Raw genomic sequence first — 56,497 nt, forward strand, 5'->3', positions numbered from 1 at the left:
GGCTCTTCCGATCTCGCCGGTCAGCCCCGGGTCGGCGGCCCGCGCCGGGGCGCGCGTCGCGTCGTCGGCGAGCGTCACGCCGTGCCCCCGCTGCCGGACGCGCCCGCCCGGCCCCGGGCGCCCGCCTCCGCCGCGTCGGCGTCGCGTCGCACCGACGAGACCTCCGCCGCCGAGGCGTCGGGCCGCGCGTCCTCCGTGGTGTCGACGGCGCCGGTCGCCTGGACGGCGCCCTCCGCGTCGTCGTCCTCACGACCCGGTGTCCGCAGGTTCCAGCGGGTGATGACGAAGCGGAAGAGGACGTAGTAGAGCACCGCGTACCCGAGCCCGATGGGGATGAGGAGCAGCGGCATCTCGGCGATGCGGAAGTTCAGCAGGTAGTCGATCGCGCCGGCGGAGAAGCCGAACCCGTCGCGGATGCCGAGCGCGTTGACGAGCGCCATCGACGTGCCGGTAAGCACTGCGTGGATGACGTACAGCGGGTAGGCGACGAACACGAACGCGAACTCGAGCGGCTCGGTGACGCCCGTGACGAACGAGACGAGCGCGGCCGAGCCCATGATGCCCGCGACGACCTTGCGCTGCGCCGGCTTGGCGGTGTGGACGATCGCGAGCGCGGCGGCCGGGAGCGCGAACATCATGATGGGGAAGAACCCGGTGAGGAAGGTGCCCGCGGTGGGGTCGCCCGCGAGGAACCGGAAGATGTCGCCCTGCGCGACCGTGCCGTCGGCGGCGGTGTACTCGCCGAACTGGAACCACGGCAGCGAGTTGAGCAGGTGGTGCAGGCCGATCGGCACGAGGAGGCGGTTGAGCGTGCCGAAGACGAACGCGCCGAGGATGGTCGAGCCCGTGACGAACCCGCCGATCCGCTCGTTGATGAGCCAGTCGAACGCGGGGTAGATCAGCGCGCCCACCACGGCGATGAGCACCGAGACACCCGCCGTGACGATCGGCACGAACCGCCGGCCGCCGAAGAACGCGAGGTACTGCGGCAGCTTGATCCGGTAGTACTTCTGGTACAGCAGCGCGGCCGTCAGGCCGATGACGATGCCGCCGAGCACGCCGTAGTTGATGAGCGCCTGCGTCTCGCCCTCCGCCGCCTCACCGAGCACGTAGGGCGAGAGCGAGTCGCTGACGCCCTTGAAGACGAGGTAGCCGATGAGGGCGGCGAGCCCCGTCGTCCCGTCCGACTTCTTCGCGTACCCGACCGCGACGCCGAGGGCGAAGATGATCGGGAGGTTGCTGAACAGCGCGTTCCCGGCGGCGCCGAGGACGTCGGCGACGGGCTGCATCCACGCGAAGGTGCCGGCGACGCCGTCGGCTCCGAGCATGTCCGGCTGGCCGAGGCGCAGCAGCAGCGCGGCGGCGGGCAGCGACGCGATGGGCAGCATGAGCGAGCGCCCGACGCGCTGGAGCTGCGCGAAGCCGGGCACCCCCCTCTTGGTCCTCGTCGGTTCGGCGACGGTCGTCATGTCCTTCTCCTCCTGGGCAGGCCTGGGGCGCAGGCGAGGTGCGTCGAGCGGCGGCTGTGGCGCGACGTCGTGCGGCGTCGTTGCCGGTCCCGAGGCGCGACGAGAAGACCTGGGGTCGTCGTGCCCGGGCTGTCGGTCCAGGTTGTCTGGACCACTTGCAGGAAGAGTGGTCTAGACCTCATGATGTGTCAACCCCCGAGGGTGACCCGGGACACACGGCGGGCCCCGCGGGGCGCGTCGTCGCAGGTCGCACGACGGCCGGGCGACGACAATGCAGCCGTGGAGAACGCGGCACCGGAGCAGGGCGGTCGGCGACGACCGGAACCAGGGACGGCACGAGGACGAGGACGCGGCACGACGATGAGCAGGTCACGATCGCAGGCGAGCGAGCACAAGTACCTCACGGTGCGCGCCTACCTCGCCGACCTCGTGGCGAGCGAGCTCTCCGTCGGCGACGCGGTGCCGTCCGAGCGCAGCCTCACCGAGAAGTTCGGCGTCTCGCGCATGACCGTGCGCCAGGCCGTCGACGCGCTCGTCACGGAGGGCGTGCTGGAGCGCGCGCAGGGGCGGGGCACCTTCGTCGCGCCGCCGCGCGCCGACTTCGAGATGCGCCTCACGACGTTCGGCGAGGAGGCACGACGGCGCGGCATGGAGCCGGGCACCGAGGTGCTGGAGGTCGGGACCGTCCCCGCGCCCGCGTCCGTCGCCGAGTCGCTCGGCCGCGCGACCGGCGACCCGATGCACCACGTCGTGCGCCTGCGCACCGCGGACGGGTCGCCCATGAGCGTCGAGGAGGCCTGGATCCCCGTGGACCTCGCCCCCGAGCTGCTCGACGACGGCGTGCCCGAGAGCCTCTACGGCGCCCTGCGCGAGCGCGGCCTCGCGCCGACGTGGGGCGAGGACACGATCACCGCGTCCGACGCCACCGTCCAGGAGCAGAAGCTGCTCGGGCTCCGCGCCTCGCGAGCCGTCATGCGCACCGTGCGGCGCACGTTCGCGGGCGACTCGCCCCTCATGTACTCCCGCTCCAGCTACCGCGGCGACCGGTACAGCGTCTTCGTCCCGCTGCGCGAGGCGCGCCCGACGCTCGTGCCGCGCAGCACCACCGCCGACGACGACGCCGCGGACGGGGGCGCCGTCACCGACGACGCGCCGACCGACCAGCTCGCCCCCGTGCCGGTGCCGGCACGGGCGACCGAAGGGAACGACCGATGACACAGTCCGACGCGGAACGCGCCGCGACGATCCTCGCCGGCCTCGGCGGGGTGGGGAACATCGAGGAGATCGACCCGTGCACCACGCGGCTCCGGTCGCTCGTCAAGGACCCCGCGCTCGTCGACGCCGCGCTCCTGCGCCGCGCCGGCGCGTTCGGCGTCATGGTGAACGGGCGGGTCGTGCAGGTGGTGGTCGGCCCGCAGGTCGACACCATCGCCTCCGACCTCGCCGACCTCATGTGAGGAACCCGGCCCGGGCGCGACCCGGGCCACCGCCCTTCTCCGCGCACCCCGCGCACCCCGACCGGCACGGCTGCCGGCCGGCCCCCCGACCCGGCCCCGGCCGGACCCCGACCACGAGGAGCACCCGTGAGCAAGGCAGAGCAGATCCTCCGAGGCCTCGGCGGCGACGCGAACGTCCTCGACCTGGAGGCGTGCATCACGCGCCTGCGCGTCGAGGTCGAGGACCCGGCGCTCGTCGACGACGCCACGCTGACCGCGGCCGGGGCGATCGCCGTCGTGCGGTCGGGCGCCGCGATCCAGGTCATCGTCGGCCCCGAGGCCGACAACATCGCCTCCGACATCGAGGACCTCCGCTGATGGCGGCGCCGCTCACGGTGCTCGTCCCCGTCACGGGCACGGTCGTGGACGTCGGCGACGTCGACGACCCCGTCTTCTCCGCCGGGCTCGTCGGCCCCGGGCTCGCGGTCGAGCCCGACGACGCGCAGGGCGGCGAGGCCGTCGCGCCCATCACGGGCACGGTCGTCAAGCTGCACCCGCACGCGTTCGTCGTCCAGCACGACGACGGCCGCGCGGTCCTCGTGCACCTCGGCATCAACACCGTCCAGCTCGGCGGCGAGGGCTTCACGACGCACGTCGCGCAGGGCGACCACGTCCAGCGCGGCACGGTGCTCGTCACGTGGGACCCGAAGGCCGTGCGCGCCGGCGGCCGGTCGGCCGTGTGCCCCGTGGTCGCGCTCGAGGCGGCGCCCGACGACGTGACCTCGCTCACCGAGGTCGGTGCGTGGGCCGCCCACGGCGAGGAGCTGCTCACCTGGGGCTGACGCCGCCGCGCCGCGCGGGCCTCGGTCCGCGCGGTCAGCCGCGCAGCGGGAGCGTGAGGGACGGGACGTCGCCCGGCTCGCCGCGGTCGACCACGCGGACCGGCACGCCCCAGTCCTGCTGCGCGAGGTGGCACGCGGGGAACACGTCCGGGTCGGGCTCGCCGTCGGGGCCGAGCGGGACGACGTCGCACGACGCCGCCCGGGCCGTCACGTGCAGCACGCCCTCCCCGACCGCGGGGTTGATGACCAGGTCGCGCCCGAGCTCGACGCCGACGCCCTCCCCGGACAGCAGGAGCTCGGGCGGCGTCGCGCTCACGCGCAGCTCCGTCGACGGACCGAACCGGTCGTCGAGCTTCTGCCCCGGCGCCGGGACGAACGGCACGTCGAGCCACAGCGGCCCGGCCCCGATGTCGGTGACGGGGCGCTGCGTGCGGTGCGCGCCGCCGTCGAGCACCTCGCCCGCGAGCGACGCCGGGAGCGCGACGCGCGTCAGGCGGTGCGCCGCGGACTCCACGACGAGCAGGTGGACCTGCGGCTCGCCGTCCGGCCCCTCGCCCACCTGCACGACGACGCCGCTCGGCTCCGCGAGGCCCGTCGCCAGGGTCGTGACCTCGCCGGCGAGGCGGGTTCCGAAGGTGTCGTCCCCGACGCTCCCGGCGTCACCGGCCGCGGGCGCGAACCGGCGCAGCGCGCCGTCGTAGGTGTCGGCGACGACGACGCTCCCGTCGGGCAGCGTCGCGACCCCGAGCGGGTGCTGCATCAGCGCCTGCTCGGCCGGGCCGTCGCGGTGGCCGAAGTCGAACAGCCCTTGCCCGACGGCGGTCCGCACCTCGACGCCCTCGGGCACCACGGCGACGCCACCGCCCAGCCCGGACACGCGGCGCAGCGCCGAGGTCTCGGCGTCGGCGACCCAGACGGCGCCGTCGGGTGCGACCGCCAGCCCGGACGGCTGGGCGAACCAGGCCGACGCTCCCGGCCCGTCCTCCAGACCCTCGTTCATCGTCCCGGCCAGCAACCCGAGCTTCCACCAGTCGAAGGCCCACAACGTGTGATGGCCCGCCATCGCCACGACGAAGCCGGCCAGCTCGTCCGACCAGGCGACGTCCCACGGCGAGGAGAGCCGCACGTCGCGCGGGTCGTAGGTGGAGCCCGGATCGAACGGTCCGAACCGGGGCGTGCCCTCGTCGTCAGGGACGACCACGTTCTCGACCCCGCCCACCATGAACTGGTCGCCCGTGCCCGCGACCGTCGTCACGTGCCCGTCGGCGAGCCGTACCCCGCGGAGCGCATGGTTCGCGGTGTCCGCCACGAGGACGTCGAACCCGTACGTCGCACGCTCGCGCTCCGGGACGAGGCACAGCCCGTTCGGCTCGGCGAACCGCGCGTCCTCGGGGCCGCCGTCGGCGAGCCCGCGCTCGCCGGACCCGATGCGCCGGACGAGGGTCTCGCCGTCGGGCAGGAGCTCGGCGAGCGCGTGGTGCCCGGCGTCCGCGACGAGGATGTTGCCACCGGGCAGCTCGATCGCCTTCGCGGGGAAGCGCAGCGTGCCCGACGACGGCTCGGGCGCCACGTACGGGCCGTCGCCCCGGTGCAGCGTGCCCTTCGCGTCGTGCTCCGCGACGAGCTCCTCGACGAGCGCGGCGATCGCGGACGCGTGCCCCTCCCCCGCCATCTGCGCGACGACGTAGCCATCGGGGTCGACGACCACGAGCGTCGGCCAGGCGCGCGCCGCGTACGCGGACCAGGTGACGAGCTCCGGGTCGTCGAGCACGGGATGGTGGACCTCGTACCGCTCGACCGCGGCCGCGAGCGCCGCCGGGTCCGCCTCGTGCTCGAACTTCGGCGAGTGCACGCCGACGACGACCAGCACGTCTCGGTGCCGCTCCTCGAGCTCGCGCAGCTCGTCGAGGACGTGCAGGCAGTTGACGCAGCAGAAGGTCCAGAAGTCGACCAGGACGATCTTGCCGCGCAGGTCGGCGAGGGTCAGGTCGCGGCCGCCGGTGTTGAGCCAGCCGTGCCCGACGAGCTCGGACGCGCGGACACGGGGAAGTCGCTCGGTGGTCACGCGGCCATTCTCGCGCGCCGGCGCGCTGTGGACCGACGACGCCTCAGGGCCGGCGCAGGTCTCGGCGCAGCGCGTGGAGCTCCCGCGTCGCGCCGAGGCCGACCACGGCGACCAGGTCGCCCGCGACACGCAGCTCGGTGAGCAGCCCGCCGCCGTCGAGCGTGCGGTGCTCCGGGGTCGCGCCGGGCACCGCGACGCCGAACCCGGCGACCTGGGCGCCGTGCAGCACGAGGGAGAAGCCGGCGTCCGGCACGTACGGGCCGAGATCCGGGCCGCCGACGAGACGACGCAGGACGGCGCGCGCCGCGTGGGCTCCCTGCGCGACCGCGGCGTCCCAGTGGTCGGTCCGGAACCGTCGTCCGCGCCGGTCCCGGTGGACGGCGACCGCCCCGGCGGCAAACAGGCCGGGCGCGGCGGGGACGGCGAGGCGGTCGTCGACGTCGACGCCACCGCCGGTGCCGGGCGCGGCGGGCGCGGTGCCGTGCGCGACGACCGCGAGGTCGGACTCCAGGGTCGCCCCGCCCGCGAGGCGCACGGTGACGCCGCCCGGACGCTCGGTCACCGCCTCGACCCGGCGGCCGAGGTGGGCGTCGAGGTGCTCCTCGTGGCGCTGGGCGACGGCGCGCGCGACCGCGGTCCCGAGCGCCCCCGCGAGCGGGAGCCGGGAGCGGGCGACGAGGTGGACGGTCGCGCCGACCTCGGCGAGCCAGGCGGCGGTCTCGGAACCGACGAACCCGGCGCCGAGCACGGTGACCGTGCGCCGCGCGGGATCGGGGCCGAGCAGGGCACGCAGCCGCTCGGCGTCCCGTGCGGTGTGCAGGTGCACCACGCGGGGCTCCCCGCCGTCGGCGCCCGCGAGCGCCGGGACGCGGTCCACGGCCGGGCCGGGCCGAGGCACCGCGCCCGTCGCGAGGACGACGGCGGCGGCGGTGAGCTCGCGCCCGTCCGCGAGGACGACGGCCCGCCGCTGGGGGTCCAGGCCGATCGCGCGTGCCCGCACGAGCTCGACGTCGGGCGGCACCGGCAGGGCGGCCTGCTCCGCAGTGAGCAGACCCTGGAGGATCGCCTTGTCGACGAGGGTGCGCAGGTACGGCTCCCCCTCCTCGCCGTGCACGAGGACGACGCGACCGTCGAAACCTTCGCCGCGCAGCGTCGTCACGGCGGCGTGCCCGGCTGCTCCGCCGCCGACCACCACCACGTCCGGCCCGTCCACGTCGCCCATCTCTCCTCCTTGACCTCAATACCCCCTGTGGGTATATTCGCCATCCTAGCCATACCCCATGGGGGTATCAGCACGGAGGAGGAACGTCGTGAGCATCGTCGAGATCGAGTACCAGGTGACCGGGATGACGTGCGGCCACTGCGAGATGTCGGTGCGCGAGGAGGTCGGGCAGGTGCCCGGCGTTACCGCGATCGACGTGAGCGCGACCACCGGTCGGCTGATCGTCACGGCCGACCAGCCCCTCGACGACGCCGCGGTCCTCGCCGCCGTCGACGAGGCCGGCTACACCGCGGAGCGGGTGCGATGAGGGCGCCCGCCCGGATCGGGCTCTACGTCGCCGGGCTCGGGGTCGTGTTCGTGGCCTCGGCCGCGGTGGCGGGCGCCGTCGTCCCCGAGGGCGCCCTCTCGGGGAAGCCCGCCGCGCACGCGCCGGAGCAGCACGCCGCCGCGAGCGACGACCCCCCGCAGGAGACCACGAGAGGAGCGGACATGGTCGGCGGACTGTCCCTGGAGCAGGGCGGCTACACGCTCGGCGAGATCGAGGCGCCGCAGACGCCGGGCACGCCCGGCGAGCTCGCCTTCACCTTGACCGACCCCGCGGGCGAGCCGGTGACCGACTTCGCCGTCGCGCACGAGCAGCGCCTGCACCTCGTCGTCGTGCGCTCCGACGGGGCGCACTACCGCCACGCCCACCCCGAGATGGACGAGGCCGGCCGCTGGTCCGTGCCCTGGACGTGGGACGCCGCGGGCACCTACCGCGTGTACGCCGACGCCGTCCCCACCGGCGGCGACCCGCTCACCCTGAGCCGCACCGTCGAGGTCGCGGGCGAGGTCGTCCCCGTCCGGGCCGACGCCCCCACGACCACCGCCTCGGTGGACGGGTACGACGTCGCGCTCGAGGGGAGCCTCGAGGCCGGTACGGCCTCGAGGCTGACGCTCGAGGTCACGCGGGACGGCGAGCCGGTCACGACGCTCGAGCCGTACCTCGGCGCGTTCGGCCACCTCGTCGCGCTCCGCGACGGCGACCTCGCCTACCTGCACGCCCACCCCGAGGGCGCGGAGGCCGCGCCGGGCGAGGTCTCCGGCCCGACCGTGGCGTTCGCCGTCGAGGCACCGACCGCGGGCCGGTACCTCCTGTACCTCGACTTCCAGGTCGAGGGCCAGGTGCGCACCGCGGCCTTCACCGTCGAGGCCACCGGCGCCACGGCGACCCCGGACGACGCCCCGGCCGACGCCCCGGCCGACGACGACCCCGCCGCGCACGACGACCACTGACCACCCTGCACCGGGCAGCCCGCTGCCCGGCCGGAAGGAGAACCTCATGACGGCATCGGCCGCCCCGTCGCCGGGGACGTTCGTCGAGCTCGAGATCGGGGGGATGACCTGCGCCTCGTGCGCCATGCGGATCGAGAAGAAGCTCAACCGGCTCGACGGCGTCACCGCGACGGTGAACTACGCGACCGAGAAGGCGAGGGTCACCGTCCCGGACGGCGTCGACGCGGCCACGCTCATCGCGGAGGTCGAGAAGACGGGCTACACGGCGCAGGTCCCGCGCGCCGAGGCCCCCGCCTCCGAGGAGGACGCGGGCACGGACGCGGACGACCCCGAGCTCACCGCGCTGCGGCACCGGCTGGTCGGCGCCGTCGTGCTGTCGGTCCCGGTCATCGCGATGGCGATGGTCCCCGCGCTCCAGTTCACGTACTGGCAGTGGGCGAGCCTCGTGCTCACCGCGCCCGTCGTGGTGTGGGCGGCGTGGCCGTTCCACCGCGCCGCGTGGACCAACCTGCGCCACGGCGCGGCCACCATGGACACCCTGATCTCCGTCGGGACCAGCGCCGCGTTCCTCTGGTCGCTGTACGCGCTCTTCCTCGGCACGGCCGGGGAGCCGGGCATGACGCACCCGTTCACGCTCTCGGTCGCCCGGACCGACGGCGCGGCGAACATCTACCTCGAGGTCGCCGCGGGCGTCACGACGTTCATCCTCGCGGGCCGCTACTTCGAGAAGCGGTCCAAGCGGCAGGCGGGCGCCGCGCTGCGCGCCCTGCTCGAGCTCGGCGCGAAGGACGTCGCGGTGCTGCGCGACGGCGTGGAGACCCGCGTCCCGATCACCGACCTCGCCGTGGGCGACGAGTTCGTCGTGCGCCCGGGCGAGAAGATCGCGACGGACGGCACGGTCGTGGCCGGCACGTCCGCCGTCGACGCGTCGATGCTCACGGGCGAGTCCGTGCCCGTCGAGGTCGGGGAGGGCGACGCCGTCACCGGGGCGACCGTCAACGCCGGCGGGCGGCTCGTCGTGCGCGCGACGCGCGTCGGCGGCGACACCCAGCTCGCGCAGATGGCGCGCCTCGTCGAGGACGCGCAGTCCGGCAAGGCGCAGGTCCAGCGCCTCGCCGACCGGGTCTCCGCGATCTTCGTCCCCATCGCCATCGCGATCGCCGTCGGCGCGCTGGGCGCGTGGCTCGGGGCGGGTGCCCCGGCCTCGGCGGCGTTCACGGCCGCCGTCGCGGTCCTCATCATCGCGTGCCCGTGCGCCCTGGGCCTCGCCACCCCGACGGCGCTGCTCGTCGGGACGGGACGCGGCGCGCAGATGGGCGTCCTCATCAAGGGGCCGGAGGTCCTGGAGTCCACGCGTTCCGTGGACACCGTCGTGCTCGACAAGACGGGCACCGTGACGACGGGCGTCATGACGCTCACCGACGTCGTCACCGGGACGGGCACGGACCGCGCGGAGCTCCTGCGCCTCGCGGGCGCGCTCGAGGACGCCTCCGAGCACCCCGTCGCCCGGGCGGTCGCCCGCGGCGCGGTCCAGGAGGTGGGCCCGCTGCCCGTGCCCACGGAGTTCACCAACGTCGAGGGCAAGGGCGTGCAGGGCGTCGTGGACGGGCACGCCGTGCTCGTCGGCCGCGAGTCGCTCCTCGCCGAGTGGGCGCAGCACCTCCCGCGCGAGCTCGCCGACGCCAAGGCCCGCGCCGAGGAGCAGGGCGGCACGGCCGTCATCGTCGGCTGGGACGGGCAGGCTCGCGGCGTCCTCGTGGTGGCCGACGCGGTCAAGCCCACGAGCGCCGAGGCGATCCGCCAGCTCCGCGCCCTCGGCCTCACCCCGGTGCTCCTCACCGGGGACAACGCGACCGTCGCCCGACGGATCGCGGCCGAGGTCGGCATCGACGAGGTCATCGCGGAGGTCATGCCGAGCGACAAGGTCGACGTCGTCAGCCGGCTCCAAGGCGAGGGCAAGGTCGTCGCGATGGTCGGCGACGGCGTGAACGACGCCGCCGCCCTGGCGCAGGCAGACCTGGGCCTCGCCATGGGGACGGGCACGGACGTCGCGATCGAGGCCGCCGACATCACGCTCGTGCGCGGCGACCTCCGCTCCGCAGCCGACGCGATCCGGCTCGCACGCCGGACGCTCGGGACGATCAAGGTGAACCTCTTCTGGGCCTTCGCCTACAACGTCGCCGCGATCCCCCTGGCGGCCCTCGGCCTGCTCAACCCGATGCTCGCCGGTGCCGCCATGGCGTTCTCGAGCGTCTTCGTGGTGGGCAACAGCCTGCGCCTGCGGTCGTTCTCCAGCCGCGCGACCGGCACGCACCCCGGCACGGCCGCCCCGACCGCGCCGACGGCCCGGCTCGCCGGCGTCTGACCCCGACTCCGATCCCGACCGACGACCCTCCAGGAGGACCCCGCATGTGCCAGCACCACGACGACACGCACCCCGGCCACGACGACCACCCGCACGACGGCGGGCACCACGGTGCGCACCACACGGCGCACCACCACGCGCCCGCGACCGCCGCGGGGGTCGCGCCTGCCACGGGTGAGGCGGCGGACGACGACCTCGCCGAGTGCCCCGTGATGCGCGGGAGCATGGTCGCGAAGGCCCACGCCGAGGCGGCCGGGCTCGTGCGCGACCACGAGGGCGTGCGCTACTGGCTGTGCTGCTCGTCGTGCGGCCCGCTGTTCGACGCCGACCCGGCCCGGTACGCGCGCGCCGCCTGACCGCACGGATCACCGGCCGCGCGTCGTCCCGACGCCCTCGTGCCCGGTGCCGCACCCTCCCGGTGCGGTGCCGGGCACGCGTCGTGCGACGGACGGGTCGTGGCGCGGAGGCTCAGGCGCGCGACGCCGTCACGTCGCCGACGACGCGCACCTCCACGTCGACGCCGTCCACGGTCTCGGGGACCGCGACGTCGTCGGACGTCACGTTCACGCGCAGCAGCCAGTCGTCGCCGACGCCGGACGTCCGCGCACCGCGCACCGGGGCGCCGGTCAGGTCGGCGCGCGCGATGCCGACGCCGGTCACGCCGTCGAGGCCCGCGAGCTCGTTGCGCAGCGCGGCCTTGGCCTCCCGGGCTCGTTCGAGGGTCGCCACGGCAACCACCTCCCGCACCCATTGTGCGCCCGACGGCGGCCGGAAGGCAGGGCCGAGCGTCCCGCCCCCGAGGGGCCGGGCGAGCAGACCCGTCCGGACGGCCCGGGCAGCGTCGCGCCGGCTCAGCCGAGCAGCGTCGCACCCAGCCGATCGAGCACGGTCCCGATCGGGTTGCAGTACGTGAGCCCGGTGCCGTTCGCGCCGCCGGTCTCCGACCCCGCGAACAGCAGCCCCAGCGCCACGCCGTCCTCGCGGTACACGAGCGACCCGGAGTCGCCGCCGCGCGAGAAGGGCCCGTCTCCCGTGGACTCGACCTCGATCTGGTCGTCGAAGCGCAGCGCGCCGAGCCCGTCGCCGTACCCGACGACGACGTCGTCGAGCTCGATCGCCGTGACCCGCCCCGCGGTCACCCCCGTGGTCCGGCCCGACTTGCCCACGACCTCGCCGCCCAGCGCGACCGCCGTCGTCGTGATCCTGCCGACCGGGTACTCCGGGTCGACGTCCGGGTCGTCGAGCAGCGCGACCGCGGCGTCCACGGTCTGCGTGATCCCGGCCTCGAGCGGGACCAGCCCGGCGAGGGTGCCCACGCGGTCGTCGGGCGCGCGACCGCCGTCGGCCGGGCCGGGCTGCACGACGACGTCCCCCACCCGCGCGGCCGGCGAGCCGACGAGCACGTGCCAGTTGGACAGCGCGTAGACCGAGACCTCGTCGGCGCCGTCGACCGCTGGCGGCGCGACGCGCACGAACGCCCCGAGCGTCCCCGCGGTGACGTCGACGTGCGCGACGGAGACCCCGGGCCGCAGCGGCCGGACGCGGCCGGTCTCGCCGGTCGCGTACGCGGTGACGACGGGCGGGCGGACGCCCGGGCCGTCGCCGCGGGCACGCCCGGCGCCCGGCGCGGCGGCGAGCGGACGGATGCGTCCCGTGCGCCGCACGTCCACCGTGTCGCCCGCCTCGGAGGCGACCTTGCGCGCGATGCTGCGCGCGGTGGGCACCCCGAGGCGGTACCGGACCGCGATCGCGTACCCGCCGTCGTCGTGCGGGGCGAGCCCGATCGCGAGCGTGGGGGCGCGCACGACCTCCGCGGCGTCGGGCACGTCGCGCGCCTCGATCGCCGTGCCCGACCGGCCCGGCAGGCCCGACCGCTCGGCGAGCTCGCGCGCGTAGTCCGCGAGCTGCGACTTGATCTCCCGTGCCTTCTGCTGGTCCATCGGTGCACCGTCCCCTCGCCCGGCGGACGGCTCCCGCCGCCCGCGTCCTGCCGAGCGAGTCTGGCGGCAGCCGCCCACACGCGCACCGCGGCGCGCCGCACCCGCGTCAGGCGCGCAGGAGCTGCTCCACCCGGACGGACCGGCGGCGCGCGACGACGAGCGTCGTCACCGCGACGGACACGAGGCCCCACAGGACCAGGGCCACGGCATCGCCCGCTCCCCCGGCCGCGCCGGGGTCGACGATCGACGTGAGCAGGCGGAGCGCCGAGCCCACCGGCAGGACGTCGCGCAGGCTCGTGAGCGCAGCCGGGACGGTCGCGACGATGCCGGTCGCGACGAGCAGCACCGCGACGAGCAGGCCGATCGCGCGCCCCACGTTCCCGAGGAGCGCGGCGAGCGCCTGGTTGAGCGCGACGAACACGACCGACGCGAGCGCCCCGGCCGCGAGCAGACCGATCCAGCCGCCCACGCTCGCCCCCTCGACCGCGGCGAGGACGCCGCCGACCACGAGACCGGTCGCCGCGGCGATCCCGGCCGGGAGCGCGAGCGCCGCGAGCGCGAGCCGGCCGGGGCCGCGCGTCGACCCCAGGAGCCGTGCCGGGACCGGCGGGAACGCGACGAAGATCGCGAGCGCGCCCAGCCACAGCGCGAGCACCGCGAACAGCGGGCCGGTCGAGCCGGTCCCGAGGTCGTCGACACCGGGCGCGGCCACGGGGTCGGCCACGACGCTCGCGAGGTTCTCGCGCTCCGCGTCGGTGTACGAGGGGATCTGCCCGGTCGCCTCGCTCAGACCGTCGGCGAGGTCGGACGTGCCGCCCGCGAGCTGCCCGACGCCGCCCGCGAGGTCGCCCGCGCCCGTCGCCAGCTCCTGGGTGCCGGTCGCGAGCTGGTCCGCGCCGGTCCCGAGGGCGCCGACGCCGTCGGCGAGCCGGTCCGCGCCGCTGCCGAGCGCCCCGACCCCGGCGGCCAGGCCGTCGGCCCCGGTGGACAGCCGGCCCGCGCCGCCGGAGAGCTGCGCCGCGCCGTCGGCGACCTGGTCCGCCCCGGGCGCGAGCTGCCCGAGCCCGGTGGAGAGCGCGGCCGCGCCCTGGGCCACGCCGGCGGCCCCGGTCGACGCCTGCGCCGCGCCCGCGGCGAGATCGTCGGCGCCCGTGGCGAGCCGGTCGACGCCCGCCGCGAGCGCGTACAGGCCGGTCGGGGCGCCACCCTGGCCCGACGGCGAGCCCGCCAGAGCCTCGTTCCCCGCGGCGACGCCCGCCGCGCCCGCGGCGAGCGGGCGCAGCGCGGCGAGCTGCTGGTCGAGCGCCTGGCACGTCGGGCTCGCCGGGTCCTGCGCGCACCCGGCAGCGACCTTCTGCTGCTCCAGACCGGCGACGACCTGGGCGAGGCCGCCCGCCACGTCGCGCGAGCCCGTCGCGAGCGCGGTCGCGGTCTCCGGGAGCGACCGGCCCGTCGACGTGCCGTCGGGCAGCCGCACGTCCGCGATCGAGGCGTCGAGCGCGCCGAGCCCGCTCGCGAGGTCCGACGCCCCGGTGGACAGCGCACCCACGCCGCCCGCGACGCTCTGTGCCCCGGAGGCGAGCTGCCCCGCGCCCGCGGCGCTCTGGTCGACGCCGTCCGCCACCTGCCGCGACCCCGCGGCGAGGCCCTGGGCGCCGCTCGCGACGCCCTGCGCGCCCGACGCGAGCTGGTCCGCGCCGCTGCCGAGCTCCCCGACCCCGGCGGCCAGGCCGTCCGCGCCCGTGCCGAGCTCGCCGACGCCGGACGCGAGCGCGCTCGCCCCGGTGGCGACCTCGCCCGCGCCCGACGCGAGCTGCGTCGCCCCGTCGCTCGCCTGGGCGGCGCCGTCGGCGAGCTGGTCCGCGCCGTCGGCCGCCTCGCCGAGCTGGTCGTGGAGCGTCGTGAAGCCGGTGAGGACGCCGTCCACGTAGTTCTCGGTGAGCGTCGTGCCGAGCACCGACGTCGCGGTCGTGGTGACGATGCGCGCGAGCGCCTCGTCGACGACCCGCCCGCCCGGCGTCGTCTCGACGGACAGCGTGGCCTGCGTCGCGGCCGACGGGTCGCCGCCGAACGACGTGGCCGCCGCGGAGAAGTTCTCCGGGATCGTCACGACGGCCGCGTACGTGCCGTCGGCGAGCCCGGCCGCGGCGTCGTCCGCGTCGGTGATGACCCAGTCGTAGTTCGTCGTCCCCGGGTCGGGCTGCACGGCGACCGCGCCGGTGTCGGTCGAGGCGGCGCCGCCGCTGACGAGCCCGGCGGTGAGCTGACGGCCGAGCGGGACGGTCTGGCCGTCCACCTCGACCGGCTCGTCGAGGTTCACGACCGCGGCCTTGACCGTGTCCAGCCGTTCCTGCGGGTTCCACAGCGCCCACAGGAGCAGGCCGAGGACGGCGAGGGGCAGCGCGACCGCGGCGGCCACGGTCCACGCGCGCCGGGCGTCGACGCGGCGGGGACGCGCGCCGCCGGTCCGTGCGTCCGGCGCGGTCGGGTCGGCGGTCGGGTCGGTCGGGACCGGCTCGGGCGGGAAGACGCTCATGCGGGCACCTCCTCGGTGCGCGGGCCGACGACGGGCGCGGCGGGGACGGTGCGGTCGGGGTCGTGCGGGTCGTGCAGGTCGAGCACGGGCGTGCCGGGCGGGGCCAGGTCCGTCGGTGCCGGGCCGACGGCGCCGAGCACCACCGCCGTGCCGCGCCCCGCCGCGTCGGCGAGCACCTCGGCCAGCGCGGCCCGCTCGGCGGGCGACGTGACGGCGTCGGTCCCGACGACGGCGAGGAGCCGGGGCCGCTCGCGCAGGACCTCGGCGACGCTCGCCGCCGCCGGCACGCGGTGCGCCGCGGGCGCCGGTGCGTCGCCGGGGAGCGCGGCGACGTCCGCCGCGAGGTCCACGAGCGCGACGCGGCGCCGCACGGTCAGCGCACGCTCCGGCAGCACGAGGCCCGTGACCTTGAGCGCCCCGCTCGTCGGGCGCAGGCGCCCCGCGAGTGCCAGCACGACCCCGGACACCGCCGCGGGCGACTCCCCGTGCACGACGAGCGACCCGCCGTCGGGCACCCGGACCGTGACCGGCTCGGCCAGCGGGCCGCGCGCGCCGGCGACCACGAGGTCGTGCGCGACGACCGCGTCCGTGCTGCCCGGCTCCGGCCAGTCCGCGAGCGCGAGCTCCTTCGACAGCCCCTCGCCCTCGACGTCGAACGACGGCAGCACCCGGTCGAGCCAGCGCGGCATCCACCACGCCTTGTCGCCGAGCAGCGCGAGCACGGCCGGGACGAGCGTCATGCGCACGACGAACGCGTCGACGAGGACGCCCACCGCGAGGCCGAGCGCGATGGGCTTGAGGCTCATGTCGCCCTCGGGCACGAACGCCACGAACACGGCGAACATGATGACCGCGGCCGCGGTGACGACCTTCGCCGACGCCTGGAACCCCGTGAAGATCGACCGCCGGGCCTGGCCCGAGTGCACGTAGTCCTCGCGGATGCGCGCCACGAGGAACACCTCGTAGTCCATCGCGAGGCCGAACAGCACGCCCATGAGGACGATCGGCATGAACGAGATGACCGGCCCGAGCCGTGTCACGTGCAGCGCGTCCGCGAGGAACCCGTGCTCGAACACGAGCGTCACGACGCCGAACGCGGCACCGACCGAGAACAGGTAGCCGAGCGTCGCCTTGATCGGCACCGCGACCGACCGGAACACCATCGTCAGCAGCACGAGGGACAGGCCGACGACGACGAACGCGAACGGCAGCAGCGCCGCCCCGAGCTTCGCCGAGACGTCGATCCCGACGGCCGTGAAGCCCGTGACCGCGAGGTCGACGCCGTACTCGTCGAGGAAGTGGTCGTGCTGCGCGCGGATCTCCGTGACGAGGTCCTTCGTCTCCTCCGAGTCCGGCGCGCCGGTCGGGACGACCTGCACGATGCCCGTGTCCGCCGTGAGGTTCGGCGTCGCGAGCGGCACATCCGCCACGCCCGGGAGGTCCGCGATCTCGTCGCCCAGGTCGTTCATGAGACCGACGGGGTCCGTCGACGTGACGATCGTGCCCGTGACGATGAGCGGCCCGTTGAAGCCCGGGCCGAAGTGCTCCGACACCAGGTCGTACGTGACGCGCGCCTGGTTGTCCTCGGGCAGCGTCCCTGCGTCGGGCAGCGCGAGCTGCAGGTCGCGCGCCGGCAGCGTGAGCAGCACGATCGCGGCGACGACGAGCCCGATGGTCAGCAGCGGGATCCGCGTGACGGCGCGCACCCACCCCGCGAAGAACCGGTTGCGGTGCGCGGTCGTGGTCGGGTCGGAGTCGTCCCGGGTCGGGTCGGAGAGGTCCCTGGTCGGGTCCGCGGTGGGGGCGCCCTCGGTGCTCGGGGCTGCCGCGCCGTCACCCTGGTCGTCCGGGCGGGGGTTCACGAGCGCGGCTTGACGCCCTCTCGCATCCGAGGCCGCCCCCACCGCTCGTCCGGTCCGTCGCCCGCGCGACCCGGTCGCCCCGGTCGGCCCAGTCGCCCTTCCGCCGTCCGCTCCCGCGGCCGCACGGCGTCGCCCACGTCCACGACGGCGCGGGGCCTTCGGGCGGAGGCGCTCGCCCGCGAAGCCCAGCATGGCGGGCAGCAGCGTGATCGAGACGAGGACGGCGAGCCCGACCCCGACGGCGGCGGCGACGCCCATGACAGTGAGGAACGGGATGCCGGCGACGCCGAGGCCGACGAGCGCGATCATGACGGTGAGGCCCGCGAAGATGACGGCCGAGCCGGCGGTCGCGACGGCCCGCGCCGTGGCCTCCTCGACGCTGAGGCCGGTCGCGAGCTCGTCGCGCTGCCGGGACACGATGAACAACGCGTAGTCGATGCCGACGGCGAGGCCGAGCATGACGGCGAGCATCGGGGTCGTGGAGTTGATCTGCGCGACGGCGGTCGCGGCGAACAGGAGTCCCATGCTCACGCCGACCCCGACGACGGCGTTGAGGAGCGGCAGCCCGGCCGCGACGAACGAGCCGAACGTGAGCACGAGCACGACGAGCGCGACGAGGAGGCCGAGCGCCTCGGTGACGGTGAGGGTCGGGAACTCGGTGCTGAAGAGCTGCCCGCCGAGCGCGGCCTGCGCGCCGTCGGGCAGGGCCGCGGCGAGGTCGTCGACGACGTCGCCGAGCGCGTCCTTCGTGGCGTCGGTGACCTCGCTCTGGCCCTCGTCGAGCTGGACGGTCATGAGGGTCGCGACGTCGTCGTCGCTGACCGACGCCGGCATGGTGTCGTCGTAGGGGGAGGTGACGGCGGCGACGCCGTCGACGTCGCCGAGCGCGGTGACGGCGTCCTCCACGGGGCCGCGGACGGCGTCGTCCTCGATGGTCGAGCCGTCGGGCGCGACGACGACGACCTGCGCGGACGCCCCGCTGACCTGCGGGAACGTGGCGGCGAGACGGTCGAGCGCGGCCTGCGACTCGGTGCCGGGGATGGTCACCTCGTCGTCGAGGCCCTGGCCGACGAGCCCGGCGAGCCCTCCGGCCAGCACGAGGATGCCGATCCAGGCCACGAGGACGAGCCGGCGCGCCCCGACCGCCCAACGGCCGAGCGAGTACAGCGCTGAGGACACGAGCGGCCTCCCGGGGAGAGTGCAGACGGATTCGAGGATACGCCGCTGTATCCGATGCGCGAACGTATCGGATACACTCGTGCATCGCAAGGCCGCCCGGTTCGGGCGGCGCCGTCCGACAGTGGGAGCATGTCCGGCGTGACGACGGACCTCGACCCGACCCGAGTCGACCGCGCGGAGAGCGACGCGCCGCTCTCGCGGCGCCGCGAGCGCACGCGCGAGCGCCTGCTCGACGCCGCCTACGGGCTCTTCGCCGAGCACGGGATCAACGGCACCTCGATCGAGGCGGTGTGCGAGGCCGCGGGCTTCACCCGCGGCGCGTTCTACTCGAACTTCGAGTCGAAGGAGTCGCTGTTCCTCGCCCTCACGGAGCGCGAGATCCGGACGCGCATGCGCAACCTCGAGGCCGCCGTCGAGCACCTGCCCGACGACCCGGTCCGCGACGGCGTCATCGCGCCCGACACGATCGCCGCGATCGTCGCGGCCGTCATGGCCGACCCGCGCGACGAGCGCCGCTGGTGCCTCATGAGCGCGGAGCTCGAGCTGCTCGCGCTGCGCGACCCGCAGGTCGCGGCGCGGTTCGCGGACCAGGAGGAGTCGTTCCGCGCCGAGCTCGCGGGCATCCTCACCCGCGTGCTCACCGAGGTCGGCATGCGGTTCGCGATCGACCCGGCGGCCGCGACGCGCGTGCTCATCAGCGCGTACACGTGCGCGGCGCGCGACGCGTTCCTCAGCCCCGCGGGCGACGACGCCGTGCAGCGCGCGCAGACCGCGGACTGGCTCCCCGCGCTCGTCGGACGGCTCGTCGAGCCGCTGCCCGCCGCGGACTGAGAACCGCCCCCGGTGTGGGTGGCGCGCGTCACACTGGCGGCATGACACTCACCTTCAGCGGCGCCGTGGTCGACTGCGCCGACCCCGCCGTCGTGGCGGACTTCTGGCAGGCCGCGCTCGGGTGGACGGGCCGCGAGACCGGGCCGCACGGCGAGGCCGTGCTCTTCCCGCGCGACGGCGAGACGATCCTCGGGCCGCCGAGCCTCGTCTTCCAGCGCGTCCCCGAGGGCAAGACGGTGAAGAACCGCCTCCACCTCGACTTCTCGTCGTCGACCCAGGCCGCCGACGTCGCGCGGCTCGAAGGGCTCGGCGCGCGCCGCATCGACGTCGGGCAGGGCGAGCACGAGACGTTCGTCGTCCTGGCGGACGTCGAGGGCAACGAGTTCTGCGTCCTGCGCGGCGACTGACCCCGCGTCACGCGGGGTCGGGGCGGTACACCGCGGCAGAGCCCGGGGGCGGCTCCCCCACGTCCGCGACGGGGCGCGGGTCGTACGCCTCCGCGGTGAGGTCCGCCCGCTCGACGCGCGAGAGCCGGAACCAGCGGATCGCCTCGCGCGTGCGGCACCACGCGACGAGGTACCAGCGGCCGTCGGTGTGCGCGAGCAGCACGGGCTCCACGCGACGCGTCGACGTCGCCCCGCGCCCGTCCCGGTAGCGGATCGCCAGCACGCGCCCGCCCGCGATCGACTGCTCGACCGCGCGCAGCACCCCGAGGTGGGTCCGCGCACGCCCGACGACGTCGCCGCGGCCGGACGCGGTCGTGTCGCCGTGCGGCTCATCCGGGTGGACGGCGGCGGGCGGGACGGCGTCGGCCGGGACGGCGGGCGGGCCTGCTGCGGGCGGGACGACGTCGGGCGGGCTCGCGGGCGGGACGGCGTCGGGCGGGCTCGCAGGCGGGACGGCGTCGGGCAGGTCCGGGTCCGGCGCGGCGTGGCGGACCCACACGCGGGCGGCGAGCGCCTCGGCCCGTGCGCGGTCGCCCGCGCCGAGCGCGTCCCACACCTTGCCGCGGGCGGCAAGGGCGTCCACCGCGAACGGGCTGCCGGGCGGGAGCGTCGCGAGCGCGACGGCCACGGCGACGGCCTGGCCGGGCGTGAAGTTCACGGGCGGCAGCGACGCGCTCGGGTCGAGCACGTACCCGCCCCCGGGGCCCGCCTGGGCCCAGATCGTGAGCCCGGCCTGCTGGAGCGCGGCGACGTCGCGCTTGATCGTCCGCTCGCTCACCTCGAGCGCCGCGGCGAGGCGCGGCCCCGTCGTCCCGGTCCGGCCCGCGCGGCGCAGCTCCTCCGCGAGCGCGTAGAGGCGCTCCGTCCTGTTCACCCGAGAATGGTGACAGACAGGTGTCACCGACACCCTGCGAGGGTGGCTGCATGAGCACCCACGGAACACCCGAGCAGCCCGTCCACGTCGTCCTCGTCCCCGGCTTCTGGCTGGGCGCGTGGGCCTGGGACGACGTCGTCCCCCACCTCGAGGCCGCCGGCCTCGTCCCCCACCCGGTGACCCTGCCGGGCCTGGAGCCCGGCGCGACCGCGGCCGACCGCGCGCACGTCACGCGCGCGGACCACGTCGCCGCGGTCACGCGCCTCGTCGACGAGTTCGACGGCCGCGTCGTGCTCGTCGGGCACAGCGGCGGCGGGCCGGTCGTGCAGGAGGCCCTCGACCGGGACCCCGCGCGCATCGAGCGCGTCGTCTACGTCGACACGGGCCCGCTCGTCGACGGCGCGGCGCTGTCCCCCGGCCTTCCGGCCGACGCCGCGGAGGTCCCGCTCCCGACGTGGGAGGAGCTCGCCGAGGCAGGATCGAGCCTCGACGGGCTGGATGAGGCCGCGCTGGCGCGGTTCCGCGAGCGGGCGGTGCCCACCCCGGGACCCGTCGCGCGGGGGGCGGTGCGGGTGTCGGACCCGGGCCGCCTGAAGGTGCCCGCGACCGCCGTCTGCTCGTCGATCCCGTCCGCCGTCCTCGCCGAGATGGCGCACCCGGGGCCGCCCCTGCACACCGAGCTGGGCGAGGTCGAGGACGTCGCCTACGTCGACCTCCCGACCGGCCACTGGCCGATGCTCTCGCGCCCCCGGGACCTCGCGGCCGTGATCGTCGACGCCGTGTCCTGACCTCCGGGTGAGACATCGTGCACGTTCCGGAAAAAAGTCTCCGAAGTCGCGTCACAGACGGAGACTTCTGCCGTCTCCTCGTGTGGACGGCCGACCGGCCGCCGCAGAACGACGGACGACGAGACGGACCATGCACGACACCCTGCCCTCCGCCCCCTCGCGCACCGAGGTGCGCACCGCCCTGCTCTGGGCGCTCGAGAACGACCGCGACGCGCTCCTCGAGCACCGCGAGACGACCCAGCACTGCCTGTGGGCGGCCGCGCGCGGCGCCGCCGACCGGCGCCTCGTGCGGCGCTGGCGCGCGGCGGCCGCAGGGCTCCCGTCGACCGTCGCCTGACGGCGGTCAGCTGACGCTGGCCGTCGGTGGGAGCCCTGCGGGCCGCCGTCCGCGGGCGGCGGCCCCGGTCAGCCGAGCGTCGTCGGCAGCGCGGCGTCGCCCTCGCCCGGGGCGGCCCCCAGCACGTGCTCCGCGAGGAAGGCCAGGACCACCTGGTACCAGACCTTCGCGTGCTGCGGCTGGAGGATCCAGTGGTTCTCGTCCGGGTAGAAGAGGAACCGGTGCACCGTGTCGCCGTCCGGGCCGGCGGGCAGCCCGGACGACGCGAGCAGCTCGTACCAGAGCCGCAGGCCCTCGCCGATCGGCACGCGATAGTCCTTGTCGCCGTGGATGACGAGCATCGGCGTCACGATGTCCTGGACGAACCGGTGCGGGCTGTTCTCCAGCGCCATCTCGTCCGTCATCTCGCGCGCCCAGTAGTACGCGTGGTCGGTCGTCGGGCCGAACTGGTCGAGCGCCCACAGGCTCGCGTGCGTGACGATCGCGCGGAAGCGGTCCGTGTGGCCCGCGACCCAGTTCGCCATGTACCCGCCGAAGGACCCGCCCATCGCGGCCGTCCGGGTCGCGTCGATTCCCGGGCGCGCCTCCACGGCGTCCGTGATCGCGAGCAGGTCCGTGTACGGGGCCTTGCCCCACGCGCCCCACCCGCGCTGCACGAAGTCCTGCCCGTACCCGGTCGACAGCGCCGGGTCCGGCAGCAGCACCGCGTAGCCCTGCGCGACCATCAGCCACGGGTTCCAGCGCCAGCTCCACGCGTTCCACGACCCGAGCGGGCCGCCGTGGATCCACAGCAGCAGCGGTGCCGGGTCCTCCGCGGACGCGCCGTGCGGCAGCGCGAGCCAGCCCCGCACGCGCACGTCGTCCCCCGCCGCCGTCTCGACGTCGACGAGCGTGCCCGGCAGGTCGGGCGTCGCGACCGGGCCGCGCAGCGGCGTCGCGGGCACCGGCGTGCGGCCGCCCGGCGTGCCGGAGTCGAGGAACGTCCCGAGGTCGACGCGCACCGGGTGCGCGGGCTCCAGATAGCTCGTCCGCAGCGCGTAGAGCGTCCGGCCGTCGGGCGCGACCTGCACGTCCGTGAACGTCGCGTCGTCGCTCGTCACACGCTCCGCCGTGCCGTGCTCGGCCGCGCCGTTGCCCGCGGGGTCGAAGGGGACGAGGAAGACCGGGCCGCGGCCGTCGTCGTCCGCGGTGACGAGCAGCCCCGAGCCGTCGGGCAGCCAGCGCAGCGACGTCGGCCAGCGGTCCCAGTGCGGCACGAGCGTGCGCGGCGACGCGTGGTTCTCGGCGCGCGTCGTCGCCGAGTCGTCGTGGCCCTCCGCGGTCCCGGCGGGCCCGTCCGGCGCGTGCAGCGGCACGACGGCGAGGCTCTCCTCCGGCGCCTGGTGCGGCGTCGAGATCGTCTCGCGCACGAACGCGACCCACGCGCCGTCGGGCGAGATCCGGGGCGAGTGCGCCTCCGCGCGCGGCTCGTCGACGAGCGTGCGGCGCGCGCCCGTCGCCGTGTCGATCGCGACGAGCGTGCTGCGCACCTGCGGGCCGGGACCCGGCACCTGCCACGTCGTGACGAGCGTCGTGCCGTCGGCGGACAGGTCTGCCGAGTGCTCGTGCAGCGCGCGCCCCGGCGCCGTGCCGTCGTGCCCGACGCCGCGGCTCACGTCGCGCAGGTCGAGCAGCCGCGCGTCGTGCTCGGCGGCGGCATGCTCGGCGGCGTGCTCCGCGGCGGTGCCCTGCGCTCCCGCGGCGAGCGGCGCGGCGGTGAGCGGCGCGGTGCTGCCCGAGCCCGCCGGCGCGTCGGTCGGGGCGGCCGGGGCGTCGGTCGGGGCGACCGGGGCCGGGAGGGGCTGCGCGGGCGCGTCGACCAGCGTCGTGAGGTCACCGACGAACCGGTGCGCCTCGTCGGGACCGCGGTCGTGGTCCCACTGCCGCACCGGGTAGGCGCGGTGCAGGATCGCCGCGACCTTCGCGTCCTTGCGCGCCGACCGGAGCTCGGCGTCGTGCGCGAGGTCGCGCGCGCTCGGCAGCACCGACGCCGCGACCGACACGACCGGCGCGTCCGTCGCCGCGAGCGGCCCGCTCACGCCCGCGGGCGCCGTGGCGACCACGCGCGCCTCCCCGCCCGACGCCGGCAGCAGCCACAGCGCCGACGTCGCGTCGTCGTCGGCGCCGCCGTCCGGGTCGGGCCGCGCCGACGTGAACAGCACGTCGCCCGCGCCGGTGAACGTCGCGCTCGACTCGCCCTTCGTGCTGCGCGTCAGCCGACGCGCGGGCGCCTCGCCCGCCGGGTCGACCTCCCACAGCGCCGCCCGGTACTCGGTGCGCTGCGGGTCGAGCGTCTGGACGGTCGTGACGAGGCGCGTCCCGTCGGGCGAGAGCGCGAGGCCCCCGACGCGCGGGATCGCGAGATATCGGTCGAGGTCGTGGAACGGTCCCACGGTCGGGTCGGGTGTACCGGGCGTGCCAGCCAGATTGCTCACCCGTACGTCCTATCACGCCCCTCCCCCTGAAACGGCTCCCGCCGAACACGGGGTCAGAGACCGGAATCCGCCGATTCGGGTCTTCAACCCCGTGCTCGACGGTCGCCTCTCCCGTGTTCGGGCCTCTGTCACGCGGGGAGGGCGCCGCGATGGCCGAGGAAGGCTCGTACCGCGGGGCCGACGCCGCCCGGCACGTCACGACCCGTGAACCGGAGCAGCTCGATCGTGCCCGAGGCGGCGAGACGGTTCTGGCGCGTGCGATCGGCGTACACGGCCTGAGGGTCGGAGTGCACGTCCGCTCCGTCCATCTCCGCCACCAGCCACCGTTCCCCACCGAGGCGCCAACCCATGTCTCCCCGCGCGACGACGCGACCGTCCGCGTCGAGCACCGGCAGCTGGAGGACGTCAGGCGGCAGGCCCACATCCACGCAGTCGAGCCGTCCGAAGGACTCCAACGGCGACTCCGCGCGGCCGTCCGCCATTCCCCAGAGCGAGTGCGTGGCGGCGACGCCACGGCGCCCGCGCGCCAGGTCGTGCGCCCTCGCGAGCCCGTCGGGGTCGGTCGACCGCCGGTGCAGCGCGGAGTCGAGGACGGCCAGCGCGTGCGCGCGAGGCAGCTCGGGCACCGCCTGGGCGAGGGCGCGTTCGACGGTCGCGACGGCTCGCCCACCGATCTGGACGGTCGTCATCCCGTCGTCGAACTGCCGCAGGCGGATGCCGTCGCGCGTGGTGCGGCCGCTCGCACGGGGCAGGGCGACCTCCGGGGCGACCCCGACGGGGATCCCCTGGACGCCGTGCAGCACGAGCGCCGTCGTCCCGACGGCGATGGCCTCCGGGCCGAAGGCGAGCAGGCCCGCCCACGCCGATCTCCGCCGTCGATGGTCCCAGTCCCAACGCTGACCGGCCGTCGGCCGGAGGTCGTAGACACCACGCGTGACGCGCGCCCAGGCACCCGAGTCGACGCGACGACGAGCGACGCGCGAGGAGACCCCGAAGGCGAGCAGCTGGTCGATCGACACGAGCCCGGCCTGCGCAGCGACGAGCCGGTCCAGCTCCGGTGAGAACGCCATGGTCGGCATGGCACCACGACGCCCGGTCCACTGCGGCACGCAGGCTCCGCCCCTGTGAACACCCCGCCCAAACCCGACCCTGTGCAAAACCACAGAGAGTCGGCCCTGACCACCATCACCACCCGCGAGCACGCGATCAGCGACCGAAATCCCGGATTCTCGGTCTCCAACGCCGTGTTCGGCGGAGACGGGGGGCGGGGGCGGGAGGGGGCGGGGGCGGGTGGGGGTGCGTCGGTCAGTCGTTCCGCTTCGACATTTCCGCGAGCATGTCGTTGTACTCCTGGAGCTCGGCGTCGCCGTCGCGGTCGGCCTGGCGGTCGCGGCGCTTGGCCTCGCGCTCGTCGGAGCGCGTCCACATGACGGCGACGACGATCGCGAGGATGAGCGTCGGCAGCTCGCCGATGCCCCACGCGACGGCGCCGCCGCGCTGCTGGTCGGCGATGGCGCTCGGGCCCCACTCGCGGCCGAGGAGGCCGAACCACTCGGGCACGAGCAGCTCCTCGCCCGAGGTGAGCGCGACGCCGAAGAACGCGTGGAACGCCATGGTCGCGAACAGCAGGAGCAGACGCTGCGGGTAGGGCGGGCGGTGCGGGCCGGGGTCGATGCCGACGAGCGCGTTCGCGAACAGGTACCCCGCGAGCGTGAAGTGCACCAGCATGACGAGGTGGCCGGCGTACGTCGTGAGCGCGTACTCGAACGCGGGCGTGTAGTAGAAGACGATCATCGAGCCGGCGAAGTTCACCGCCGCGACGATCGGGTTCGCGAAGAACTGGCCCACGCGCGACGTCACGAGGGCGAGCACCCACTCGCGCGGTCCCCGCGACCCGTCCTTGCGCGGCGGCACCGCGCGCACCAGGAGCGTCACGGGGGCGGCGAGCACGAGGAAGATCGGCACGACCATCGCGAGGATCATGTGCTGGACCATGTGCGCGCTGAACAGCACGTGGCCGTACATCGCCGGGCCGCCGGACGTGACCCAGAACAGGATGACGATCCCCAGGCACCAGGAGACGGTGCGCCCCACCGACCACGAGTCGCCGCGCCGCGCGAGACGGCGCACCCAGCGCAGGTACACGACGATCGCCGCGACGCACGCGAACGCGGGCAGCAGGTCCCAGCGCCACTCGGTGAACCAGCGGGCGAGCGTCGGCTCCGGCGGGAGCGCGTGCCCCGTCACCTGGTACGCGGCGGAGGTGTCGAGCGGCTCCTCCTGCGGCACCGGCGGGGCGGTGGACCCGAGCGCGACCGCGGCGCCGGACACGGCGCCCATGATCGCGAGCTCGACCGCGACGAGGCGCCAGAACAGCCAGCGCGTGCCCTCCGCGGCCGCCGCCCGTGCGCTCGTGGACGACGACGTCCCGCCCGTCCCGGCACCGCTCGCCGGGGCGTCGTCCCGGGCCGGGCGAGCGGCCGCCGTCGGGCCGGCGAGGCGACGCACGACGAGCTCGCGGTGCGCGAAGCCGACCGCGCCGAGGACGAGCAGGAGCGCGAGCTTGGTGAGCAGGAGGATGCCGTAGTCCGTCGTCAGGCCGGCGAGGGAGTCGACCCGGATGCTCGCGTTCGCGATGCCCGAGACGGCGACGGCGACGTAGCACCACAGCGCGATCGCGGAGTACCGCGCGACGGAAGACGCGAAGTCCGCGCGGCCCAGGCCGCCGCGCACGCGCACGACGGCGAGCGTCCCGAGCCCGCCGACCCACAGCGCGGCGCCGGCCAGGTGCAGGAACATCGAGGAGACGGCGAGCTCGTGGCTCACCGCGCCGGCCGCGTGGCCGGTGTTGGCCTGCATCGCGAGGGCGACGAGGGCGAGGGCCGCGGTCCACATCGCCCCGGTCGCGCTGCGCACGGCGAGCGCGACGGCGGACGTCAGGGCCGCGACGACGACGATCGCGAGGTAGTTCCGGCCGAGGCTGACCTGCGAGACGAAGAGGCCGAGCTGGTCGCCGAACGTCGGGTTGGTGACCGGCGTGCTCGAGATGGAGGAGTAGCGCAGCACGACCTGCAGGACGGTGAGCACCGCCCACGTGGCCGACGCCGCCCCCGCGACGCCGAGCGCCTTGCGCACGGGCGTCCCGGCGGGCAGCACGCACGCCGCGAGGACGAGCGACCCGAGCGTGAGCGCGACGGCGAGCTCGGTGAGCACCGTGACGACCGGGGTGCCGAGGCGCGCGAGGGCGCCCGGGTCCGGGAACCCGGCGGGGACGGTGAACGCGGCCGAGAACGCGCCGGCGGCGAGCACGGCGACGACCGCGACGACGACGGCGAACGGCCCGGCGACGACGAGCCACCACGGGTTCGCGGGTCGGGCGTCCGAGGGCGCGCGGCGCAGGGCAGTGGTGGTCACCCCACCAGGGTATCGACCGCGCGGGCCCCTCCGGTCACGGCTCAGGGCCGGGACAGGCGGGCCATCCCGTAGACCTTCGTCGCGCGCACGCGCAGCACCTGGCGGCGGTCCGCGACCATGGCGCGCCGGAACTCCTCCCAGTCCGGGTGCTCGCCCCCGGTGGCCGCGCGGTAGGTCGCGACCAGCTCGTCGGCGGCGGCGTCGTGGGGGTCGAGCGCGACGGCGCTCAGCTCGGCGTCGCCCTCGACGACGGCGTAGCCCGCGAAGTCCTCCGCGCTCACGTGGAGCGAGACGCGCGGGTCGCGCGCCGCGTTGCGGGTCTTCGCGCGGTCGGCGGTGACGGAGACGCGCGCGAGCCCGTCCTCCGGGTCCCAGACGTAGAGCACGTTGGAGAGCTGGGGCCGCCCGTCCTTCTTCACGGTCGCGAGGACGCCCTGGCGGCGCGCGGCGACGAGGTCGAGGAGCGCGGGGTCCCCGAGCGGGGCGCGCGGCGCGCGGCCGGGGGCGTCGCGGGCGGTGTCACGGGAGATGTCGCGGGCGTCGGTGCTCATGCCGGGGCAACCGTCGCAGGCCCGCGGGGCATTCCCGGCGCACCGCACGTGGGGACCTCTCCCCACCCGGACCTGTGGACGACGCCCGGTCCGGCGGGGTCCGCGCTGGCATACTGGGCCGGGTTCGCCGGGGGCTCGCGAGGCTCCGTCCGCCCTCCGGCCGCGCACGGGACCACACCACCCGCACCACCCGGAGGACGACCGATGGCCGCAGGGCACGGCAGCATCTCGACGCAGGACCTCGACCGCGCGAGCCACCTGCTCAAGCGCGTCGGCCAGGTCTTCGACCAGCGCGTCGTCGGGCAGGAGGCCCTGCGCACCGCGCTCGTGAGCACGCTGCTCGCGGGCGGGCACATCCTGCTCGAGTCGGTCCCGGGCCTCGCCAAGACGACCGCGGCGCAGACGCTCGCCGCGGCGGTCGACGGCTCGTTCCACCGCATCCAGTGCACGCCGGACCTCATGCCGAACGACATCGTCGGCACGCAGATCTTCAACTACGCGACCGGCCAGTTCACGACCCAGCTCGGCCCGGTGCACGCGAACGTCGTCCTGCTCGACGAGATCAACCGCTCGTCGGCCAAGACGCAGTCGGCGATGCTCGAGGCGATGCAGGAGAAGCAGACGTCGATCGGCGGCGAGAACTACGCGCTCCCCGACCCGTTCATGGTGCTCGCGACGCAGAACCCCATCGAGGAGGAGGGCACGTACGTGCTCCCCGAGGCCCAGATGGACCGCTTCCTCATGAAGGAGGTGCTCACGTACCCGACGCCGCCGCAGGAGCTCGAGATCCTCCAGCGCATCGCGATCGGGCAGATGACGCGCCCCCTCACGGCACAGCCGATCTCGCTCGACGACGTGCGCTTCCTGCGTGGTCTCGTCGACGACGTGTACGTGGACGACTCGATCAAGCGCTATGTCGTCGACCTCATCAACACGACGCGGTTCTCGGGCCCCCGCCCGGTGCCGGGCCTGGAGCGCCACGTGCGCGTGGGCGCGTCGCCGCGCGGCGGCATCGCGCTCATGCGCGTGGGCCAGGCGCTCGCGATCCTCGCGGGCCGGGCGTACGTCATCCCGGACGACATCAAGGCGGTGCGGTACTCGGTGCTGCGCCACCGCCTCGTGCGCACGTTCGACGCGCTCGCCAACAACGTGCCGCCGGAGCAGCTCGTGGACGCGGTGTTCGACGCCGTCCCCACGCCCTGACCGGTCCGCCCACCGTCCCGAGAGAGCCCCACGTGCCCGACGTCTCCCGTCTCGCCCAGGTCCGGGCCCGGCTCGACCTGCCGGTCGCGCGCCGGGCGTCCGGCCTGCTCGAGGGCCGGCACCGCTCGGTGTTCAAGGGGCACGGGCAGGACTTCGACGACCTGCACCTGTACGCGCCGGGCGAGGACGTCGGCGACATCGACTGGAAGTCCTCGGCGCGCGCCGGGCTGCCGATCATCCGCCGGTTCGTGCGCGAGTCGAACCTCAACCTCGTGCTCGTCGTGGACACGGGGCGCACCATGGGCGCGACGGCGCCGAGCGGGGAGACGAAGGCGGAGATCGCGAGCTTCTGCTGCGCGCTCGTCGCCTACCTCGCGCGCGACCGGGGCGACCGCGTCGCGCTCGTCGCGGGTGACGCCGAGCGCCTGGTCCAGCTCCCGCCGCGCGCGAGCACGCGCGACCTCGAGGTGCTGCTGCGCACCGTGGAGGGGCTGTGGCGCCCGGACGCTCCCGGGAGCGACCTGTCCCGTCCGCTCGACCGCGCGCAGACGGCGTTCCGGCGCCGCTCGCTCGTGGTCGTCGTCACCGACGAGGCCCGCCCCGCCGCCGAGCACGAGCAGCTCCTGCGCTCGCTGCGCGTGCGCCACGAGGTGATGGTCGTGCAGGTCGCGGACCTGTCGCCGGTGGGCGCCGGGGTCGGGGAGGTGGCCGACGTCGACGGCACGCTGCGCCTGCCGCCGTTCCTGCGGGGCCGGGCCGCGCTCGCGGCGCCCGCCGCCGAGGCGCTGGCCGCGCGGCGTGCCGAGGTGGCCGACAGGCTGCGCGCCCTGCAGGTCGAGGGCGTGCTCGTCGAGGGGTCCGACGACGTGCTGCAGCGGTTCGTCGAGCTCCTGGGGAGGCAGAAGCGTGCCCGTCGATGAGCTCGTCGACCCCGTCGGCTACTCGGTGTGGTGGACGGTCCTGGGGATCGTCCTGGTCCTCGCGGCCGCCGCGGTCGTGTTCCTCGTGATCTGGCTGACGCGCGCGAGCGCGGAGGAGAAGAACGCCCCACGGCCCGCCCCGCTGCTCCCCACGGGGCCGCACGACCCGTACGCGTCGCTGCGCGCGGAGTACGAGCGGCGTCTCGACGCCGTCGCCGAGCGGTTCCGCGCGGGCGAGCTCGACGAGCGCACCCTGCACCTCGCCCTCTCGGCGGAGATGCGCGGCTTCGCGACCGGTCGGCTGGGCCAGGACGCGTCGTCCATGACGCTCTCGGAGATCCAGCAGCTCGCCGAGGCGGGCCGCCTCACGCAGCTCATCGCGCGCTACTACCGGCCGTCGTTCGCGGACCACGACAACGACCCGGCGGCCCGCTCGACGGACGGCGAGGACTCGATCGACCGCGCCCGGGCGGTGGTGCGCGGATGGTGACGCGTCCCGTCGCGGCGAGCGCCGCCGTCGTCCCCGGGCCGCAGGGCCCGTCGATCCTGTGGCCGTGGCTGTGGGTCGTCCTCGTCGTCGCGGTGCTCGCGGCGGCGGCGGTGGCGTGGTGGCTCGCGCGGCGCCGCCGGTCGCGCGACGCGGACGCGGGCGTGCTCTGGGTCGCGAACTCCGACTACCTCGCGCGCGTCCCGGCGTTCGCCGCGTGGGTGCGCCGCTACCGCGTGCTGCAGGGCCTCACCGCGGCGGGGCTGCTCGTGGCGGTCGTCGGGGCGGGCGCGGTCGCGGCCCGCCCGGTCGAGACGGACGTCGTCGTCGACCGCCTCGGCACGCGCGACATCGTGCTGTGCCTCGACGTGTCGGGCTCGATGATCGAGTACGACGGCGCGGTGCTCAAGGTGTTCCAGGAGCTCGTGGACAACTTCGAGGGCGAGCGGATCGCGCTGTCGATCTTCAACTCGTCGTCGCGCACGGTCTTCCCGCTCACGGACGACTACACGCTCGTCCAGGAGGAGCTCCAGGCCGGGATCGCCGCGCTCGACCAAGACCCGGCGACGTTCGACTACACGGGCGGCACCGACGACGCGGAGATCCTCGAGTACGCGCAGTTCACGGCGGGCACGACGGCGAACCTCTCGGGCGCGAGCCTCATCGGCGACGGGCTCGCGAGCTGCGCGCTCCAGTTCGACGCGGAGGACACCGAGCGCTCGCGCTCGATCATCCTGGCGACGGACAACTACGTCTCCGGCGAGCCGATCTACACGCTCCCGCAAGCGGCGGACCTCGTCGCGTCGCGCGACATCACGCTGCACGGCATCTTCGGCGGGTCCCAGCGCTACGAGGGCACGCCCGAGGAGACCGAGTACCGCGAGACCGTCGAGTCGGGCGGCGGCCTGTACTTCCTCGCGGACGACCCGGCCGCGGTGCAGGGCATGGTCGACGACGTCGTCGCGCAGCAGGCCGTCGAGCTCGACGCGTCCCCCGAGGTGGTCGTCACGGACCGGCCCGCGGGCTGGTTCCTCGTCGCGGTCCTCGGCGTCGCGCTGCTGCTCGTCGTCGCGTGGCGGGTGAAGGAGTGACGCGCCGATGAACCTCGCCGGACTCACGTTCCAGCCGCTCGTGCCCCTGTGGGCGCTGGCGCTGCTCGTGCTGCCGCTGCTCGGCCTCGCCGGGTGGCAGGCGGTCGTGGCCGGGCGCCCGGGGCCCGACGGCGCCCCCCGCCCGGGCGCCCCGCGCGCGGCCTGGGTGCGCCGCGCCGGGGCGGTCGTGCTGCTCGGCATCATCGGAATCGCGCCCTCGGTCGCGTCGACGGACCGCGACACGTCGGTCGCGAACGTCGACATGTTCTTCGTCGTCGACCGCACGGGGTCGATGGCGGCCGAGGACTACGGGCCCGAGGGCGGCCAGGAGCGCCTCGACGGCGTGCGGCACGACATCACGAGCCTCACCGAGGCGATCCCCGGGGCGCGGTACTCGATCATCTCGTTCGACTCGCAGGCGTCGCGCCAGCTGCCGCTGACGACGGACGCGCGCGCGATCACCTCCTGGGCCGACACGTTCCACCGCGAGATCACGCGGTACTCGCAGGGCTCCCTCACGGACCGGCCGCTCGACGAGCTGCGGTCCGCGCTCGAGGGCTCGGCGGAGCAGCACCCGGCCAACGTGCGGCTCGTCTTCCTCCTCACCGACGGCGAGCAGACGGCGGAGGGCGAGCCGCGGTCGTTCGCCGACCTCGCACCGCTCGTCGACGGCGGCGCGGTGCTGGGCTACGGGACCGCCGAGGGAGGCCGCATGAAGGAGTACGACCCGGACGTGGACCCCGAGGACGCGGAGTACCTCGTCGACTGGTCGAAGCCGAGCGACGGCGGCGAGCCCGTCGAGGCGCTGTCCGTGCTGGACGAGGCGACGCTCACCGCGCTCGCCGACCAGCTCGGCGTGCCGTACGTGCACCGGCAGGAGCCGTCGGAGACGGCGTCGCTCGTCGCGGGCGTCGACCCGCAGCAGGTCGCGGCGGACGGACGCCGCGACGTCACGGCGTACCGGCCGGTCGTGTGGCCGTTCGCCCTCGCGCTCGTGGCGCTGCTCGGCGTCGAGGCGTGGTTCTGGGCGCGCTCCGCGAGCCGCTCGCTCGTCCGCCCGACGGCACCCGACCGGGCGGAGGTGCGCCGATGACCTGGACCCCTCCCCCGGCACCCCCGCCCGGCGCCCGCGCGCCCCGGCCCACCGGCGGGGCCGCCCTGCGCGCGGCGCGGCTGCGGCGGCGCCGGTGGTGGCTCCTCGGGACCCTGCCCGTCGTGCTCGTGCTCCTCGTGCTGGGGTTCACGCTCGCCCTGCGCGCCCCGGTCGCCTCGCTCGCGAAGGACCGCTACGACGCCGGCGACACCGAGGGCGCGGCGAGCGCGTACGGCCTCCAGCGGACGCTCAACCTCGTCGAGCCCTGGAAGGCGCACTACAACCACGGGACGGCGCTCGCGCGCACCGAGGACTCGTGGTCGCTGTACGACGCGATCCGGTCCCTCGACCGCGCCTACGACCTCGCGGAGAACGAGTCTCCCGAGGAGCGGTGCATGATCCAGACCAACCTGTCGCTGACGTACGAGATCCAGGGCGACGGCGACATGGCCTACGCCGACCGCAAGGCGGCGGAGCTCGCCCTCGTCGAGGAGGCGATCGCCGCGCGCGACGCCGGCCGCTCGTACGACGAGGAGGTGCTCGACCCGTACGGCGACGGCACCGAGCCCGACCCGGACGAGCTCCGGCAGGACGTCCAGGACTGGTACGAGTACGCCGAGCAGGAGTACGCGACGGCCGAGCAGATCCGCGGCTGGCCCGACTGCGGCGAGTCCGAGCAGACCCCCGAGCAGCAGGAGCAGGACGCTGCCGCCCAGCAGCGTCTCCAGGACAAGCAGCAGCAGGCGCAGGACTCGCAGCCCGAGAACCAGGGCGGCGGCGACACGCAGGAGGGCGAGGGCGAGGGGTCCGAGGGCGACGAGCAGTCGGACGCCTCGGGCGGCGAGGGCTCCGAGAGCTCCGAGGGCGAGGACCAGCAGAGCCAGGCCGAGCGCGAGGAGCAGCAGCGCCAGGAGCAGCTCGAGCAGCAGGGCTCCGAGGCGCGCGACGAGCAGGAGCGTCTCGAGCAGGAGTACCGCGACCTCTACGGGGACCAGCCGGGCACCGGCAGCGACCCGGGCGACAGCAGCGGGGGCGGCACCAAGAACTGGTGATCCCCGGCTGAGCTGCAGCCGAGCCGCCGTCGCCCGCCGGCCGCTCCGGCGACCGCCTGCTCTCCACGCCGGCCGGTGGAGCCGGACGCGTCGCAGGGGTGCCCAGTCTGCGAGACGACGGCCGGGACCCGAGGACGCGCCGGATGCTCGCCCGTACCCTCGGCGACCGTGACCACACCCGAGGACCTGCCCGTCCTGCGCGCGCTCCACTCGACGCCGTCGCGCCGCTACCTCTCGCCCGACCCGGTGCCCGACGACGTGCTCGACGCGATCCTCGACGCCGCGGTTCGCGGACCGAGCGGGGGCAACCGGCAGCGGTGGGCGTGGGTCGTCGTGCGGGACCCCGCGACGAAGGCGCAGATCGCCGCCTGGTACCGCGAGGGGTGGCGCGCGGCGTACGGGGACCGCCGCGACGCCGTCCTCAGTGCCGCGACCGACGACGCCGGCGTGAGCGAGGCGGGCTTCCGCGCCGTCGAGCACCTGGCGCTGCACCTGGAGGAGGCCCCGGTGTGGGTCGTGCCGGTGCTGCGGGACGCGGCGCGCTCGGCCGACCCCCGGCTCGGGGCCTCGATCTACGGCGCGGTGCAGAACCTCGTCCTCGCGGCCCGGGCCTACGGGATCGGGACGACGCTCACGACCTTCCACACCGTCCGGGAGCGCGACGTCGCCGCGCTGCTCGGCCTGCCCGACGACGCGCTGACGATGGGCCTGCTCCCCCTCGGGTACCCGACCCGGGGCCGCTGGTCCGAGCCGCGGCGGCGCCCGCTCGCGGAGGTCGTGCACCGGGACCGGTGGCACGGCTGAGCGCGCCGGGAAGAGGCCACCGTCCGGACGCGTTCGCCCCGGAGGACACGCACGGCCGGACGGCCGCGACGACGGCACGGCACCCGGGCGACCGGGCGAGGAGGAGCAGCATGACCGCGACGAGCACGGACCCCGGCGCCACCGGCGTCGACGACCCGGTCCTGGACAACCCGTCGTGGAGCGCGCTCACCGGCGCGCACGCGCACCTCGCCGAGGGCGACGACCTGGCGCGACGCTACCCGGCCGACGTCTCCCCGATCACCGGCGTGCGCTCGTGGACCGACCCGGGCGTGTGGGACGTGATCGCCGCGCTCGTCGGCCCGGGCGGGCACTTCTCGGCGCCGCCGGCTGGGATCGATCCGCCGCACGGCTGGACGGTCGAGGCCCGCGTCGAGGGCGTCCAGCTCGTCGAGACCGAGCGTCTCGTCACCCGACCCGACCCGGAGGCGGTCGTGCTCGGCGCGGACGACGTCCCGGAGATGCTCGCGCTCGTCGAGCGCAGCCGACCGGGTCCTTTCGAGGCCCGGACCTACCTCCTCGGCCGGTACGTCGGGTTCCGCGACGACGACGGCCGCCTCGTCGCCATGGCGGGCGAGCGCCTGCGGCCCGCGGGGTGGACCGAGATCAGCGCCGTGACGACCGACCCCGACCACCGCGGGCGCGGCCTCGCCTCGCGTCTGGTGCGCGACGTCGCGTTCCACGTCCAGGAGCGGGGCGACCGCGCGTTCCTGCACGCCGCGGCGCAGAACGTCGGCGCGATCGGCGTCTACGAGCGGCTCGGGTTCGCCCTGCGCTACCGTCCGACGTTCGGCTCGCTGCGCGCGCCGGGCTGACGGCCTCGTCGCCGGGCCCGCCCCACGCTCCTGCCACGCGGCCCCGCGGCCGATCGGACGCTCGACGCCGTGTGGCTCAGTCCTCGATCCCCTCGACGAGCAGCGTGCGGGGGCCGGGGCCCTCGTCGGCGAGCGCGTCGTCGGGGTTGACGAGGACGCACCGGCGCAGCGAGAGGCACCCGCAGCCGATGCAGTCCGTGAGGTGGTCCCGCAGGCGCGTGAGCTGCTCGATGCGCGCGTCGAGGTCGGCGTGCCACCCGGCCGAGAGCCGGTGCCAGTCCTTGGCCGTGGGCGTGCGGTCGCCGGGGAGCGTCGCGAGGGCGGCGCGGATGCGGGCGAGCGGGATGCCCACGCGCTGCGACGCGCGCACGAACGCGACGCGGCGCAGCGTCTCGCGCGTGAAGCGCCGCTGGTTGCCGGGCGTCCGACGGCTCGTGATGAGCCCCTCGCGCTCGTAGAAGTGCAGGGCGGACACGGCGACGCCGCTGCGCGCCGCGAGCTGGCCGACGGTGAGCTCGTCGCTCGGGGACGGGGCGGCGTCGGGCACGGCGGTTCCTCCACGCGGACGGATGCAGCGGCGACGCGGCGGGCACGGCCGGCCGCCGGTCGGCACGGGTACTTGACCTGAACAATTGTTGAGGTTCGAGACTAGCAGGGCGGCGCGATCGCGAGGCCGCACGACCCTGGCACGACCCCGATCCCGATCCCGAGGAGCACCCGTGGACGCCATCCGCCTGCACGCGTTCGGACCACCCGAGAACCTCGTGCTGGACCAGCTCCCCGACCCGGTCCCCGGCCCCGGCCAGGTACGCGTCGCCGTGCGCGCGCACGGCGTCCACCTGCTCGACACGACGCTGCGCCGCGGCGAGGTCGCGGGACCGCTCCCGCTGCCCGCCCTGCCCACGGTCCCCGGGCGCGAGGTCGCCGGGGTGGTGGACGTCGTCGGGCCGGGCGTCGACGCCGCGTGGCGCGGGCGACGGGTCGCGGCCCACCTCGGCGCCACGCCCGACGGCGGCGGGTACGCGCGTCTCGCCGTCGTGCCCGTCGAGGCGCTGCACCGCATCCCCGACCACGTCACCGCGCCCGACGCGCTGGCCATGATCGGCACCGGGCGGACCGCCGTCGGCGTCCTCGACCTGGCGGAGCTGACCGCGACGGACACCGTCGTCGTCACGGCCGCGGCCGGCGGGCTCGGCACGCTGCTCGTGCAGAGCGCGCTCGCGGTGGGAGCGCGCGTCGTCGCGCTCGCCGGCGGCCCGGAGAAGGTCGCCCTCGTGCGGTCGCTCGCCGGAGCGGCGCAGGAGGACCGCCTCGTCGCCGTCGACTACCGGGCCGACGGCTGGCTCGACGAGGCGCGGACCGCCGTCGGGCAGCACGCCCCGGAGGGCGCGACCGTGCTCCTCGACGGCGTCGGCGGCGACGCGGGCACCGACGCCGCGAGCCTCGTCGCGCCGACCGGCCGCCTCGTGCTCTACGGCTGGGCGTCGGGGGCGCCGAACCGGGCCGGTGACGTCGACCACCCGGGCGGGAAAACGGGGGCCGACGGCGGCGCGCCGGACGTACGGTGGGCGGTGGGACCCCGGGCCCGACCCTGGGGAGACCTGTCCGCGCTGCAGGAGCGCGCGCTCGCGCTCGCGGCGGACGGGACGTGGCGGGTCGTCACGCACCGGATCCCCCTCGCGGAGGCCGCGCGCGCCCACCGCGAGCTCGAAGCGCGCGCCACCACCGGAAAGGTCGTTCTCGTATGACGGCGGACCCCCGCACCGACGCCGACGCACCGGCGTACGGCTCCCCCGCGCCCGGCGCGGGCGAGACCGGCACGGGAGACGTCGGCGTGCCCGAGACCGGCCCCGCGACCAGCCCCACCGAGGCGGGCACGCTCTCGCCCGGGACGCAGCGCACGGTGCTGTTCGGCATGGTCGCGTTCGTGTTCCTCGGCGCGTTCGAGGCGCTCGCCGTCGCGACCGCCATGCCGACGGTCGCCGTCGAGCTCGACGGCCTCACGCTGTACACGCTCGCGTTCGCCGCGTCGCTCGCGTCGAGCGTCGTCGGCATGGTGGCGTCCGGCCGCTGGAGCGACCGCGCCGGCCCGACCACCCCGCTGTGGACCGGCATCGGGCTCTTCCTCGCCGGGCTGCTCGTCGCCGGGCTCGCGCAGGACATGCTCGTGCTCGTCGCGGGCCGCGTGCTCCAGGGCGTCGGGACGGGGCTGTACATCGTCGCGCTGTACGTGCTCGTCGCGCGCGTCTTCCCCACCGACCGGCGCCCGAAGGTCTTCGCGGCGTTCGCGGCGGCCTGGGTGATCCCGTCGATCGTCGGGCCCGCCATCGCGGGGCTCGTGGTCGAGCACGTCGGGTGGCGCTGGGTGTTCCTCGCCGTCCCGGTCCTCGCGGTGCCCGCGCTGTTGCTCATGCGCCCGGTGATGCGTGCCGCCCGCGGCTCGGCCCCCGAGCCCGCCCCGGCGTCCACCCCGCTGTCCGGGGACCGGCCCGACGACGCCGAGCCGCCGCTCGACCGGACCGCGCGCCAGGCGTCGCTCACCTGGGCCGTCGTCGCCGCCGTCGGCATCGGGGCGCTCAACTACGCGGGCCAGCTGCGCGGGGTCGGGCTCGCGGCCCTGCTCGTCGCGTCGCTCGCCGCCGTCGCGCTCGCCGTCCCCCGACTGCTCCCCCGCGGCACGACCCGCGCGGCCCGCGGCCTGCCGAGCGTCATCGCGATCCGCGGCCTCGTCGCGGCCGCGTTCACCGGCGCCGAGGTGCTGCTCCCGCTCCTGCTGTCGCACGAGCGCGGCCTCTCGCCGTCGCTCGCGGGCGCCGTGCTCACGTTCGGCGCCGTCGGCTGGTCGACGGGGTCGTGGCTCCGCGGCCGGGCGACCTGGGGGCTCCAGCACGCGGGCTACGTGCGCCTCGGCGGGACGCTCGTCGCGCTCGGGATCGGCGGCGCCGCGCTGCTCGCCTGGACGGCCGTGCCGCCCGTGGTCGGGATGGTCGCGTGGACCCTTGCCGGGCTCGGCATGGGCATGACGCACCCGACGCTGTCCGTGCTCACGCTCGAGCTCTCGCCCGTCGCCGAGCAGGGCGCGAACTCGTCCGCGCTCCAGGTGTCCGACGCCGTCGCCGCGGCGACCGCGCTCGCCGTCACGGGGTCGCTCCTGTGGGCCCTGCACCCCACGCTCGGCCTGGCGTCGTACGTCGTGTGCTTCGGCGTCACGGTGCTGCTCGCGGCGGGCGTCGCCCTCCTCGCGCCCCGCACCCGCCCGGTCCTCAGGGCGTAGGGCGCAGCCCGGCCGCGGCGTCCCCATAGCGGTCGAGCACGATCGCGGTGAGCCGCGGGTCGGGCGCGAGCGGGCCGGTCACGACGTCGGCGCCCGCCTCCAGCACCCGGTCGTAGAAGAAGCCGGGCGCGAGGAGGTAGGCCGCGACGACGACGCGCCCGCCCGGGGCGAGGCCCGCGCGGGCGGCGGCGACGGCGTCGGGCACCGTGGGCGTCGCCATGGCGCCGTAGCCGACGGAGACCGGGCCGGGGACGCGCTCGCGCAGCCCCGCGGCGAGCTCCGCGACGTCGCGCGCGGCGCCCGGGCGGCTCGACCCGGCGGCGGCGATCACGACGGCGTCGCCGTCGCGCAGGCCGGCCTCCGCGAGCCGCTCGGCGAGCAGGTCCACGAGGCGCGGGTCGGGGCCGAGCGGCCCCGACGCGGCGGCCGCCCCGGTGCCGGGGCCGCGGTCCTCGACGGCCGCGGCGACGTCCACGCTCACGTGGAACCCGGCGGAGAGCAGGAGCGGGACCACCACCGCGGCGCCCGGGGCCCCGCCGTCGGACGGCGCGACGACCGCCGCCACGACGTCCGCCACCTCGGGCTGCTGCACGTCGACGAACGCCTCCCGGACGTCGAGGTCAGGACGGGCAGCGCGCACGTCGTCCAGGAGGGCGCGGATCACCGCACGCCCCGCGAGGTCGTTCGTGCCGTGGGAGCAGCCGACGAGCACCGGCGCGGCGGCACGCCGCCCGGCCGTGGCGCCGGCGACGGCGTCGAGGGAGGTGGGGCTGTCCGCGCTCATGCGAGCTCCAATCGGTATCCGCGCTTGACGACGGTCCTGACCAGGTCCCGGCGACCGGTGGCCTCGCGCAGGCGCGCGACCGCGACCTCGGCCGCGTGGGGGTCGCGCGAGTCGCCGGGCAGGACGTCGAGCACGTCGTCGCGGGTGACGACCTCGCCGCGGCGCGCGGCGAGGAGGCGCAGCACCTCAAGGCTGCTGGGCGACAGGGGCAGCACCTCGCCGTCGAGGACGGCGACGCGCGAGCGGATCTGCAGCGTCCCGGCGACGGTCGCGAGGGCGACGGTCTCGGCCTGCTCGTAGTGCGCGACGAGCGTCCGCACGAGCGCGCCGAGCCGTCCGCGCTCGGGCTGCAGCGGCGTGACGCCGCGGTGCTCGAGCGGTCGCGCGGTGACGGGCCCGACGGCGGCCGCGACCATCGAACCGTCCTGGAACCTCGACACGACGAGCCGCCCGACGCCGTGCTCCTCGGCGGCGCTCAGCCACGCCTCGGCGCCGGGCGCGGAGGTGAAGACGACCGCGTCGATCTCCCCGACGGCCGCGGCCTCGACGGACGCGCGCAACGCTTCCGGGTCGGGCGGCGGTCCCCACCGGTAGACGACGAGGCTCGCGACCTCGGCGCCGGCCTCCGCGAACACGACGTCGAGCCCGTCGGCACCGGCGCCGTGGTGCTGCACGGCGATGCGCAGCCCGGCGACGCCCTCGCCGAGCAGCACGTCGGCGATCTCCGCCGACGTCTCGGACTCGGCGACCCAGTCGGCGGTGAGGCCTGCGGCCTGGATCGCGCCGCGCGCCTTGGGCCCGCGCGCGACGATCCGCGCGTCGGCCAGCACCTCGAGCAGGCGGTCGGCGAGGCCGTGCGCGTCGGCGGCCTCGACCCAGGACCGGAAGCCGATCCCGGTCGTGACGACGACGACGTCCGGCGGCCGCTCGACGAGGTCGCGCGTCCCGGCGAGGAGCTGCTCGTCGTCGGCGTGCGGGATCATGCTCAGCGCGGGCGCGTGGCGGACCTCGGCGCCCCGGCGCTGGAGGGCGGCGGCGAGCTCGCTCTTGCGGCGGTCGGCCGTGACGAGCACGGTGCAGCCGGCCATGACCTGGCCGAGGGTGGGGCGCTCCCCGTCGGGGCCGGAGTCGCTCACGCGACCGTCGCCGGGTCCGGTTCGAGCCGTCCCGCGGCGGCGACGTCCCCCACCACGATGATCGCGGGGGCCCGGACCCCGACCTGGGCGGCGCGCTCCACGACCTCGCCGAGCGGGGCGCGCGTCACGCGCTGGCGGGGCGTCGACCCGTTCTCCACGATCGCGACGGGCAGCGCAGGGTCGGCCCCGGCGTCGAGGGCCTGGGCCGTGATGCGTGCGAGCTGCGAGACACCCATGAGGACCACCAGCGTAGCCGTGCGGTCGCGCACCCCGGCGAGCGCGGCGGCGTCGAGCCCGTCGTGGCCGCTGACCACGTGGAACGCGGCGACCGTGCCCCGGTGCGTGAGCGGGATGCCCGCGAGCGCCGGGACGCTCAGCGCGCTCGACACGCCCGGCACGACGTCGACCGGCACGCCCGCCGCGCGGCACGCGAGCACCTCTTCGCCGCCGCGCCCGTAGACGAACGGGTCGCCGCCCTTGAGCCGCACGACGCGCCGGCCGCGCTGCGCGTGCTCCACGAGGAGGGCGTTGATCTCGTGCTGCGGCACGGGGTGGTGGCCGGGCGTCTTGCCGACGTCGATCACCTCGACGCCGGGCGCGAGCTCGTCGAGCACGTCGACCGGTCCGAGCCGGTCCGCGACGACGACGTCCGCCTCCGCGAGCGCCCGGCGACCCCGGACCGTGAGCAGGTCGACCGCGCCGGGCCCTCCGCCGACGAGCGTCACGCGCCCCAGGCCTCCCGGCGCAGGACGGTGGTGGCGCTGGTCGGCGCCGCCGGAGCGCAGGTGGTCGGCGATCGCGTCGCGTACCGCGCGCGCCCGCCGCGGGTCCGGACCGCGCCGCTCGGCCGCGGCGTCAGCCGCTCGTCGTTCCCGGACGTCCGCCGGCACGCCGACCGCGGGGGCGTCCGTGACGACCCCGACGAGGACGTCGCCGCTGCGGGTCGTCGCGGGCGTGCGCGCGGTGCCCTCGTGCGCCGCCCCGGCGTTGACGCACCAGGTGCGGCGCGCGGCGGCCCACGCGGCGACGTCCCGGTTGGTCCCCGAGTCGTCCGTCGCCGCGAGCACGAGCCACGCGTCCTCGAGGTCGGACTCGCGGACGTCGCGCGGCGCCCAGGTGACGCGGCCGCCCGGCGCGGTCCCGCCGTCGGCCCGCAGCCCGACGGGTGACGGTGCGAGGAGCGGGGCGCGCAGCGAGGCCGCGACGAGGTCGCGCAGGTCCTCGCAGACCTGGGGCGCGACGACGCGGACGTGCGCGCCGTCGTCGGCCATCGCCCGCGCGCGACGGGCCGCGACGGGGCCGCCGCCCGCGACGAGCACCGTGCGCCCGGCGAGGTCGATCCCGAGGAGCGTCGTCACGACGCACCGTCCGCGGGCCCGGCGGCGTGGGGGCGCAGGCCCACGTGCACGACGCCGTCGCGCACCTCGGCGGGCCACGTCGCCAGGTCCGGCGCGAGGCCTTGGACGGGCACGTACCCGGCGGCCTCGAGGCACCGGCCGGTCGTGAGGTCGAAGACCTGCTTGTACATGGGGCCGGCGACCGTCGGCACGCCCCCGCGCGTGCCGACGATGCCGCGCGACAGGACGTTCGCACCGGAGAACGGGTCGCGCTGCTGCACGACGCGGACCGTGTCGTCGGGGAGGCGGAACAACGCGACCTGCACCCCGCCGACGAGGGCGGCGGCGCCGCGCTCGACGAGGAGGTCGCGCAGGAGGCACACGCGCTCCCACCCCGCCGCGTCCGACGTCGGCGTCTCCACGGGGTACGCGGCCTGCTCTGCTGGCACGACGATCATCGACGGACCTCCAGGGTCGTGCCGGCGATCACCACGGGGCCGGCGGGGACGGTGGCGAGACCCGCGGCGCGGACCTCCTCGAGGGCAGCGCGCTCGTCCGCCGTGGCGGGACGGATCTGGCCGCGCTCGGTGACGTACGCGAGGTCGGGGTCGGGCTCGGCGGGCGCGTTGACGAACGAGCCGAAGCGGCGCAGCTTCTCCGGGTCCTCGAGGACCGCGCGCCACTCGTCCTCGTAGTCGCCGACGTGGCGGGCCATCGCGGCGTCGAGGTCGGCACCGATGCCGAGCGAGTCCTCGACGACCACCTCGCGGATCGCGTCGAGACCGCCTTCGTGGTCCTCAACCCACGCGGCCGTGCGCTGCAGGCGGTCGGCCGTCCGGACGTAGTACATGAGGAAGCGGTCGATGGTGCGCACGAGCGCCTCGTCGTCCAGGTCCTCGGCGAGGAGCTGCGCGTGCCGGGGCGTGAACCCGCCGTTGCCGCCGACGTACACGTTCCAGCCCTTGTCCGTCGCGATGACGCCGACGTCCTTGCCGCGCGCCTCGGCGCACTCGCGCGCGCACCCCGAGACGCCGAGCTTGATCTTGTGCGGCGAGCGCAGGCCGCGGTACCGGAGCTCGAGCTCGACGGCCATGCCCACCGAGTCCTGCACGCCGAACCGGCACCACGTGGACCCGACGCACGACTTCACCGTGCGCAGCGACTTGCCGTACGCGTGGCCGGACTCGAACCCGTGCTCCACGAGCCGGCGCCAGATGTGCGGGAGCTGCTCGATGCGCGCCCCGAACATGTCGATGCGCTGGCCGCCCGTGATCTTCGTGTAGAGCCCGAAGTCCTTGGCGACCTGCCCGATGACGAGCAGCCCGTCGGGCGTGATCTCGCCCCCGGGGATGCGCGGGACCACGGAGTACGTGCCGTCCTTCTGCATGTTCGCCAGGACGTGGTCGTTCGTGTCCTGCAGCGTCGCCTGCTCGCCGTCGAGGACGTGACCGTTGCCGAGCGACGCGAGGATCGACGCGATCGTGGGCTTGCAGATGTCGCAGCCGCGCCCGGCGTCGCGCACCAGCACGGCACCCTGCGTGGCTGCGCTCTCGTCCACCGGCGCAGTGACACCCCGGCCGAACCGCGCGACGATCTCGCTGAACGTGTGCAGGTCCGCGACGCGCACCGCGTCGAAGAGCTGCGCGCGCGAGAGGTCGAAGTGCTCGCACAGGGCGTTCGAGACCTCGACGCCGGCCCGGGCGAGCTCGGTCGTCGTGAGCTTCTTGACGAGCGGCAGGCACGACCCGCAGCTCGTCCCCGCGCGCGTGCACGCCTTGACGCCCGCGAGGTCGGTGCACCCGTGCTCGGTGACCGCACCCCGGATCGTGCCCGCGCCAACGTTGTTGCACGAGCAGACCGTGGCGTCGTCGGGGAGCTCGAGGTCCGGCGCCCCGCCGCCGGACCCCTCGGGGAGCAGGAACAGCCCCGGGTCGCCGGGGAGCTCCGTGCCCAGCATCGGCCGCAGCGACGCGTACGGCGCGGCGTCGCCCACGAACACGCCGCCCAGGAGCGTGCGCGCGTCGTCGGACAGGACGAGCTTCTTGTAGACGCCCGCGACCGGGTCGGCCCAGACGAGCTCCATCGCGCCCTCGGTGCGGCCGTGCGCGTCGCCGAAGCTCGCGACGTCGACCCCCTGGAGCTTGAGCTTGGTCGCCGTGTCCGCGCCGGGGAACGTCGCCTCGCCGCCGAGCAGGCGGTCCACGACGACCTCCGCCATCGCGTAGCCCGGCGCGACCAGGCCGAGGCACCGGCCCTCGAGGCACGCGACCTCGCCGACCGCCCACACGTGCTCGTCCTCGGTGCGGCACGCGAGGTCCACGACGGCGCCACCGCGCTCCCCGACCGCGAGCCCCGCCGCGCGCGCGAGCTCGTCGCGCGGCCGCACGCCCGTCGCGAGGACCACGACGTCGACGTCGAGCCGGCCGCCGTCGGCGAAGTCGAGCCGGCCCACGTGCCCGGTCTTGCGGGAGACCCTCAGCTCCTTGGTCCCGGTGTCGCACCGGACCGCGATGCCCATCCCGTTGATGAGGCGCTTGAGGGCCTCGCCGCCGCCCAGGTCGATCTGCGCGTCCATGAGGTGCGTGCCGAACTGGACGACCGTGGCCTGCGCGCCGAGGGCCTTGAGCGCGCCTGCGGCCTCGAGGCCCAGGAGTCCGCCGCCGATGACGGCGCCGCGCACCGGGCGTTCCCAGCCACCCTCGGTCGTGGCGTCGCGCCGCTTCTCCTCGACCCAGCCGCGCAGCGCCGCGACGTCGTCGATCGTGCGGTAGACGAACACGCCGGGCAGCTCGTTGCCGGGGATCGGGGGGCGCGCGGCGTTCGAACCGGTCGCGAGGACGAGCTCGTCGTAGGCGTGCACGCGCCCGAGCCGGTCCGTGACGGTCTGCGCCTCGCGATCGATCGACGTCACCGCGCAGTCGCGGTGCAGCGTGACCAGCGGGTCGTCCCACAGGGCAGGGTCGCCGAGGGTGAGCTCCTCGGCGTCGCGCGCCGAGAAGTAGCTCGTCAGGGCGACGCGGTCGTACGGCTTGCGCGGCTCCTCGGCGAAGAGCGAGACGCGCCACGTCCCGTCGGCGTCGCGCGCGCGCAACGCCTCGACGAGCCGCTGCGCCACCATGCCGCCGCCGACGACGACGAGGTGCCGGGGCGCACCGGGGGCCGGGGCGGGGGCGGGATCGGTCTCAGGTCCGGTCACGGCGGGCTCCTGGGGGCGTCGGGGCGGATCGGTCACCGTCCGCGGGGTCCGACGAGAGCGAGGAGAGGCCCCCGGGGATGGTGCTGACGACGCTACGGACGGGCGGTTTCGCGACCGTGCCCCGCCCGTTGCCCGTCCGTAACGGTGTTCTCACCCGGCCGGACGCCGCCGTGTGAGGTCGGCGGAGCGGTGCGAGACCGGCAGGTCGTGTCCAGATCGACGATCGTGACTGCCGATCTCGGCAGGGCTTGCCGACCTCACGCGCCGAGGCCGACGCTCGCCCGTGCGCCGTCGGCCTGCGGCTGCTCCGGGTCGGTCTGCGCGAGCCAGTCGACCAGGCCGCACACGACGTCCTTGCACCCGCCGCAGCCCGTCGTCGCGCGCGTCGCCCGTGCGACGTCGTCGACGCTCCGGGCGCCGTCGTGCCAGCAGCCCACGACGTCGCCCTTGGTCACGCCGTTGCACGTGCACACGGTCGTGCGGTCGGGCATGAGCGTCGGGGACGACGCCGGGGCGGGCGCCTGCGCGACCGGGCGCAGCAGCAGGTGGGCCGGGTCGGCGGGCACGGGGACGCGGCGCGTGTACGCGGCGGCGAGGTCGGCCCCCACCTCGGGCGCGCCGACGCACGTCGCGCCGACGAGCACCCCGTCCGCGACGACGACCTCGACGTGCCGCCCCGCCGCCGGGTCGCTCAGCGTCACGGACCGGTGCGCCGCGTCGGGCGCGCGACGCTCGCCGCACACGCCCATCGTCACGATCTCGAGCCCCGCCGCCTTGACCCGCACGACGTCGGTCCCGGCGGTCGCGCGCGTGCCGACCCCGGGGTCGGACGTCGGCGCGAGCGGGCGCGCGACGACGTCCGTGGCGAGCCGCAGCGCCACGCTCGGCCGGTCGGCGGCCGGTCCTCGGCGCGCACGCCGCCGGTCGGGCGCGGCCCCCTGCGCGGCGCCCGGCCTCCCCGCGCCGTCGGCCCCGGCGGCGAGCCGCTCCGCGAGGTGCTGCGCGAGCCGGCGCGCCTGGTCCCACCCCTGGGCGATCAGCCCGGTGCCGCCCTCGGGCGGCTGGGCGCAGTCGCCGATCGCGAACACGCGCGGGTCGTCCGGGCTGGCGAGGTCGGGCCCGACGACGACCCCACGGTCGACCGTGAGCCCCGCCGCCCGTGCGAGCCCGGCCTCGGGCACGGTGCCGCACGCGAGCACGACGAGGTCGGCGTCGAGGTCGACGCGACGCACGCCGTCCGGCACTCCCCCGGCCGCGCCCGGCCGATCCGCCGCGGGGTCGTGCGGGCCGCCGTCGGGCACGCGGAGCGTCACGCCCCGCACGCTGCCGCCGGCCACGACCACGCGCTCGGTCCGGGCTGAGGTCCAGGCGCGCACCCCGAGGCCGGCGAGACCGCGCGCGACGACGCCGCCCGCCGCACGGTCGAGCTGGCGGTCCATCACGCTCGCGCCGCCGTGCACGAGGCTCACGGCGACGCCGCGACGCGCAAGCCCGCACGCGACCTCGAGGCCGAGGACGCCCGCTCCCACGACGACGGCGTGCCGCGCGTCGAGCGACCTCGCGACGATCGCGCGTGCGTCGTCGAGCGTCCGCAGGACGTGCGCGCCACGCGGCAGGCCGCCGGGCAGGCCGGTGAGGCCGGGCACCTCGGGGACGCGCGCCGCGGCGCCCGTCGCGAGCACGACGACGTCGTACGGGTAGGCACCCTCGCCCGTGAGGACGCGGCGCGACGCCCGGTCGATCGCGAGGGCCTCGGTGCCGCGCCGGACCGTCACGCGAGGGTCGTCCGTGGCGGGCAGCGCGATCGCCGCGAGGTCGGCCCGGCCCGCGACGACCTCGCTGAGCAGCACGCGGTTGTACGGCTCGTGCTCCTCCGCGCCGAGCACGGTGACCTCGACGTCGGCGGACCCCCCGCACCGCGCCGCGAGGTCGCCCGCGAACCGCGACCCGACCATGCCGTGACCGACCACGACGACGCGCGTCATCCCACGACCTCCTGGAGCGCAGGGGCGCGTCGCACGTCCACGGCGCAGACCTTGAACTCCGGCATCCCGGAGACGGGGTCGGTCGCGTCGGTCGTCACGCGGTTGACGCTGCCCACGCCGCCCCAGTGGAAGGGCATGAAGACCGTGTCCGGCCGGACGCGGTCCGTCCACCGCACGACCGCCTCGATCGCGCCGCGCGCGGTCGTGAGGCGCGCCCGGTCTCCGTCGTCGACGCCGAGGCGCGTGCCGAGGACCGGGTGGACCTCGACGAACGGCTCCGGGACGAGGCGGTCGAGCTCCGGCACGCGCCGGGTCTGCGCGCCCGACTGGTAGTGCTGGAGCACGCGGCCCGTGACGAGGTAGAGCGGCGCGTCGGGCCGCACGTCGTCGCTCGGGCCCGTGTGGTCGACCGCGACCAGGCGGGCACGTCCGTCCGGCGTCGGGAACCGGTCGAGGAACATCCGCGGGGTGCCCGGGTGGTCGGGGGACGGCACCGGCCAGTGCAGGCCCGGGCCGCCGTCCGCCTCGTCCGCGTCGAGGCGCGCGTGGCTGAGCCCGGCGTAGTCCGCGACGCCGCCCGCGGACGCGCGCGCGAGCTCGTCGAAGACGACGGCCGGGTCGGTCGGGAAGGAGACCGGCGATCCCAGCCGACGCGCGAGCTCCGCCAGGATCCACAGCTCCGACCGTGCCTCGCCCGGCGCGTCGACCGCGCGGCGCCGTCGGATCACGCGTCCCTCGAGCGACGTCATGGTGCCCTCCTCCTCGGCCCACTGCGTCACGGGCAGCACGACGTCCGCGAGCAGCGCCGTCTCCGACGGCACGAGGTCGCACACGACGAGCAGGTCGAGCGCGCGCAGGTTCGCCGCGACCCGGTCCGCGTCCGGGGCGCTGACCACGACGTTCGACCCGTGCACGAGCAAGGCGCGCGGGCGCCCGTCCTCGGCGTAGGTCGTGGTCGCACCGCCCGGTCCGGGCCGCGCGCCGAGCGACCGCAGGAGCTCGACGGCGGGCATCCCAGGACCGGGGAGCGTCGCCGGGTCGACGCCCCACACCGCGGCGACGTGCGCGCGGGCCGCCGGGTCGTCGATCCTGCGGTACCCGGGGAGCTGGTCCGCCTTCTGCCCGTGCTCGCGGCCGCCCTGCCCGTTGCCCTGGCCGGTGATCGCGCCGTACCCGGACCCCACGCGGCCGGGCAGGCCGAGGGCGAGCGCGAGGTCGATCGCCGCGGTCACGGTCGCCGTGCCCTGCGAGGACTGCTCGACGCCACGGCCCGTGAGCACGTACGCGCCCGCACCCCCGTGGACGGGTGACGCCGCCGCGAGCAGCCGGGCCACGTGGCGCAACCGGTCCGCCGACACCCCGCACACCGTCTCCGCGCGCTCGGGCCACCATGCGGCGACGGACCGGCGGACGTCGTCGAACCCGGTCGTGCGCGCGTCGAGGTAGGCCGTGTCCGCGAGCCCCTCCGCGACCACGACGTGCAGCAGCGCGAGCAGCACCACGAGGTCGGTGCCCGGGACCGGCTGCAGGTGCACCCCCTGCCCGACGGCGTCCCCCGCCTCCCCCGTGAGCGCCGCCGTCGCGCTGCGGCGCGGGTCCACGACGACGAGCCCGCCCCGTGCCCGCACGCCGGCGAGGTGCTGGACGGACGGCGGCATCGTCTCGGCGACGTTCGACCCGAGCAGCAGCACGGCGTCCGCGCCGCCGAGGTCGGCGAGCGGGAACGGGAGCCCGCGGTCGGCGCCGAACGCGCGGTTCGCCCCCGCCGCGGCGGACGCCATGCAGAACCGCCCGTTGTAGTCGATGTTCGCGGTCCGCAGCACCGTGCGCGCGAACTTCCCGAGCGCGTACGCCTTCTCGTTCGTCAGGCCGCCGCCCCCGAACACCGCGACGGCGTCGCAGCCGTGCGCGGCCTGGACCCGCTCGATCCCGGCCGCGACCACGTCGAGGGCCTCGTCCCACGGGGCGGGCCGGAGCTCGCCGTCGGGTCCGCGCAGGAGCGGGCTCGTGAGCCGGTCGGGCGCGCGCAGCACCGTCGCGCTCGTCCAGCCCTTCTGGCACAGCCCGCCGCGGTTGGTGGGGAAGTCGCGCGGGGCGACCGTGACCGGCAGCGGGCCGCGCGCGGGCGTGAGCGTCATGCCGCACTGGAGCGCGCAGTAGGGGCAGTGGGTGTCCACGCTCAGATCCCGGCCGCCGCGAGGGCAGAGCCCTTGCGCAGGTAGACCGCCCACGCGACGACCGCCATCACCGCGTACATCCCCACGAACGTCCACAGGGCGGGGACGAGCGAGCCCGAGAGGCTCGTCGACGCGGCGAACCCGCGCGGGATGAGGAACCCGCCGAACGCGCCGACGGCGCCCGCGATCCCGATGCACCCGGCCGCGGCCTGGCGGGCGCGGACCCGGGCCGCGGCCAGGGCCGCAGGGTCGCTCGCCGTCGGGCCGTCGAGGTCGCGGGCCGCGCTCGCCTGGAAGACGGCCGGGATCATCCGGTAGGTCGAGCCGTTGCCGACGCCCGTCGCGACGAACAGGACGAGGAACGACGCGAAGAAGAGGCCGAAGCTGTGCGTCTCCAGCGCCCGGGTCGCGCCGACCGCGCCGAGCGCCATGACCCCGTACGACGCGATCGTCACGCGCGCGCCGCCCAGGCGGTCCGCGACGATGCCGCCCAGCGGCCGGGACACCGAGCCGACCAGCGCGCCGAGGAACGCGATCGAGAGCGTGACCTCCGGGAACTGGCCCGCGAGGAGCGTCGGGAACGCACCGGCGTAGCCGATGAACGACCCGAACGTCCCGATGTAGAGGAACGAGATGATCCACGTGTGCCGGTTCCGGGTCGCGACGGCGAACGACCGCGGGTCCGCCTTCGCCGTGGCGAGGTTGTCCATGAACCGCCACGCGAGGAACGCGGCGAGCAGGACGAACGGGATCATCATGAGGCCCGCGCGCTCGAGCGCGACACCCGCCCCGGCGACGATGACGAGCGGCACCGCGAGCTGCACGACCGCCGTCCCCAGGTTGCCGCCCGCGGCGTTGAGGCCCAGCGCCTTGCCCTTCTCCCGCTCCGGGTAGAAGAACGAGATGTTCGCCATCGAGGACGCGAAGTTGCCGCCGCCGAAGCCGGCGAGCGCCGCGACGGCCAGCATCACGCCGAACGACGTCCCGGGGTCCTGCACGACGACCGCGAGCGCCGCCGTCGGGAGCAGCAGGAGGAGGGCGGACACGACCGTCCAGTTACGCCCGCCGAACAGGGGCACGGCGAAGGTGTACGGGATGCGCAGCGTCGCTCCGACGAGGCTCGGCACGGCGATGAGCCAGAACTGCTGGTCCACGGTGAAGGTGAACCCGGCGGCGGGGAGCTGCGGCACGACGATCGACCACAGCGCCCAGACCGCGAAGCCGAGGAACTCCGCGAACACCGAGATCCCCAGGTTGCGGGTCGCGACCCGGCGGCCGCCGTCGCGCCAGAACGTCGGGTCCTCCGGGTCCCAGCGGTCGATCCACCGCCCGGAGCGGCGGTGCGGCGTCCTCGGTGGTGCCGGGGCGAGTCCCGGGGCGGGCGGCGTCGCGGGCACGACGCCGGACGGGCGGGCTGCGGACTGCTCACCCTCGTGGGTGGTGGGGCTCGTGGGCGCGGACATGGCGGCTCCTTCAGCAGGTCCCGGTCAGTGACCAGGACGCTAGGAACGCCGTGTTTCCCCCGCGCGCGACCCCCGTTAAGCCCGTGTGAGGTCTTCCGCACACCCGCTCGGCGGGCGCTGTGAGCGGCCGTCCGCGCGCTCGCCGTCAGGCCTCGACGCCGGTCGCCTCGTGGGACGAGCCCGCCGGCTTGGACTCGGGCGACCCGCGCTCGCGCAGGTAGATCGCGAGGACGACCATGCTGAGGACGGCCAGCATCTCGGACTGCCAGTTCTGGAACGTGCGGCTCCAGAAGTCCGGCATGGACAGGTACTCCGTCCACGGCACGGGGTCCTGGAGGTCGCGCAGCTGCTCCTCGCTGAACGCGACCGCGCCGGCCGCCGACTGCGCGGCCCAGGACCCGAGGAAGATCGCGCCCATGACGAGCGACAGGGAGCGCGAGTAGACGGCGAGCCGCCAGCCTCGGGCCCGGGCCCACGCCGGGGAGTCCGCGGTGGCGTGCTCGCCGACCTTCTGGTCCTCGTCGGACTCGCGGCCCGCCTGGTCGAGCTTCTTCGACTCGGGCGAGCCTCGCTGCACGAACCACACCGTCGCGGTGATGAAGAGGAGGAACTGCAGGTACTCGGACTGCCAGTTCTCCGTGACGTCGACCCAGAACGCCGACGACAGCACGTACTGGCCGAACGTCACCGGGTCGAGGCCCGCCGCCCGCTGGTCGGTGTTGAAGACGGCGACGCCGCTCACGGCCTGCGCGACGAGCGACGCGAGGAACGCGAGCGCGAAGAACAGGCTCAGCGAGCTCGCGCGCAGGCCGCCGAGGACGCCGCCCTTCCCGCTGCCGGCGCTCATCGGTGCACCGCCGCCAGCACGAACGTGACCGCGAGGCCCGCGACGACGAGCACGAGCGTGGCCCAGAACATCAGCCGCGGGACCCTCATGCCTCCACCTCGCAGTCGTAGGGGCGGTCGTCGCGGGGCGTGCAGCCTGCTGCGGTGACGACCCACGCGTCGCCGGAGAGCGCGAGGAAGACGGTGTCCGTCGCCGTGACGACCTGCGCCTGACGCCCCGCGACGTGCACGTCCTCGACGACGACCTGGGTTCCGGCCGCGGTCAGCCCGGCGAGGGGGCCGTCCGGCGCGGTGACGACGTCCGCGCACGGCTCGCCCTCGTCGGCGGCGAGCGCGTCGGCCGCGGCGGGCAGGATCAGGGCGCACGCGGCGTCGCCGTCCCCCACGGCGAGCGCGCCCGCGAGGTCCTCGACGACGTCCTGCGCCTCTGCCGCGCCGGGTCCCGCGCACCCCGCGAGCGTGGCGGTCACGAGCGCGAGGGCCGCGAGCCCGACGCCCGGACCCGTCCGTGACCCCCGACCAGCACTCCCGAGCACACGACCCTCCTGTGGCGACACCGCGCCGACCGGGTCGCCGACGCTGAGCCTCATGCTCGCGGTTCTCGATGCGCTCGCAAGCAGTGGCCCGGGCACGGTTCGGCACGGAGCGTGCCCGCTCGGCACCTCGAGGTGCCGAGCGGCGCAGCGTGTGCCGACGCGCGTCCCGCGTGCCGACGGGTGGGCTCAGCCCCAGACGAGACCGCGCGCCGGGTCCTCGAGGATCCGCGCGACGTCGGCCAGCACGCGCGCGCCGAGCTCGCCGTCGACGAGGCGGTGGTCGAAGCTCAGCGCGAGCTGCGTGACCCAGCGCTTGCGGATCTTGCCCTTGTGGACCCAGGGCTGCTCGCGGATCGCGCCGAACGCGAGGATCGCGGCCTCGCCGGGGTTGAGGATGGGCGTGCCCGTGTCGATGCCGAACACCCCGACGTTGGTGATCGTGATCGTGCCGTCGGACATGTCGGTGGGCGACGTGCGCCCGGCCCGCGCGGTCGCGGTGAGGTCCGCGATCCCGCCGGCGAGGCCGTGCAGGTCGAGGCGGTGCGCGTCCTTGATGTTCGGCACGACGAGCCCGCGCGGCGTCGCCGCCGCGATCCCCAGGTTCACGTAGTGCTTGTAGACGATCTCCTGCGCGGCGTCGTCCCAGCTCGCGTTGATCTCCGGGTGGCGGCGCACCGCGAGGAGCAGCGCCTTGGCGGTGACGAGCAGGGGCGTGACGCGCACGTCCGCGAACTCGCGGTCCTCCCGCAGGGTGCGGACGAGCTTCATGGTGCGCGTGACGTCGACCGTGTGGAAGACCGTCACGTGGGGGGCGGTGAACGCGCTCGTGACCATCGCCTCGGCCGTGCGCTTGCGCACCGACTTCACGGGCACGCGCGTCTGGCGGCCGTCGGCCGTGACGGCGCCCGTCGCGAGCCACGGCTGGTCGTCGTCGGCGTACGTCGCGAGCGGCTGCGCCTTCGCCTGCTCGTGGTAGGCCTGCACGTCCTCGCGCGTGACGATCCCGCCCGGGCCGGTGCCCGCGACGCTCGCCAGGTCGACGCCCAGGTCCTTCGCGAGCTTGCGCACCGGCGGCTTGGCCAGCACCGGCAGGGTCGCGTGCCCGACGGCGGCCGGCGCGCTCGCCCGCGCGGCGGGGGTCGGGGCCGGGGCCGGGGCCGACGGCGCGGTGCTCGCCGCCGGGGCCGTCCGGTCCGGGGTCGCCGGGCCGGGGCGGTCGGTCGCGGGTGCTGCGGCGGTGGGCTCGGCCGCGGGCGCTGCGGCGGCCGGCTCGGCCGCGCGGCGCCGCCGTCGGGCCGTGCCCGGCTCGACGGTGCCGTACCCGACGAGCACCGAGCCGGAACCCTCGCTCGCGGCGGGCGTCGCGTCCCCGGTGCCCGTCTGCGGCGACGCGGTCGCTGCGGGCGCGTCCGCGCCGTCGGGCACGACGCCGGCCGGTGCGGTCGGCGCCGGGGCGGTGCCGCCCGGGTCCGTGTCCACGACGATGATCGGCACGCCGACCTCGACCGTCGTGCCCTCGGGCGTGAGGATCTCCGTGACGACGCCCGTGTACGGCGACGGCAGCTCGACGAGCGACTTCGCCGTCTCGATCTCGACGATCGTCTGGTTGACCGTGACGGCGTCGCCGACGGCGACGTGCCAGTGCACGATCTCGGCCTCGGTGAGGCCCTCGCCCGCGTCGGGGAGGTTGAACTTCTCGAAGGTGGGCACTGCGTGGTCCTCCTGGTGGTCCCGGTCGGCGCTGTCGAGGTCGCGGCGGACGCGCGTCAGAACGCGAACGCGCGGTCGACGGCGTCGAGCACGCGGTCGAGGCTCGGCAGGTAGTCGTGCTCGATCTTCGCGACGGGGTACGGCGTGTGGAACCCGCCGACGCGCAGCACGGGCGCCTCGAGCGAGTAGAAGCACTCCTCGGTCACGCGGGCCGCGACCTCGGCGCCCGAGCCGAGGTAGGTCGGTGCCTCGTGCACGACGACGCAGCGTCCCGTCCGGCGGACGGACTCGACGACCGTCGCGGTGTCGAGCGGCGAGATGCTGCGCAGGTCCACGACCTCGATGCTGCGGCCCTCCTGCTCGGCCGCCGCGGCGACGCGGAGCGCGGTCGCGACGGTCGGACCGTAGGCGACGAGCGTGAGGTCCGTGCCGGGGCGGACGACGCGCGCCCGGTCGAGCACGGTCGCGCCCTCGCCGCGACCCGCGACGTCGACCGGCCCCTTCTCCCAGTAGCGGCCCTTGGGCTCGAAGAAGAGCACCGGGTCCGGCGAGGCGACGGCCTCCTGGATCATCGTGTACGCGTCCTGCGGCGTGGACGGCGACACGACGCGCAGGCCGGCCGTGTGCGCGAACAGCGCCTCGGGGCTCTCGCTGTGGTGCTCGACCGCACCGATCCCGCCGCCGTACGGCACGCGGATCACGACGGGCACCTGGAGCTTCCCGCCCGAGCGGTAGCCCATCTTCGCGAGCTGCGTCGTGATCTGGTCGTACGCGGGGAAGATGAACCCGTCGAACTGGATCTCGCACACCGGCCGGTAGCCGCGCAGCGCGAGACCGATCGCGGTGCCGAGGATGCCGGACTCCGCGAGCGGCGTGTCGACGACGCGGTCCTCGCCGAAGTCCTTCTGCAGGCCGTCCGTCACGCGGAAGACGCCGCCGAGCGCGCCGATGTCCTCGCCCATGAGCAGGACCTTGGGGTCGTTCTCCAGCGACCGGCGCAGCCCCTCGTTGATGGCGCGGGCCAGGGTCAGGGTCTTGCTGTCGCTCATCGCGCCACCTCCGCGGTCGGCTCCTCGAAGGACTGCTGGTAGTCGGCGAACCACGCCTTCTCGCGCTCGACCACGGCGTTCGGGGTCGCGTAGACGTGGTCGAACATGCTCGACGGGTCCGGTGCGGCGAGCGCACGGACCTCCTCGCGCAGCCGCTCGCCCAGCGCGTCGGCCTCGGCGGCCAGGTCGGCGGCGAACGCGTCGTCCCACGCGTCCTCGGCGCGGAGCAGGTTCTCCAGCCGGTCGATCGGGTCCCGACGGCGCCAGTAGTCCTCCTGGGCACGCGACCGGTACTTCGTCGGGTCGTCGGACGTCGTGTGCGCGCCCATGCGGTAGGTGAACGCCTCGACGAACGTCGGGCCGCCGCCGGAGCGGGCACGCTCGAGCGCCTCCGCGGTCACGGCGTAGCACGCGAGCACGTCGTTGCCGTCGACCCGCACGCTGGGGATGCCGAACCCGCCGCCGCGGCGGTAGAGCGGCACGCGGGTCTGCCGGGTCGTCGGCTCCGAGATCGCCCACTGGTTGTTCTGGCAGAAGAACACGACCGGCGCGTTGTTCACGGCCGCGAAGACGAGCGCCTCGTTGACGTCGCCCTGCGACGTCGCGCCGTCGCCGAAGTACGTGACGACGGCCGCGTCGCGCTCCGGGTCGCCCGACCCGACGAGGCCGTCGCGCTGGACCCCCATGGCGTACCCCGTCGCGTGCAGCGCGTGCGACCCGATGACGAGCGTGTACAGGTGGACGTTGTGCGCCGTCGGGTCCCACCCGCCGTGGTCCACGCCGCGGAAGAGGCGCAGGCGCGCCGTCGGGTCGATGCCGCGCACGTGCGAGACGCCGTGCTCGCGGTACGACGGGAAGACGTAGTCCTGGGGGGCGAGCGCGCGGCCGGAGCCGATCTGCGCGGCCTCCTGGCCCTTCGCCTGCGCGAACAGGCCGAGCTCGCCCTGGCGCTGGAGCGACGTCGCCTCGTCGTCGAAGCGGCGCGTGAGCACCATGTCGCGGTAGAGACCGCGCAGCGCCGCGGCGTCGAGGTGGGCGACGCGCTCGCGGTAGCCGTCGGTCTCCGGGGTCGTGACGCGGGCGCCGGCGGGCGTCACGAGCTGGAGCAGGGGTGCGTCGTCGGGACCGCCCGCGACGTCGGGGAGGTCGGGGTGCGTGCTCGCAGCGTCCCGCACGCCGGTTCTCGCGTCGTTCTCGGTCACGCGACTCTCCTTCGGTGCGGCCCGGCCGGCGGCCGGCCCGCTCGGGGGCAGGAGGCGCCCGGTGCGGGGCGCCGTCGGAACCTACGTCTCCGTAGCCTACGCAAGCGTAGGCTACGACCCCGTAGGTAGCGCCTCCGACGTGTCGCCCAACGTCCGTCACGACCGGCTGTAGAGAACCTCCAATCCCCACCGGCGCACCCCCGGCCCCGGGAGGGCTGCCCCTACCGCGGGTAGACGCCGCCCGAGCGCAGCGCGTCGCGCTCGCGCAGGACCGGCCAGCGCGAGAACGCGAACACGAGGAACATGACGACGTTGAGGATCGGCACGAGGCCCACGAGCACCCACCAGCCGGAGTAGCCGGCCTTCTGGATGATCCGGACGTAGGCGATGAAGAAGATCACCGCGACCGCGAC

The 56,497-nt window shown here is 75.8% G+C and carries 49 protein-coding genes (1 of these 49 cut by a window edge); 22 read left to right on the top strand and 27 right to left on the bottom strand.

The window, feature by feature from the left end; all coding sequences use genetic code 11:
- Window positions 1–74: 74 nt before the first annotated feature.
- Window positions 75–1,469: a PTS transporter subunit EIIC gene (locus tag ACPCUX_RS15010; RefSeq protein WP_423389076.1), complete on the bottom strand. Its 1,395-nt coding sequence runs from the start codon at window positions 1,467–1,469 to the stop codon at window positions 75–77.
- Window positions 1,470–1,829: 360 nt separating this feature from the next.
- Here ACPCUX_RS15010 and ACPCUX_RS15015 point away from each other — a divergent pair, with 360 nt between their 5' ends.
- The 4 genes from ACPCUX_RS15015 (at window position 1,830) to ACPCUX_RS15030 (ending at window position 3,747) form a co-directional block, all read left to right on the top strand.
- A complete protein-coding gene (locus tag ACPCUX_RS15015) occupies window positions 1,830–2,684 on the top strand; it encodes a GntR family transcriptional regulator (RefSeq protein ID WP_423389077.1) in 855 nt (284 codons plus the stop codon).
- The gene (locus tag ACPCUX_RS15020; RefSeq protein WP_021482555.1) at window positions 2,681–2,926 is read left to right on the top strand and encodes a glucose PTS transporter subunit EIIB; all 246 of its coding nucleotides are present in this window, start codon (window positions 2,681–2,683) and stop codon (window positions 2,924–2,926) included. Before ACPCUX_RS15015 ends, ACPCUX_RS15020 begins: the two co-directional genes overlap by 4 nt.
- A 126-nt stretch (window positions 2,927–3,052) precedes the next feature.
- On the top strand, window positions 3,053–3,283 hold the full coding sequence (locus ACPCUX_RS15025) for a PTS transporter subunit EIIB (protein ID WP_061267010.1): 231 nt from the start codon (window positions 3,053–3,055) through the stop codon (window positions 3,281–3,283).
- On the top strand, window positions 3,283–3,747 hold the full coding sequence (locus tag ACPCUX_RS15030) for a PTS sugar transporter subunit IIA (RefSeq protein ID WP_085386728.1): 465 nt from the start codon (window positions 3,283–3,285) through the stop codon (window positions 3,745–3,747). The genes ACPCUX_RS15025 and ACPCUX_RS15030 overlap by 1 nt, the downstream gene beginning before the upstream one ends.
- Window positions 3,748–3,781: 34 nt before the next feature.
- On the opposite strand, the gene ACPCUX_RS15035 is transcribed toward ACPCUX_RS15030, so the two are convergent.
- Both ACPCUX_RS15035 and ACPCUX_RS15040 read right to left on the bottom strand, forming a co-directional pair.
- Window positions 3,782–5,812, bottom strand: a complete 2,031-nt coding sequence (locus ACPCUX_RS15035; protein WP_423389078.1) for an NHL domain-containing thioredoxin family protein — start codon at window positions 5,810–5,812, stop codon at window positions 3,782–3,784.
- Window positions 5,813–5,855: 43 nt separating this feature from the next.
- Window positions 5,856–7,034: an FAD-dependent oxidoreductase gene (locus ACPCUX_RS15040; RefSeq protein ID WP_085386729.1), complete on the bottom strand. Its 1,179-nt coding sequence runs from the start codon at window positions 7,032–7,034 to the stop codon at window positions 5,856–5,858.
- Window positions 7,035–7,158: 124 nt separating this feature from the next.
- Here ACPCUX_RS15040 and ACPCUX_RS15045 point away from each other — a divergent pair, with 124 nt between their 5' ends.
- The 4 genes from ACPCUX_RS15045 to ACPCUX_RS15060 are packed head-to-tail and all read left to right on the top strand — an operon-like array spanning window position 7,159 to window position 11,030.
- Entirely contained in the window at window positions 7,159–7,341 is a 183-nt protein-coding gene (locus ACPCUX_RS15045; RefSeq protein ID WP_369824959.1) for a heavy-metal-associated domain-containing protein, read from the top strand.
- The gene (locus tag ACPCUX_RS15050; protein WP_423389079.1) at window positions 7,338–8,309 is read left to right on the top strand and encodes a heavy-metal-associated domain-containing protein; all 972 of its coding nucleotides are present in this window, start codon (window positions 7,338–7,340) and stop codon (window positions 8,307–8,309) included. Before ACPCUX_RS15045 ends, ACPCUX_RS15050 begins: the two co-directional genes overlap by 4 nt.
- 46 nt (window positions 8,310–8,355) lie before the next feature.
- Window positions 8,356–10,674 carry a heavy metal translocating P-type ATPase gene (locus tag ACPCUX_RS15055; protein ID WP_423389080.1) on the top strand — a complete coding sequence of 773 codons (2,319 nt, stop codon included), beginning with the start codon at window positions 8,356–8,358 and terminating at the stop codon, window positions 10,672–10,674.
- Between the two features lie 44 nt (window positions 10,675–10,718).
- Entirely contained in the window at window positions 10,719–11,030 is a 312-nt protein-coding gene (locus tag ACPCUX_RS15060; RefSeq protein WP_043658900.1) for a hypothetical protein, read from the top strand.
- A gap of 112 nt (window positions 11,031–11,142) precedes the next feature.
- Here ACPCUX_RS15060 and ACPCUX_RS15065 read toward each other — a convergent pair whose 3' ends face one another.
- The 4 genes from ACPCUX_RS15065 to ACPCUX_RS15080 all read right to left on the bottom strand — a co-directional run bounded on the left by ACPCUX_RS15065 (window position 11,143) and on the right by ACPCUX_RS15080 (window position 18,191).
- Window positions 11,143–11,403 carry a hypothetical protein gene (locus ACPCUX_RS15065; protein ID WP_051028526.1) on the bottom strand — a complete coding sequence of 87 codons (261 nt, stop codon included), beginning with the start codon at window positions 11,401–11,403 and terminating at the stop codon, window positions 11,143–11,145.
- Between the two features lie 122 nt (window positions 11,404–11,525).
- Window positions 11,526–12,614, bottom strand: a complete 1,089-nt coding sequence (locus ACPCUX_RS15070) for a hypothetical protein (RefSeq protein WP_423389081.1) — start codon at window positions 12,612–12,614, stop codon at window positions 11,526–11,528.
- A gap of 106 nt (window positions 12,615–12,720) precedes the next feature.
- Window positions 12,721–15,150, bottom strand: coding sequence for a YhgE/Pip family protein (locus ACPCUX_RS15075; RefSeq protein WP_423389082.1), 2,430 nt, complete (start codon window positions 15,148–15,150; stop codon window positions 12,721–12,723).
- Window positions 15,147–18,191, bottom strand: coding sequence for an MMPL family transporter (locus ACPCUX_RS15080; protein WP_423389083.1), 3,045 nt, complete (start codon window positions 18,189–18,191; stop codon window positions 15,147–15,149). The genes ACPCUX_RS15075 and ACPCUX_RS15080 overlap by 4 nt, the downstream gene beginning before the upstream one ends.
- Window positions 18,192–18,320: 129 nt before the next feature.
- On the opposite strand from ACPCUX_RS15080, the gene ACPCUX_RS15085 reads away from it, so the two are divergent.
- Together ACPCUX_RS15085 and ACPCUX_RS15090 are read left to right on the top strand one after the other, a co-directional pair.
- Window positions 18,321–19,022 (top strand): TetR/AcrR family transcriptional regulator, encoded by a 702-nt coding sequence (locus ACPCUX_RS15085; protein ID WP_423389084.1) that lies wholly within the window; start codon window positions 18,321–18,323, stop codon window positions 19,020–19,022.
- A 41-nt stretch (window positions 19,023–19,063) separates the two neighbouring features.
- Complete coding sequence (locus ACPCUX_RS15090) at window positions 19,064–19,429, top strand: VOC family protein (RefSeq protein ID WP_144721109.1); 366 nt, start codon at window positions 19,064–19,066, stop codon at window positions 19,427–19,429.
- A 7-nt stretch (window positions 19,430–19,436) separates the two neighbouring features.
- Here the strand turns inward: ACPCUX_RS15090 and ACPCUX_RS15095 are convergent, their stop codons facing one another.
- Window positions 19,437–20,342 carry a helix-turn-helix transcriptional regulator gene (locus ACPCUX_RS15095; protein WP_171467313.1) on the bottom strand — a complete coding sequence of 302 codons (906 nt, stop codon included), beginning with the start codon at window positions 20,340–20,342 and terminating at the stop codon, window positions 19,437–19,439.
- Window positions 20,343–20,392: 50 nt separating this feature from the next.
- On the opposite strand from ACPCUX_RS15095, the gene ACPCUX_RS15100 reads away from it, so the two are divergent.
- Window positions 20,393–21,130 (top strand): alpha/beta fold hydrolase, encoded by a 738-nt coding sequence (locus tag ACPCUX_RS15100; RefSeq protein WP_423389085.1) that lies wholly within the window; start codon window positions 20,393–20,395, stop codon window positions 21,128–21,130.
- A gap of 130 nt (window positions 21,131–21,260) precedes the next feature.
- Window positions 21,261–21,467, top strand: coding sequence for a hypothetical protein (locus ACPCUX_RS15105; protein WP_061267027.1), 207 nt, complete (start codon window positions 21,261–21,263; stop codon window positions 21,465–21,467).
- Window positions 21,468–21,535: 68 nt separating this feature from the next.
- Here ACPCUX_RS15105 and ACPCUX_RS15110 read toward each other — a convergent pair whose 3' ends face one another.
- From ACPCUX_RS15110 to ACPCUX_RS15125, 4 genes are all read right to left on the bottom strand, one after another.
- The gene (locus ACPCUX_RS15110) at window positions 21,536–23,932 is read right to left on the bottom strand and encodes a prolyl oligopeptidase family serine peptidase (protein ID WP_423389105.1); all 2,397 of its coding nucleotides are present in this window, start codon (window positions 23,930–23,932) and stop codon (window positions 21,536–21,538) included.
- A 137-nt stretch (window positions 23,933–24,069) separates the two neighbouring features.
- Entirely contained in the window at window positions 24,070–25,011 is a 942-nt protein-coding gene (locus tag ACPCUX_RS15115; protein ID WP_396049526.1) for a type IV toxin-antitoxin system AbiEi family antitoxin domain-containing protein, read from the bottom strand.
- A gap of 235 nt (window positions 25,012–25,246) precedes the next feature.
- The gene (locus ACPCUX_RS15120; protein ID WP_423389086.1) at window positions 25,247–27,355 is read right to left on the bottom strand and encodes a cytochrome c oxidase assembly protein; all 2,109 of its coding nucleotides are present in this window, start codon (window positions 27,353–27,355) and stop codon (window positions 25,247–25,249) included.
- A 41-nt stretch (window positions 27,356–27,396) separates the two neighbouring features.
- Complete coding sequence (locus tag ACPCUX_RS15125; RefSeq protein ID WP_086149385.1) at window positions 27,397–27,906, bottom strand: PPOX class F420-dependent oxidoreductase; 510 nt, start codon at window positions 27,904–27,906, stop codon at window positions 27,397–27,399.
- A gap of 204 nt (window positions 27,907–28,110) precedes the next feature.
- Here ACPCUX_RS15125 and ACPCUX_RS15130 point away from each other — a divergent pair, with 204 nt between their 5' ends.
- The 8 genes from ACPCUX_RS15130 to ACPCUX_RS15165 all read left to right on the top strand — a co-directional run bounded on the left by ACPCUX_RS15130 (window position 28,111) and on the right by ACPCUX_RS15165 (window position 35,389).
- Window positions 28,111–29,109 (top strand): AAA family ATPase, encoded by a 999-nt coding sequence (locus ACPCUX_RS15130; RefSeq protein WP_423389087.1) that lies wholly within the window; start codon window positions 28,111–28,113, stop codon window positions 29,107–29,109.
- Between the two features lie 32 nt (window positions 29,110–29,141).
- Window positions 29,142–30,029: a DUF58 domain-containing protein gene (locus tag ACPCUX_RS15135; protein ID WP_074804955.1), complete on the top strand. Its 888-nt coding sequence runs from the start codon at window positions 29,142–29,144 to the stop codon at window positions 30,027–30,029.
- Window positions 30,016–30,519: a hypothetical protein gene (locus tag ACPCUX_RS15140; protein ID WP_423389088.1), complete on the top strand. Its 504-nt coding sequence runs from the start codon at window positions 30,016–30,018 to the stop codon at window positions 30,517–30,519. The genes ACPCUX_RS15135 and ACPCUX_RS15140 overlap by 14 nt, the downstream gene beginning before the upstream one ends.
- A complete protein-coding gene (locus ACPCUX_RS15145) occupies window positions 30,513–31,607 on the top strand; it encodes a vWA domain-containing protein (RefSeq protein WP_051028761.1) in 1,095 nt (364 codons plus the stop codon). Before ACPCUX_RS15140 ends, ACPCUX_RS15145 begins: the two co-directional genes overlap by 7 nt.
- 7 nt (window positions 31,608–31,614) lie before the next feature.
- Complete coding sequence (locus ACPCUX_RS15150; protein ID WP_423389089.1) at window positions 31,615–32,700, top strand: vWA domain-containing protein; 1,086 nt, start codon at window positions 31,615–31,617, stop codon at window positions 32,698–32,700.
- Window positions 32,697–33,752: a hypothetical protein gene (locus ACPCUX_RS15155; protein WP_423389090.1), complete on the top strand. Its 1,056-nt coding sequence runs from the start codon at window positions 32,697–32,699 to the stop codon at window positions 33,750–33,752. Before ACPCUX_RS15150 ends, ACPCUX_RS15155 begins: the two co-directional genes overlap by 4 nt.
- A gap of 168 nt (window positions 33,753–33,920) precedes the next feature.
- The gene (locus ACPCUX_RS15160) at window positions 33,921–34,556 is read left to right on the top strand and encodes a nitroreductase family protein (protein ID WP_423389091.1); all 636 of its coding nucleotides are present in this window, start codon (window positions 33,921–33,923) and stop codon (window positions 34,554–34,556) included.
- 110 nt (window positions 34,557–34,666) lie between these two features.
- Window positions 34,667–35,389 carry a GNAT family N-acetyltransferase gene (locus tag ACPCUX_RS15165; protein WP_423389092.1) on the top strand — a complete coding sequence of 241 codons (723 nt, stop codon included), beginning with the start codon at window positions 34,667–34,669 and terminating at the stop codon, window positions 35,387–35,389.
- A 76-nt stretch (window positions 35,390–35,465) separates the two neighbouring features.
- Here ACPCUX_RS15165 and soxR read toward each other — a convergent pair whose 3' ends face one another.
- Window positions 35,466–35,936, bottom strand: a complete 471-nt coding sequence (gene soxR / locus ACPCUX_RS15170; protein WP_043659223.1) for a redox-sensitive transcriptional activator SoxR — start codon at window positions 35,934–35,936, stop codon at window positions 35,466–35,468.
- A 172-nt stretch (window positions 35,937–36,108) separates the two neighbouring features.
- Between soxR and ACPCUX_RS15175 the strand changes: the two genes are divergently transcribed.
- Both ACPCUX_RS15175 and ACPCUX_RS15180 read left to right on the top strand, forming a co-directional pair.
- Entirely contained in the window at window positions 36,109–37,137 is a 1,029-nt protein-coding gene (locus ACPCUX_RS15175) for a zinc-binding dehydrogenase (RefSeq protein WP_423389093.1), read from the top strand.
- Window positions 37,134–38,663: an MFS transporter gene (locus ACPCUX_RS15180; RefSeq protein ID WP_423389094.1), complete on the top strand. Its 1,530-nt coding sequence runs from the start codon at window positions 37,134–37,136 to the stop codon at window positions 38,661–38,663. Before ACPCUX_RS15175 ends, ACPCUX_RS15180 begins: the two co-directional genes overlap by 4 nt.
- Here ACPCUX_RS15180 and ACPCUX_RS15185 read toward each other — a convergent pair.
- The 14 genes from ACPCUX_RS15185 to ACPCUX_RS15250 all read right to left on the bottom strand — a co-directional run.
- Window positions 38,653–39,447: a sirohydrochlorin chelatase gene (locus ACPCUX_RS15185; RefSeq protein ID WP_085386751.1), complete on the bottom strand. Its 795-nt coding sequence runs from the start codon at window positions 39,445–39,447 to the stop codon at window positions 38,653–38,655. The two genes, ACPCUX_RS15180 and ACPCUX_RS15185, sit on opposite strands and share 11 nt — an antisense overlap.
- Window positions 39,444–40,535: a uroporphyrinogen-III synthase gene (locus ACPCUX_RS15190; RefSeq protein WP_034653096.1), complete on the bottom strand. Its 1,092-nt coding sequence runs from the start codon at window positions 40,533–40,535 to the stop codon at window positions 39,444–39,446. The genes ACPCUX_RS15185 and ACPCUX_RS15190 overlap by 4 nt, the downstream gene beginning before the upstream one ends.
- Before the next feature lie 44 nt (window positions 40,536–40,579).
- A complete protein-coding gene (cobA, locus tag ACPCUX_RS15195) occupies window positions 40,580–41,941 on the bottom strand; it encodes a uroporphyrinogen-III C-methyltransferase (RefSeq protein WP_423389095.1) in 1,362 nt (453 codons plus the stop codon).
- Window positions 41,938–42,378: a nitrite reductase small subunit NirD gene (gene nirD / locus ACPCUX_RS15200; protein WP_081600277.1), complete on the bottom strand. Its 441-nt coding sequence runs from the start codon at window positions 42,376–42,378 to the stop codon at window positions 41,938–41,940. Before nirD ends, cobA begins: the two co-directional genes overlap by 4 nt.
- Window positions 42,375–45,038 carry a nitrite reductase large subunit NirB gene (nirB, locus tag ACPCUX_RS15205; protein WP_423389106.1) on the bottom strand — a complete coding sequence of 888 codons (2,664 nt, stop codon included), beginning with the start codon at window positions 45,036–45,038 and terminating at the stop codon, window positions 42,375–42,377. The genes nirD and nirB overlap by 4 nt, the downstream gene beginning before the upstream one ends.
- Window positions 45,039–45,373: 335 nt before the next feature.
- Window positions 45,374–47,101, bottom strand: a complete 1,728-nt coding sequence (locus ACPCUX_RS15210; protein ID WP_423389096.1) for an FAD-dependent oxidoreductase — start codon at window positions 47,099–47,101, stop codon at window positions 45,374–45,376.
- The gene (locus tag ACPCUX_RS15215) at window positions 47,098–49,278 is read right to left on the bottom strand and encodes a molybdopterin oxidoreductase family protein (RefSeq protein WP_423389097.1); all 2,181 of its coding nucleotides are present in this window, start codon (window positions 49,276–49,278) and stop codon (window positions 47,098–47,100) included. The genes ACPCUX_RS15210 and ACPCUX_RS15215 overlap by 4 nt, the downstream gene beginning before the upstream one ends.
- A 2-nt stretch (window positions 49,279–49,280) precedes the next feature.
- Window positions 49,281–50,741, bottom strand: a complete 1,461-nt coding sequence (locus ACPCUX_RS15220; protein ID WP_423389098.1) for an MFS transporter — start codon at window positions 50,739–50,741, stop codon at window positions 49,281–49,283.
- A 145-nt stretch (window positions 50,742–50,886) separates the two neighbouring features.
- The gene (locus tag ACPCUX_RS15225; protein WP_171467297.1) at window positions 50,887–51,588 is read right to left on the bottom strand and encodes a DUF6766 family protein; all 702 of its coding nucleotides are present in this window, start codon (window positions 51,586–51,588) and stop codon (window positions 50,887–50,889) included.
- A gap of 85 nt (window positions 51,589–51,673) precedes the next feature.
- Window positions 51,674–52,177 (bottom strand): hypothetical protein, encoded by a 504-nt coding sequence (locus ACPCUX_RS15230; RefSeq protein WP_171467296.1) that lies wholly within the window; start codon window positions 52,175–52,177, stop codon window positions 51,674–51,676.
- A 132-nt stretch (window positions 52,178–52,309) separates the two neighbouring features.
- Window positions 52,310–53,833 (bottom strand): dihydrolipoamide acetyltransferase family protein, encoded by a 1,524-nt coding sequence (locus tag ACPCUX_RS15235; RefSeq protein WP_137279882.1) that lies wholly within the window; start codon window positions 53,831–53,833, stop codon window positions 52,310–52,312.
- A gap of 56 nt (window positions 53,834–53,889) precedes the next feature.
- Entirely contained in the window at window positions 53,890–54,882 is a 993-nt protein-coding gene (locus ACPCUX_RS15240; RefSeq protein ID WP_043656580.1) for an alpha-ketoacid dehydrogenase subunit beta, read from the bottom strand.
- Window positions 54,879–56,057, bottom strand: coding sequence for a pyruvate dehydrogenase (acetyl-transferring) E1 component subunit alpha (gene pdhA, locus ACPCUX_RS15245; RefSeq protein ID WP_212715453.1), 1,179 nt, complete (start codon window positions 56,055–56,057; stop codon window positions 54,879–54,881). The genes ACPCUX_RS15240 and pdhA overlap by 4 nt, the downstream gene beginning before the upstream one ends.
- Before the next feature lie 248 nt (window positions 56,058–56,305).
- Window positions 56,306–56,497: the 3' portion of a DUF805 domain-containing protein gene (locus ACPCUX_RS15250; RefSeq protein WP_076403859.1), read on the bottom strand. Its footprint extends 75 nt past the window's final position; 192 of the gene's 267 nt are visible here — the last part of the coding sequence; its start codon lies beyond the right edge, outside the window — the gene reads right to left on this strand; its stop codon occupies window positions 56,306–56,308.

Origin of the sequence: Cellulosimicrobium sp. AB352, assembly GCF_049538415.1 — a bacterium.
GTDB lineage: Bacteria > Actinomycetota > Actinomycetes > Actinomycetales > Cellulomonadaceae > Cellulosimicrobium > Cellulosimicrobium funkei.

Excerpts from the sequence above, each read along its gene's own strand:
- ACPCUX_RS15010 (WP_423389076.1), bottom strand. The coding sequence starts at position 1,469 with ATGACGACCGTCGCCGAACCGACGAGGACCAAGAGGGGGGTGCCCGGC.
- ACPCUX_RS15015 (WP_423389077.1), top strand. The coding sequence starts at position 1,830 with ATGAGCAGGTCACGATCGCAGGCGAGCGAGCACAAGTACCTCACGGTG.
- ACPCUX_RS15020 (WP_021482555.1), top strand. The coding sequence starts at position 2,681 with ATGACACAGTCCGACGCGGAACGCGCCGCGACGATCCTCGCCGGCCTC.
- ACPCUX_RS15030 (WP_085386728.1), top strand. The coding sequence starts at position 3,283 with ATGGCGGCGCCGCTCACGGTGCTCGTCCCCGTCACGGGCACGGTCGTG.
- ACPCUX_RS15040 (WP_085386729.1), bottom strand. The coding sequence starts at position 7,034 with ATGGGCGACGTGGACGGGCCGGACGTGGTGGTGGTCGGCGGCGGAGCA.
- ACPCUX_RS15045 (WP_369824959.1), top strand. The coding sequence starts at position 7,159 with ATGACGTGCGGCCACTGCGAGATGTCGGTGCGCGAGGAGGTCGGGCAG.
- ACPCUX_RS15050 (WP_423389079.1), top strand. The coding sequence starts at position 7,338 with ATGAGGGCGCCCGCCCGGATCGGGCTCTACGTCGCCGGGCTCGGGGTC.
- ACPCUX_RS15055 (WP_423389080.1), top strand. The coding sequence starts at position 8,356 with ATGACGGCATCGGCCGCCCCGTCGCCGGGGACGTTCGTCGAGCTCGAG.
- ACPCUX_RS15060 (WP_043658900.1), top strand. The coding sequence starts at position 10,719 with ATGTGCCAGCACCACGACGACACGCACCCCGGCCACGACGACCACCCG.
- ACPCUX_RS15070 (WP_423389081.1), bottom strand. The coding sequence starts at position 12,614 with ATGGACCAGCAGAAGGCACGGGAGATCAAGTCGCAGCTCGCGGACTAC.
- ACPCUX_RS15075 (WP_423389082.1), bottom strand. The coding sequence starts at position 15,150 with ATGAGCGTCTTCCCGCCCGAGCCGGTCCCGACCGACCCGACCGCCGAC.
- ACPCUX_RS15085 (WP_423389084.1), top strand. The coding sequence starts at position 18,321 with ATGTCCGGCGTGACGACGGACCTCGACCCGACCCGAGTCGACCGCGCG.
- ACPCUX_RS15090 (WP_144721109.1), top strand. The coding sequence starts at position 19,064 with ATGACACTCACCTTCAGCGGCGCCGTGGTCGACTGCGCCGACCCCGCC.
- ACPCUX_RS15100 (WP_423389085.1), top strand. The coding sequence starts at position 20,393 with ATGAGCACCCACGGAACACCCGAGCAGCCCGTCCACGTCGTCCTCGTC.
- ACPCUX_RS15105 (WP_061267027.1), top strand. The coding sequence starts at position 21,261 with ATGCACGACACCCTGCCCTCCGCCCCCTCGCGCACCGAGGTGCGCACC.
- ACPCUX_RS15115 (WP_396049526.1), bottom strand. The coding sequence starts at position 25,011 with ATGGCGTTCTCACCGGAGCTGGACCGGCTCGTCGCTGCGCAGGCCGGG.
- ACPCUX_RS15125 (WP_086149385.1), bottom strand. The coding sequence starts at position 27,906 with ATGAGCACCGACGCCCGCGACATCTCCCGTGACACCGCCCGCGACGCC.
- ACPCUX_RS15130 (WP_423389087.1), top strand. The coding sequence starts at position 28,111 with ATGGCCGCAGGGCACGGCAGCATCTCGACGCAGGACCTCGACCGCGCG.
- ACPCUX_RS15145 (WP_051028761.1), top strand. The coding sequence starts at position 30,513 with ATGGTGACGCGTCCCGTCGCGGCGAGCGCCGCCGTCGTCCCCGGGCCG.
- ACPCUX_RS15150 (WP_423389089.1), top strand. The coding sequence starts at position 31,615 with ATGAACCTCGCCGGACTCACGTTCCAGCCGCTCGTGCCCCTGTGGGCG.
- ACPCUX_RS15155 (WP_423389090.1), top strand. The coding sequence starts at position 32,697 with ATGACCTGGACCCCTCCCCCGGCACCCCCGCCCGGCGCCCGCGCGCCC.
- ACPCUX_RS15165 (WP_423389092.1), top strand. The coding sequence starts at position 34,667 with ATGACCGCGACGAGCACGGACCCCGGCGCCACCGGCGTCGACGACCCG.
- ACPCUX_RS15180 (WP_423389094.1), top strand. The coding sequence starts at position 37,134 with ATGACGGCGGACCCCCGCACCGACGCCGACGCACCGGCGTACGGCTCC.
- ACPCUX_RS15185 (WP_085386751.1), bottom strand. The coding sequence starts at position 39,447 with ATGAGCGCGGACAGCCCCACCTCCCTCGACGCCGTCGCCGGCGCCACG.
- ACPCUX_RS15190 (WP_034653096.1), bottom strand. The coding sequence starts at position 40,535 with ATGGCCGGCTGCACCGTGCTCGTCACGGCCGACCGCCGCAAGAGCGAG.
- nirD (WP_081600277.1), bottom strand. The coding sequence starts at position 42,378 with ATGATCGTCGTGCCAGCAGAGCAGGCCGCGTACCCCGTGGAGACGCCG.
- nirB (WP_423389106.1), bottom strand. The coding sequence starts at position 45,038 with ATGGTGGCGCAGCGGCTCGTCGAGGCGTTGCGCGCGCGCGACGCCGAC.
- ACPCUX_RS15210 (WP_423389096.1), bottom strand. The coding sequence starts at position 47,101 with ATGACGCGCGTCGTCGTGGTCGGTCACGGCATGGTCGGGTCGCGGTTC.
- ACPCUX_RS15220 (WP_423389098.1), bottom strand. The coding sequence starts at position 50,741 with ATGTCCGCGCCCACGAGCCCCACCACCCACGAGGGTGAGCAGTCCGCA.
- ACPCUX_RS15225 (WP_171467297.1), bottom strand. The coding sequence starts at position 51,588 with ATGAGCGCCGGCAGCGGGAAGGGCGGCGTCCTCGGCGGCCTGCGCGCG.
- ACPCUX_RS15230 (WP_171467296.1), bottom strand. The coding sequence starts at position 52,177 with ATGAGGCTCAGCGTCGGCGACCCGGTCGGCGCGGTGTCGCCACAGGAG.
- ACPCUX_RS15240 (WP_043656580.1), bottom strand. The coding sequence starts at position 54,882 with ATGAGCGACAGCAAGACCCTGACCCTGGCCCGCGCCATCAACGAGGGG.